The following is a 54212-nucleotide window of genomic DNA, read 5'->3' as shown; positions in this document are numbered from 1 at the left end:
GGCGTTGTGATGCCGCCCCCCCCCCTCCCGGGCCCGGACGCGCTTATGGGTGAGCCCGGTTTCGCGGACGGGCTCGCGCACCTCTCGTCTGTGTTGGGGGGGCCCCGTGAACTCAGGGCCCACCCCGCACCCCGGCGGCCGGTAGACCTGGCATTCGAAGGTCCGTGCGAGCCGTGCCGTTCCGGAATTCCACCCCATCCGAAATCCACACCCCGAAGGAAAGAGTTCGCCATGCTCACAAACCGCAACCAGAGCACTGTTCCCAGCACCGACACGTATGAAGCACTCACCGGTTCTTACACCATTGACCCGGTCCACAGCATGATTGGTTTCTCCGTCCGGCACGCCATGATCTCCAATGTGCGTGGGAAGTTCGACTCCTTCGAAGGCCTTCTCAAGCTCGACGGGTCCCAGCCCTCCCGGTCCGAGGCCTATGTGAGCGTCCAGACCGAAAGCCTGGACACGGGCATTCGGGAGCGGGACACGCACCTGACGGGCCCTGACTTCTTCGACTCTTCGACGTTCCCCCTCATGACGTTCCGCTCCACCGGAATCGTCGATGCGGGTGATGACGAGTTCCGCCTGAGCGGGAACCTCACGATCAAGGATGTCGAACTGCCCATCACCATCGACCTCGAATTCGGCGGAGCCAGCCGCGACGCCTACGGGCACCACCGGGTCGGTTTCGAAGGCACAGCCACCCTGCAGCGCTCCGACTGGGGACTCACCTGGAACACGGCGCTGGAAACAGGGGGCGTCCTGGTCAGCGACAAGGTGAAGCTGATCCTCGACATCTCGGCGGTACAGACGGACCAGACGGCCGCTGCCTGAAATCGGCACGGATACCGGCACATCGAACGTTGGACATCGGACATCGACATCGATCACCGGCGTCCGCCATGCCGGCCCGATCTCTTCAGGTCTCTACCGAAGTAGGACACGTGATGATCCCAGCATCCGAGAACCGTCGCGCGATCACCGGCACCGTTGTGTCGCTGACCGCCGAGGCCACCGAGCTCGAGACCCGTGCCACCGAGCTGCGCCGAGCGCTCGCAGAGCTCGATGACCACATGCGGGCCTTGTCCAACGCACTGCAGCTGATACCCCGTTCCGCGGGCCGCTCCGATGCCGACCACGGTGAAGATCACCGAGACGCAGCCCCGACGGAGTAACTCGGTCCGGGCCGGGGGAAGACGGTGGTGGATACCGCCGCGGACCCACTCGACAGATACTCGGCCTCGCGGTGAGCGATGCCGCCTCCGCCTCGCCGGCGCCCGCCGGGGAGGCGTTCGGCGTTGGCCGACCGAGCTCAACGCAGTTGCCACCGTGCTTACTTACAGGCCGAAGCTGCCGACCAGCACCTCGTGACGTCCGGGTGGATGACCTCGGGCTCGACCTCCAGCGGCCGGGCGCCCGAGCTGATGGCGTGGTGCGGCCCGCCGCCCTCGATCAGCGCGCCGACTGTGACCGCGCCGACGTAGACACCCTGTCGGCGAGAACGGTGTTGAGGTTGGGGTGAATACCGGGCTGGCACAGGTGCACAGGATCGCGCCGTCACCGCGCTCGACCACGCCGGGCAGCAAGAAGCGGTCGACAACCAACTGGAGGTTTTCCGGGGCCCGGACTGAACTCCACGGCGTCGATCTGGCCGTACTTCTCGGTGGTGGCCGCCCGCGAGCCCGTCGACGAGCTTGTCCTCGTCCGGTCCCAGGTAACGGGAGGTCGCCTCGCCCAGCGGCTCCGCGGCCCGGCGGTGGACGGCGAGCTCGGCCTCCGGCTCCGCGATCCGCTTGCGGGCTGCGGCCAATTCGGCCTGCTCGCGGGTGGGCACACCGGCTGCCTGCCCGGTACACATCAAATACTGACGGCCCCAGACATAGACGGTCTGCTCCCTGATCCAGAGAAGCTTCGCCACCTCGGAGTCCTTCCGACCGGACCCGACCAGATCGAGGACACGGCGGCGGCACTCGGGCGGACAACTGCGAGCGGACGTATGGCAGCAGGTGCAGATGCGTCTCGTCGGCGGCCCCCACCACCGCGGGCCGGGCCGAATCACCGCGGGCGATCAGCTTGGCCGCCGCCAAACGGCCACCTGCCGTACCCGGCGGTACAGCATCCACTGGCTCAGGTGCGACCAGCCCAGGTACCAATACAGCCTGAGTACGGTCCACGGCTCGGACGGCTTGAACAGCGCGGTGATCCGCGCGCGCAGTCGGTTACCGCCCAGCCTCGGCCGCCCACAGCGGGGGTGATCGGCAAGGCCGGTCACTCCGCGGGTGTTGAAGCGGCCGATCCAGCGCCGCACCGTGACCGGGACACGCTCCAGCGGCTTGGCGATCAGCGCAGGCGCCAGACGGTGAAGGGACAGCAGCACCATCACCGCGCACACAACCCTCGCCCCGGCCGCGCAGCAGGCCGCGTAGTCGACGGCACTCGGGGGCCGACGCGTTGGCGAAAATCGTGGGAGCTTCGCCGCCGGTCGCCCATGAGGCGATGATCATCTCTGACCGACCTGGGCTACGAGAACGCCGGCGACCTCCGCCACCCGGTCAAACCACCGGAAAGCCGCCCCAGCCAGACCGCCCACTCTCCGGCTCCGGTGGCGGCGCCACAGTACATGTCACTGCCGGCCTGTTCGCTGCCTGCGGGGCGACCGCAGCCATACCTGCAGGCGGCCAAGCGCGAGGGCGGGGTGGCCACCCAGCCACCCCGCCCTCAGAGAGCCGACCGGTCAGCGAACCGACCGCGCGGCCTCCTGAATGATCCGGGTGACGTCGTCGGGGCGGGAGACGCTCACGGCGTGCGATGCACGGACTTCCACCGTGTGGGACTTGGCGCGCTCGGCCATGAACGTCTGAGCCTTCGGGGGGATGTTGAGGTCCTCGGTGGCTACCAGAACCCAGGACGGGATGGTCTTCCAGGCGGGCTCCGAGGCGCCTTCCTCCAGAGCGGCGCTGGTCACGGGCCGCTGGGTGACCGCCATGATGTCGGTGGTGTTCGCGGAGACGTCCGCGGCGAACTGGTCGTGGAACTTGGCCTGGTCGATGTAGAGATCCGCGCCCACGGAGCCGTCAGGCAGGGTGATCGGGACAGGGCGCAGGGCTTCGCCCAGCGTGCTGCCGGGAAACATGCCCGACAGCTCAACAGCGCTCTCCCCCTTCTCGGGGAGGAAAGCGGCGATGTAGACCAGTGCCCTGACGTTCTCGGCACCATGGGCGGCATTGCTGATGACCGATCCACCGTAGGAGTGACCGGCCAGTACGACGGGCCCGTCGATGCCGGCCAGGAGGTCCTTGAGGTAGGCGGCGTCGCTGGTCAGCCCGCGCAGCGGATTGGCTGCGGCCACCACCGGGTAGCCCTTCTGCTTCAGCTTCCTCACGACACCGTTCCAGCTGGTGGAGTCGGCGAATGCGCCGTGGACGAGGACCACGGTCGGCTTGCGGCTGGGCGAGGAGGAACCCTTGCCGGCGCTCGCCGGGGCGACCGAGGTGGCGAGGAGAGCGGCGGCGACGGTTGCCGTGGCCATGAGGGTCAGCGGGGTGCGGGCACGTCGGTAGAGAGAACGACGGTTCATGACGAGGCCTTTCGAGGAAGGTTCGGGTCCAGCCGTGTGAGGTCAGTCCGGCTCAAAGGCCGCATGAGTTGGCGGGGCGACGATCGACATTTCAGGTCGGCTCACCCGCGGTGCTCACCCTGTTTGATGGGGGTTCGATGAGCAGGTTCTCTTCGCGTCCGGTTCGGTTCACGAACGCGAGTGCCAAGCGATGGACGGCTCGGGCTGTGCGCCGTGCGTGGACCGCCGGCTGTGTGTCAGTCGGTGCCGAGCGCGGTGCGCAGGGTGTGAATGGCCTGCTGCATCGCGGCAGTGGCGGCCTGCGTGGACCGTACGGCGTTCAGCATCAGGAAGTCGTGCAGGACGCCGTTGTAGCGAACGCTGGTGGTGGGAACGCCGGCCTGTGTCAGCTTGCGGGCGTACGCCTCACCCTCGTCCCGGAGCACGTCGTTCTCGTCGACGATGACGAGCGCGGGCGGCAGCCCTTCCAGGTCCCCGAGGCCGGCCCGCAGCGGCGACGCGGTGATCTCGGCCCGCTGTGCGGGGTCGGTGGTGTAGCAGTCCCAGAACCAGGCCATGCCCTTCGCGGTCAGGTGAGGGCCGTCCGCGAACTCCCGGTAGCTGTCGGTGTCCTGGGCGGCGTCCGTGACCGGGTAGTACAGCGACTGGTGCACGAAGGACACATCGCCACGCTGCTTGGCCATGATGGTCAGCGCCGCGGTCATGTTGCCGCCGACGGAGTCGCCGGCCACCGCCATGCGAGAGGCGTCCAGGCCTTCCTGGGCACCGTTCGCCGTGAGCCACCGCGCCGTCGCGTACGCCTGCTCGATGGCAACCGGGTACTTGGCCTCAGGGGAATGGTCGTACTCGACGAACACCACGGCAGCGTCCGCGCCGACGGCCAGCTCTCGCACCAGGCGATCATGGGTACCGGCGTTGCCGAGGACCCAGCCTCCGCCGTGCACATAGAGGACGACCGGCAGGGGGCCCTGAGTATCGACGGGCTTGACGATACGGACCCGGACATCGCCGACCTCGGCGGGCACGGTGATCCACTTGTCCTGCACGTCGGGCTTCTCGATGGGCGCCGCCTGCAGCTCGTCGAGAACCTTCCGAGCACCCTCGGGACCAAGCTCGTACAAGAAAGGCGGGTTGGCCGTCGCCTCGGCGATCTTCTGCGCGGCAGGCTCAAGAACGGGGTTGTTCACGATTGCTCTCCTATGTTGGCAGGGCCTGTGTTGTGCTTTCACCCTTGTGACAGGGCATCAGTCGAATGTGTGACATAAGCCGATGACGACTTTTTTGTTCACCGGCGGGCTGGAACCCCGTAGGAGATGCGCAGCGTGCTGTCGGCGGATGTGTCACCGTCAGTGCCGGCTGCTGATCTCCTTGTACTCCTGCTCGGTGGGTTTGGGGATCTGGGTTCCTTCCCCGTAGAAGCCGCGGCCGAGCCTGGCTCTCAGCCGCTGCGCTCTGGTGGGCCTGCCCTCCAGGCTCTGCTCGCTTCCCTGCGGGACGGCGGTGAGAGGCGTGTACTGCTCGTGCGCGGTGAGGATGTGCAGTCGTTCCTGGCTGAGCGGTTCGTGCACCTCCACGAACTCCCCGTGCGGCAGGCGCTTGATGATGCCGGTCTCGCGGCCGTGCAGTACCTTGTCGCGGTCGCGTCGCTGGAGACCGAGGGCCCACCGCTTCGCCACGACGTAGACGACGACCGGCACAACGAAGAGGCCGATGCGGACGGCCCACGTCACGGCGTTGACCGAGACGTGCAGTTGAATGGCGATCAGGTCGTTCGCCGCACCGAGCAATGCCACTAGGTAGACACTCAGCCATGCGACGCCGAGACCCGTGCGCACCGGCCGGTTCCGTGGTCTGTCGAGGAGGTTCTGGTCGCGGTCATCGCCGGTCACCCAGGACTCGACAAAGGGGTATGCGCCCAGTGCGAGGAAGAGGCCAACGCCCACCAGTAGAGGGATGAGGTTGTCGAGGGCGAGGGTGTGGCCCCAGGCACTGATCTCCCAGCCGGGCATGACGCGCAACAGCCCATCGGCCACGCCCATGTACCAGTCGGGCTGGGACCCTGCCGAAACCTGATCGGCACGGTAGGGCCCGTAATTCCAGATGGGGTTGATCTGCGCGATCGACGCGATGAAGAAGATCGTCCCGGCCACCAGGAAGAAGTATCCCGCCGATTTCACAACGTACACCTGCCGCGGTATGCCGACGACATTCCTGTTCGTGCGTCCGGGCCCGGGGTACTGCGTGTGCCTGTGACGGCGGGACAGGACCAGATGAAAAACGATCAGCGCCACCATGACGGCAGGAATCAGCAATACATGGATCGCATTGAAGCGCGCGATCAGATCATTGCCCGGGAACTCGCCTCCGAAGAGGAACATCGACAGATAGGTGCCGACGATGGGCACCGAGAGGAGCGTTCCGTTCACGACTGCCAGCCCGGTACCGGAAAGAAGATCGTCCGGCAGGTCGTACCCGGTCAGCCCTCCGAACATGCCCAGGATCAGCAGCAGGAAGCCCAACAGCCAGTTGAGCTCGCGCGGCTTGCGATAGGCCCCCGTGAAGAAGACCCGCATCATGTGCACGAGCATGGCGCCAACGAAGATCAACGCCGCCCAGTGGTGGGCCTGCCGGATCAGCAGACCGCCACGGACATCGAAGGAGATGTGCATGGTCGAGTTGAACGCTTCCGACACCATCTGACCCTGCAGAGGGACATAGCTGCCCTGGTACTGAACCTGTTCCGATGAGGGGCGGAAGTAGAAGGTCAGGTACACGCCTGTGATGATGAGGATAAGGAAGCTGTAGAGGCAGATCTCTCCCAGCATGAAGGACCAATGGTTCGGGAAGGCCCTTCGTATCATGGTCTTTTCCGGGCTACGAAGGCCCAGTCGGCCATCGACCCAGTTGGCGACCTTTTCCCCTCTGGGCCCTTTCCGTGCCTTGGCCGACTGACTCTCGTTCCCCATGTCTCATCACTCATTTCCGGAAACTCAAGGCGCGTTGCCCGGCAGGCTCCTCGGCGCGTTCCGACGCACGGCACGGTGCCGTGTGGACGCGACGCGCTGACAGGTGACTCTGTAGCTCTGGGCGACAGCCTTGAGGATTGTTTTGTTCACGGCTGTAGTCCAAGGACAGGGTTCATGAGCTGCTGTCCTCCTTGTGACCAGCCAGCCCATGAAGATGTGACATACCGCGATGCTGCACACGGTGTGGCGGCCACAATGCCATCGGGATCCTCACCGCGCGTGAGGTGCCGCTTGGGGCCCTCGCGCCATGACTGTGCGCCGCACTCCGCCTCAGCGAGCACGCACGCTCATCGGCGCCTGGTGCTTCGCTCATCACTACGGTCCCGACGATGTCGCTCTGACCGGCGGCATGGGAGTGGCGCCCCACCCGCACACCGGGCCCACGCCGGCGCTCCCCACGCCACCATCGCACCGCGCAGGAACCCGGCGTCCCGGTCGCTGCGGTTGGGCCAGAACACACGGTGTGAGAAGCCCGTTAGCGCTCCGTGTCCTCTCCGGCCAACGCACGAGCCAGGCTGAGCGGACCACAGCCCCGAGGCCAAGTGTCACCCGTGCGGCAAACTCGGCATCCGCGCACAGGAACAGCCTCGCGAAGTCAGTCGCCGCGAAGCCCACCGATTTCGGTGTGGCCGTAAGCCGCTCGGCGCACGCTGACTCCCACGCAGGGATCTCACCGATGCTCGTTCGCCCATCCAGAGAAGAGCACCGCGCCGCCACCGCGCTGGAACTTGGCGTCGCATCGTTCGCGGTCCTCGCCCTTGCCGAACTCGCCGTTTCAGTAGGGGCCGAGCGAGCGGCCCATCCCACGTGGCACCCGCACCACATCGTCGAGAGATACGGTCTGTTCACGCTGATTGTGCTCGGGGAGTCCATCGCGGCTGCCACCCTTGCCGTACGCACCGCGCTGGACGCCGATGCCGAACTCGGGTCCGTCCTCGTCCTCAACGTCGCCCATGCCACCGACCATGGCACCCTCACCGACTATCAGGCGGCACCCGGTGGCCGTTCTCGTCACCACGTTCACAGCGATCCCCGTGCTCGGCACCGGGATCGTCGCATCACTCCTGCTCGGTGCGACTCTGCTGGTGACCGGCCGGAGAGCCGCCAGGCTCTGACCCCGTGAGCGGCGCTGTGACGGTCACGCAGCTCTCGCTGTCGCGTTCTGGGACTGGTGTACCAGGCGTCGCCTCATGGCGCGGCGCTCCTGTTCTGTGGTGCCGCCCCATATCCCCTCTACCGGATCGTTCTCGATGGCCCACTCCAGGCAATGCTCCGCCACAGGACATCGACGGCACACGGCCTTTGCCTCATCTATCTGCATCAGCGTTGGACTACTGCTGCTGCTTCCTATGGGGAAGAAAAGGTCAGGGTCTGCACCCAGGCAGATCGCCTTTTCACGCCAGTCCACGGGAGACCTCCTCGCTGAAGTATGGGCAAGAATCCAAAGGCCCGGCCTGCCATGCAGCGGAATACTCGGGAAAGGCTGTTCGGTTTCCTTTTCCTCATACAGGCCATTCATTTCACCGGCAATCAGTCTCGTGCCGTATGAGACGCATCATGGTCCTCGCAAGTGAGACCGAGTGGCCGGCGTAGGTGTGACACGGAGCCGGTGGTTGCTGCCGGTCCCGGTCGGCTGATGTCACAAGATCTGCGCCTGTCCGGTCTCCCTAGTCGAGCGGACGGAGCGAGAACGCCGTACGCGAAGACTCATCGCGGCCGGTCGCATCGCCATCCCCGAGCACCAGGACGTGGAACGAGCGTCCTGATGACGAGGCGCCGGGTCGTGTTGTGGGTGCCGTGTGAGAGGGAGGACGCCATATGGACCGTGCCGATGACGCGGTGCCGATCGCGGAGCTGCTCGATGAGCGGCGGCATCTGCTGGATGTCGCCTACTGGATGCTGGGCAGCAGCAGCGCGGCAGAGAGCGTCATTGACGAGACCTACCGGCGGTGGTACGAGCTGTCCGATCCGGCGCGGGAGGAGATCACGGCGCCGCGTTCGTGGCTGGCGAAAGTCGCCGGCGGTATCTGCGTCGCCCGCCTCACGCTGCCCGAGCGGGACAAGGACCGTGCGGGCCAGGGGCTGAACGGTCAGGCGGGGGCGGAGCGGCCCGGGCTGCTGCAGGAGGAGATCAGCGCGGTCCTGCTGGAGGCACTGGATTCGCTGTCTCCGGCCGAGCGGGCGGCGTTCGTCCTCAACGACGTCTTCGGGATGGCGCCGGGTGCGGTCGCCGACATCGTCCGGCAGACCGAGCCGGAATGCGCCGAGCTGGCCGACCGCGCCCGGCGCAGTCTCAGGGCCCGGCGTGCGCGGCCCACGCCGCCCCAGCAGCACGACGCGCTGGCCCACGCGGTGTGCCAGGCCTGCGCGATGCAGGACGAGACACTCCTGGCGTCCCTGCTCGCACCCGACGTCACGGCCTTCTTCGACGGCGGCGGCAAGGTCAGGGCGCTGGTCAAACCGGTGCACGGCAACACCCAGGTCGCCCACAGCCTGCTGACCCTGCTGACCCGGCAGCCGCGCACCGCTCTGCACACCCACTCCGTCAACGGACGGGCCGGCCTGGTGGTGCGCTACGACCACCAGGTCGCCGCCGTCATCAGCCTCGACATCGCCGGCCCTCACGTCGCACAGGTCTGGATCATCCTCAACCCCGACAAACTCCGCACCTGGAACCAGCCCGGCGACCCTCTCGACCCGCCGACGACACGCAACAACTCGGGCAGAGTGCCCGGGGAATGACGCCCATCGGCGCTCTGTATGTCACGGCGGTGCACGCCGGCCGGCGCTTGGCCACGATCAAGAAAAATGCCCTCGAAAACCGACAGACCCCGACTGCACCCTCTTCCGCGATGTGGGGATGACGCCGCCCCAAACGAACGAGGGATCCACCACCCTGCGGTCAAAGAGTGTCGTTACCCCATGAAAAGGGCGATGAGCATGGGATGACACCCGGCGACGACTGCGTTCCGAACGCTGCCGGGAATTGGCACGGCAAACCTGTCACAGAGCGGGGACGCATCCGGTCAATGAAGCGGACGCGATTGGAGCAGTCGTGACGTTCAGTGACCTCAGCCCTTGCGGCAGCCCGGCATCAGGCGCTGCCGCCACATGATCGCACTTCGTCAACAGCAGCAACATTCGGACGAACGGAGACAGCAGGATCATGCATCCCGAGACGCCCCCCACGGAGAGCACGTTGGACGAGGCCGTTGCTGTTTTCGTGGAGTTCCGTCCACGTCTTTTCGGCATCGCATACCGCATGCTGGGAAGCGCGGTCGAGGCGGAGGACGTGGTTCAGGAAGTCTGGTTGCGGTGGCAGAAGACCGACCGCTCGGTAGTGATCAGCCCCGTGGCATTTCTGTCGAGCACCACCACCCGGCTGGCCATCAACGTGGCTCAGTCCGCGCGTGTGCGCCGCGAGACCTACATCGGCCCGTGGTTGCCCGAGCCCATTGACACGAGCAGCGATCCTGAAGTGGGCGCTCAGCGGGCGGAAGCCCTGGAATTTGCTTTGCTTCTCGTACTGGAGAAGCTGAATCCCATGGAGCGGGCCGCATACGTGTTGAGGGAGGCGTTCGACTACGGCTACCCCGAGATTGCGGAAATTCTTCAGCTCAGCATCGTCAACGTACGCAAGGTCGTGAGCCGGGCTCGCAAACATCTCGTGGCCGACCAGCGGGAGACCGTGGACACGGTGGAGCACCGACGGCTCCTCGATGCCTTCGTCTCGGCAGCGCAGAGAGGAGATGTCGCCTCGCTGGAGGCTCTTCTCACCCCCGATACCGTCAGTCTGTCCGACGGCAACGGTATGCAGGGCTGCTCTCGTATACCCGTGACGGGCCGTGCACGTGTGGCCAAGATGGTGACCTATCCGAAGCTCTGGCGGGAAGCGGAGCCCAGGTTGGTCGACGCCAACGGCTGTGCGGGCGTGATGCTCTACCGAGATGGCCAGCCCATCGCCTTCATGACGATGAGCGCCTCGAAGGAAGGTATCCACAAGTTGATGTGGGTCTTCAACCCGAGCAAGATCGCCGCGTTCATCGACTCAGGCTCTCGCCACACCACGGCACCCGGCGCCTGAGGAATGCACCGCAACCGCGACGCAGATGAGCATGACACTCGTAAGGAAGATCCACCAGAAAGCCTCACCCACCGGTGAGCGCCTGCCGACCGCAGGCCCGGCCCAGCACCCGCCCTGCGAAGGCCACCGCAATGTCACGGCCCGAGGCGCAACGTCCGCGGACGTTGCGCCTCGGGCGGTATGGATCAGTACGACGTGGGAACCGGCGATGTCGAGGCAGATGACGCCGGCGACCTGGTGGTCGTGGCGCACCACGAGGCCGGTCCGTGAAGCGGGTACAGCTCAAGTCCTCCGGGGACGTGCTCGGCGGCGGTGAATGGCCGGGTTCCGGCCACGGCGTCATCGTCGGGGCTCGTCGGTAACGTCTCTCCGAAGCCGACCCCCACAACTGCCTTGCGGCACACGGCTGGACGATGTGACGCAGTCACTCAGGCCGACAGGTGGCAGCCTGGTCGAGGAGGCGCCATGTCTCGCCTACCGCTACGCGGGACGACGGGTTAGGCGTCCAGGCGCCCGGCGCGGTGCCGCCCATCGAAGCGCTCCGCCGGGCAGAGGCACCCGACAGACGCAGGAACTCCCGCACGGCGACCTCATTTTCTGTCGACTCGTCAGGCAGATCGGACAGGCGCAGATGTTGTGACGTCCCTCTGCGGGCAGGCACCCGCACTGGGCTGCGCGAGACCGCTGACCGGCCAGGTCGAGAGGCAATTGACACGGTCGACGCACGCAGTGAAGCAGTTTCCGACGCTCTGCGCCTGCTGCGCCGCGCACCCTGTCTGCCGCATACCGTGGTGATGATTGGTGCGATGCCACCTGGCATGAGCCGCGCCATCCTCAACGTCTCCGGTGGTTTTCCGACCCTCGTCGGTGAGTTCAGTGTCTTGGGAACCAGTATGGCCCACCTGGTACACCAACATTCAGAGTGGGACACTGCATATGATGTCAAGGAACACCCGTTCCCGCGTCCAGATCGGGCGGCACCGGATGAGAGGAACACATGGTCTCTGTAACCCACACGGCGCGCAATATTGAGATCACCGCCGAGAGCCTTCAAGCGGACCTGGCTCGCCTGCAGGTCCAGAAGCAGGCGCTGGAAAGGGAACTGGCTGCGGTCGTGGCACATCTCGGCTCGGTACAGCGGGCCCTCAGTGCCCTTGAGACCGTGATGCTCAACCCAGCCGCTGCGACGCCCGTAGAGCCGCGAACAGACATTGCCTCTTCCGATCCTGCGAACGGCACAACCAAGCCCGCCCGGGCTCAGAAGTCGGCGAGCGGCAAGGGCGCAGAGCGCGCCGCTGTCGCCGGCACCGAAACGGACGGACCGAAGAAATACGGCAAGCTCACCGAGCAGATCATGGCGTACTTCGCCGAAGTCGGCGACGTCGACGTGCGGGCCCGTGACGTTGCTGCGGCTCTCGGTCGTGACACCGACAGCGGAAGCATCAACGCAGTCCGCAGCACACTCGATCGTCTCGTCGGTACGTCCCGTGTCCAGCGCATCGGCCGAGGCCTCTACCGCGCCAAGCGTTCGTAGACGTACCCCGGCGGGCGAGGGGCATATGCGGTCGCCGTCCGTCAACCTGCCTGTGTGAGCCGCCACCCGACGGGACAATGTTCCCGGGCGCCACTCGTCGGGGGATCGCGTGGCGCCCGGGCACTCCGCCCGCGGCTCTAGTCGCAGGCATCGCGTCCCGAGCACCATTCACGGGGTTGGTGTCACATGGCGTGCGGAACGCTGTGATCAGCATACCAAAGCCTTGCCGTCCCGCGGCGACGGTAACACTGTGACGAAGACAGTGTTCAGTGGCGACAGGAGAGGCTGGATACCTGCGTATTCACCTATATACCGCACGAATTACCTCGCATCTCGAGCGCAGCTGGCAGACGGTGTCACGCACGGGTGAGCATGTCTCCCGTATTTCCCCAACAGTGGCACATGAGGTTACTCTCGGGTCGCGCCGAGCACAGGATCGAAGGCTCTTGACTTGATACGCTGGGCACCTGGACGCCTCCGCTTGGGTGCACCGGGATGCCCTGGATGGACCCAGAACCGTCCTTCTTGTGCGGTGACCGCGCCGCGGTCCGCCTGGGAGCCGTCGCACTCGACATCAATATCGTCACAGGCTCAACCCGGCGGTGACGGCCCATCACCGATGGTTCAGCTCAGCGTGCTGCCCAGAACCACCGCAACGCACAGTCCCATGGTCAGGGTGATCAGAACCATCGCGGTCAGCGTTCCTCGGAGCCATCGCCCGAAGCGGATGTGGTGTTGCTCCTCGACCACACTGATGCTGTCAGCAATGTGCTCGGTCACTATGCGGGCGACGTGTCTCTGCTCTTCGAAGTACCATCGCTCGATATCCATTTTCTGCTCCTGGGTCAGCCCCGGCGCTCGTGCGGTGAAATCTGCTACGCGCCGACGTGCTGCCGCCAAATGAGCCTCCCGGTACAGGAATTCCTCGATGTCGGTCAGGCCGCGCGCGGCCTCCTCATTCGCATCCATGATGTGCTCCAGGCGGGAAGTCGAGTACCGGGGATGCACAGTGCATCCCCGGTGAACCGAGTCGTGCGGCGTCTGTCGGCTCGCCATCGACTGGTCGAGCGGACGGTCGTAGAAGGTCCGATGAAAGGTGGGAGCGCCGGGTGAGAGCAGCTCGGGTGCGGTGCGGCTGCTACGGCAGAGTCCTTCATCGGGCGACAGAAGGGAGCTGGCGGCTGAGCCACTTGTTGTAGTGGATCTGGGTAATGTACGCATGCGGACTTGGCAGGAGATCACTGCGACGGAGGCGAGCGCCGAAGTAGGTGCTGCGGTCGTCGGTGAATACACGGCGGTGATCCCCGGCGGCGGTTAGGCCGGCACGCACGAACGTGTCGAGCCGGAACTGGTCGGGGCCGGCGATCTCAAGGACGCCGAAGAGCGGTTTGAATGCAGCGGTGTGGGCGATCAGCGTGGCAACTTCACCGCAGGACACCGGCCTGACCTGCACAGGCGCCACCCAGACGTTCCCGTCTTCTGTAGCGGCATCCGCAATGTCGCCAACGGATTCGAACAACTGGGTGGCGCTGATGATGGAATAGGGCATCGGAGACTGCCTGATCAGGTCTTCCTGAGCTTGAAGAGCTCGAAAGTAACCGTGCTCTTGCAACCGCCCCATACCCACGACGGACAAGGCGACATGGTGCCTGACGCCGGCAGCAGCCTCCGCCGCGAGAAGCTTCGCCGTGGACCGGCACACCTTCTCCATAGTGGCTTCGTCGTCGAGCAGAAGCCCGTCAATGTCAGCGCCGATTCCGTCTTCAAGTGACAGCGGGTCCGAGAGGTCGATCACCACCGAGCAGCCGTCGAGGGTCTCGGACAGGTCCACCCCTCTGTAAGCATCGACACCGCTGGAGTCCGAGACCACAACGGCCTCGTGCCCGTGGTTCCTGACTCCGGCAGCAGCCTCCCGACTCAGGAAGCCGCCGCCGACCACAACTACCCTCATGGACAAACCCCGCTCCTGATACTCAGGCAGCACTTCAGGAAGACTGCAAGAGCACCGTCCTCCGCACCACTTGGGTGGCGCGGCCTTCAGATCAAGAGACCGGACAGCTCGCCCGCCCGTGACATACGGTCTCGAGGCGACGGCGTCGTTGGCCCCTCTGACGACCGCTGCAAGTCGGGCTCCGCGGTGTGACCGACGGTGTCACACATCGTGTGGTCGTAGTTGGGAAACCAATCGACGCAGGCAGCGATCGGTGAAGACGCCGGCCCGCGATGTTGCCCCCCGGTGGGTCGTACGGTCCGGGCGCTCGTCGACGGCGGGGTGGTCGCCTATTTCCCGGTGCTGGCTTCCAGGTAGGTGTTGTGGCCCTTTCGGGCCAGCTTGCCACTGCTGCGAAGTGTCGGGGACACGTGGAACGAGAACCCCCGTCGGCACACCGGCGACGACTACGCGCTCGCCGCGCGCGACATCCGCCCGCAGGTCGGTTGGTTGTCGGCGTCTGCGGAGAGGACTCTTTCCAAGTGCGCGAGGTCACCGGACTGCGCTGCTACGAAGAACGCCTGAACAAGCCGCCGATGCGCGATCGAGCCCACGGGCTGCCTGCGACGGTTCCCAGCGAGACGCTCCTGGGCACGGGTGACCTGCTGACGCGTATTGGCGACGCTGAGGCGAAGGATCTCGGCGATCCGGCTGTGCGGGTAGCCGAAGCCCTCCCGCAGGACATATGCGGCACGTTGCCTCGGCGTCAGTGTCTCCATCAGCAGGAGAACCGCTCGCTCAACGGCGTCCTGCCGCTCGGCCGCTGCTTCTGGGGTCGCGTCAGTGTCTGCCAATTCCGGGAGCCAAGGACTGGCGCAGGATTCTCGACGTCTCCAGGCGGACTGGACAACGTTGATGGCCAGCCGGACGGTTGTCGTCCTGAGCAGCGCCGGCGGGTTCGAGACGACCGTACGATCTGTGCCCTGCCAACGAAGCCAGGCCTCTTGGATGACGTCTTCGGCCTCGCCCGCGTTTCCGACGATTCCGCTGGCGATCCTGAGCAGTCCGGGCCTGGCACGGACGAACACCGACGTGGCGTCGTTGAGGTCACCGATCGTCGGGTTGACCGTCGTACCCGCCGCCTGCCGATCTAGCCCGGCTTCGGCCCGATGTGCGTCCACGACCGGCTCCTCTGCTCCGTGGGTCAGCGGCTTGATAGCTGCTGACAACCAACGTCGCGCCCAGGGACAGCCGATCGCGCCCTTGGAAAACCGTAGGCGGCTCGTGGTTGTGCCGTGGTTGATCCGTGGCCAAGCTTCCGGAGTCGCCCTGACCAGCAGCGCTACAAGGCAGGGCGCGGCGAGCTTGCCCCCGGGAAGGACGCGAAGATCGTCTCCGGCCAGGCGGAGCGTGTCGGCCTGGATCAGGACGCGACCGAGATCCAATGGTCGATGGTGGCGTTCGCCCCGCCATCCCGCGCTCGAATGCGAGCTTCGCTGTTTCGGTAGGGCATTGCGATCGATCCGGCTTGCCTCGGTGGAACCGGGGGCCTCAGTGATCCCAAGACGTATTACTATACCGAGCGAAGTGTCCTGACAGGGGAGCTGCCATGACGAGGAGCGGTTCAAGAACTGGACTCCTCGGGCGGCGGAACGAGTGCCAGGTCCTCGACAACCTCGTGGCAGGCGCCAGGGCGGGGCGCAGTGGGGTCCTGGTCTTGCGCGGTGAGGCAGGAATCGGGAAGACCGAGCTGTTGCAATACCTCCTCGACCGTGCCACCGGATGCCGCACCGTCAGGGTTGCCGGCGTCCAGTCCGAGATGGAGCTCTCCTACGCCGGTCTGCACCAGCTCTGCGCCCCGCTGCTGGCCGGCCTTGACAATCTTCCCGGGCCGCAACGCGACGCACTTTGCACGGCGTTCGGGTTGCGTGGCGGCGATGCCCCCAACCGGTTCCTCGTGGGTCTGGCCACGCTGAGCCTCCTCGCAGAGGCCGAAGGGAACCAGCCGCTGGTCTGCGTCATCGACGACGCGCAGTGGCTGGATCGCGTGTCGGTACAGACGTTGGAGTTCGTTGCCCGTCGACTGCTCGCGGAATCGATTCTGCTCGTCTTCGCGGTCCGCGAGCCCGCTGCCGGCGACATTCTTGCGGGGCTTCCCGAACTGCCCGTGACGGGTCTGGTCGACAGCGACTCCCGAAAGCTCCTCGCCTCGGTCGTCACCGGTCCGCTCGATCGGCGGGTGCGCGACCGCATCGTCGCCGAGACTCACGGTAACCCGCTGGCCCTGCTCGAGCTGCCTCGCGGATTGAGCACGCTGGAGCTGGCCGGTGGCTTCGGGCCCCCCGCCCCACCGCCTCTGTCGAGCCAGATCGAGCAGGGCTTCCTCCGCCGCGTCCAGTCGCTCCCGGCTGAGACGCAACGCCTGCTGTTCATCGCCGCCGCCGAGCCGGTTGGTGACGTGACGTTGTTGAGGAGTGCGGCCGAGCAGCTGGGGATCGACGTCGCCGCCGTCGCGTCGCACGCCGACGCAGCGGAGCTGATCACTCTCGGCACCCGGGTGCGGTTCCGGCACCCGCTGGTGCGCTCGGCGGCCTATCGCGCGGCGAGTCCGAAGGAGCGTCGAGAGGTACACAAGGCGCTGGCCGACGCGACCGATGTCCAGCTCGATCCCGATCGTCGGGCCTGGCATCTGGCCGGTGCGACAGCGGGACCGGACGAGACGGTGGCCGCCGAACTGGTGCGCTCGGCGGGCCGGGCGCAGGCGCGCGGCGGCATCGCGGCGGCGGCCGCGTTCCTCCAGCGCGCGGCCGAGCTGACGCCTGATCCCGCACGACGTGCGCAGCGCGCAGTGGATGCCGCACAGGCAAAGCTCCACGCCGGAGCGTTCGAATCGGCGGCCGCTCTCCTTGCCACGGCGGAGGCCGGCCCCCTCGACGAGCTCGGGCGCGCACGGCTCGAGGTACTGAATGCCGGGATCGCGTTCGCCCAGAACCGCGGCAGTGAGGCTCCCCCGCTGCTGCTCGCCGCCGCTCACCGGTTCGGACCGCTCGACGTCGCGCTCGCCCGGGAGACCTACCTGGACGCCATCGCGGCGGCGATCTTCGCCGGCCGCCTGGCGCACGGCCCGGGCCTGCCGGAGGTGGGCGAGGCTGCCCGTGCTGCGCCGCCGCCGCAGCAGCCGGCGCGGGTGTCCGACCTGCTGCTGGATGCCATTGCCGTGCGTCTCACCGACGGTTACTCGGCTTCGGTGCCGATGATGCGGCGAGCCCTCGAAGCGTTCTGTGACGACGAGATCCCCGTCCAGGAAGCGCTGCGCTGGCTCTGGCTCGCAGGGGTCCTCGCTTCGGATCTGTGGGACGACGAGCGCTGGCACGTGGTCGCAACCCGTCATCTGACGATCACCCGCCGGGCCGGCGCGCTCAGCGCGCTCCCCGATGTGCTCGAATCCAGCGCACACATGCATCTCCTCGCCGGTGAGCTGGCGGCAGCCGCGGCGCTGGTCGAGGAGGTCGGAACGGTATGTGCGGCGATCGGGAGCAACCCGGCGCGCGTACTGCCGCTGGGCCTGGCCGCGTGGCGTGGTCGCGAGCGCGAGGCCCGCACGCTGATCGACGCGATCATGAGTGAGGCCGTGCCGCTGGGGCAGGGGGCCGCCGTCACCGTCACCCACGGCTACCACGCGGTGCTCTGCAACGGCCTCGGCCAATACGCGGAAGCGCTGGCCGCGGCCCGAGAGGCAGCCGCCCACCAGTGGGAGTTCGCCTCGCCGAGATGGGGCTTGGCCGAGCTGATCGAGGCGGCCGTACGCAGCGGCTCACCCGAGTCGGCGGCCGACGCGCTCGAGCAACTCTCCGAGACGACACAAACCAGTGGCACGGACTGGGCACTGGGCGTGGAAGCGCGCTCGCGGGCACTCCTGAGCGAGGGCGACGCCGCGGAGCGGCTCTACCGGGAGGCGATCGAGCGGCTCGCCCGGACCCGGGTCCGGGTGGAGCTGGCCCGCGCACAGCTCCTGTACGGAGAGTGGCTGCGCCGCGAGAACCGTCGCGCCGACGCCCGGGTCCAACTGGGCGTCGCACATGACATGTTCAGCGAGATCGGGGCCGAGGCGTTCGCCGAACGCGCGCGAAGCGAGCTGCAGGCCACAGGGGCGAAGGTGCGCAACCATGTTGTCGCGACGCACGCGGCCCTCACCGCCCAGGAGGCGCAGATCGCCCGTCTCGCCGGCGAAGGGCTGACGAACTCCGAGATCGGCGTCCAGTTGTTCATCAGCCGGCACACGGTCGAGTGGCACCTCCGCAAGGTGTTCTCGAAGCTCGGCATCTCCTCCCGCAAGGAGATCCGCACCATGCGGCTCGACGGCGAGGCGACATCGGCCTAGTTTGCAATCGCAGCTGGGGGGCCTCGGCGTTGACAGTGGCAGCGGCCAGGTCCTGTCGGCGTGAGGTACCAGGTCAGCAGCACGGGCCCGGCTCCGCTCGACGAGGCGGTCACGTTCAGCGGTCACTGACACTGCCCGCCCAGCCGAATTACACCGAGAAGCGGATCACGGGTTCGGAGTCGTGTGGCTGTAGCCGCGGGCGAGGCGAGGGCACACAGCTCACGGGCCTGCAGGCCCAGGTGCTGATGAAGTCGTCGCTCAACATGAGTCGTTTGATCAACGGCAGCCACGGCATTCCCGTCGGCCAGAAGACCCGACCGGCTCCTGCCGGGCTGGGAGCCGATGGCGCCGATAGAACCCGGTCGTCCGGTGGGCGGCTCCGAGCGCCGGTACATGCCCCATCGCTGCCCGTCAGCAGCTGGCGCTTTCTGCCATGCTCATGCCGCCGTGTGGTCACTCGCCCGACTCGCGCCGGCGCGCTGCGGATCACCGCTCGTGACAAAGGCGTCCCGGGGGTGCTGCACAGAGGCCAGGGAGACGAGATCCCTCCCGAACAGGGCCGCGGTAAGCCAGACGGCAAGGACGCGGACTTTCCGTTCCCAGGTGGGCACGGCCAGGACGTGATAGCCCCGGTGCATCAGCCAGGCGGGAAGCCCCTTGATGACAAGTCTCTTGTACTGGAAGATGCCCCGCCCCAGTCCCAGCGTCGCCACCACCCCCAGGCTGCTGTGACGGTAGCTTCGGACCCTCCCGTCGTGCAGGCTGGCTGCGATGTTCTTTGCCAGGTGCTTGCCTTGCCGCACGGCGTGCTGAGCGTTCGGCACCGTGTGCGCCCCCGGCACGGGCGAGGCCAGATCGGGAACAGCCGCATCGTCACCGGCCGCCCACACATCCGGCACAGGCTCGCTGTCGGTACCCACGCGCAGATCGGGGCGGACCACGACCAGACCACGCTCGTCGACGGGCAGATCCGTGTGATTGTGCACCACAGGGTTCGAGGCGTTGCCTGCGGTCCAGACGATCAGCGACGAATCGAACTCCTCTCCGCTGGAGAGCACGACGTGTCCGTCTTCGACGGAGACGAGCTGCGTGTTCAGGTGGACGTGAGCACCTCGGCGTTCCAATGAGCGCACAACCCAGGCACCGGGCTTGTCTCCCACCTCGGGCAGGATTCGGTCTCGGACCTCAACCAGGTGGAAGGACAAGTCGTCGATGCTCAGTTCCGGATAGAACTTGAGCATCGAAGTCGCCAGCGACAGCAGTTCACCGAAGCCCTCGACGCCGGAGAATCCGCCGCCCACGAAGGTGACGGTGAGTAGCTTCTGGCGCTCGGCGCCAGGCGGCAGTGACGCTGCCTGATCGAACGCGGTCATCAACCGGTCCCGGATGGCTACAGCTTCCTCCACATGCTTCAGGCCAATTGCCTGCTGCACGAGCCCGGGTATGGGAAAGGTGCGGGTCACAGCGCCGGCAGTGACAACCAGGGTGTCGTAAGGGAGTTCGTAGTCGGCTCCGCTGACGGGCCGGACGGTGACCGTCCGGTCCGCGTTGCGGATCTCGGTCACGTTCCCCGCGATCAGCCGGGTGCTGCGCAGGTGCCGTCGCAACGACACGGCAGCGTGACGTGCCTCGATCGATCCGGCCGTTACCTCCGGCAGGAAGGGTTGGTAGGTCATGTACGGACGTGGGTCGACAACCGTGACCCTTGCCTCGCCCGTGCGCAGCTTCTTTTCAAGGCCCCATGCCGTGTAGAAGCCCGCGTATCCGCCGCCGACGATCAGAATCTCGCGCATGATTCCCTCTGTTGGTTGTCCGACACCAGATAGACAAGGCAGGGGCGGACGGTGTGACAGGGTCGTGGCGCCGGAGGCCCGCACAACGGCCGGGTAGCTGCAGTGGTCACGTGGCTCCCGTGGTCTCTTCACGGCACTGCGTGGATACCGATCACAACCCGTCGGGAGCGGGATCATTCATGCACGACCGATGCAACCGCCTGGCCAGAGCGGCACTGACTGGGCGCTTGGCACCTCTGCCTGGGCCCATGCTCTGGTGAGCGACGGGCAGGTCGCCGGCGCCTTCCGTCGTGAGGGGATGGCGCCTCCGCAAGGTGTTCTCGAAGCTCGGCATCCCCTCCCGCGAGGAGATCCGCACGATGCGTTCTCGCAGACGAGGTGTGGGCCCAGCACTCCAGCCCCGTCGGGATCTGCCGTAGCCGATTTGGTTTCAATCGCAACCGTATCGAATGAATGGGGGCGGTACTGTGGCCCCATGAACGCCGACGTTCCTCCCAAAACCACCGCCCCGCGCGCGACCGACCGGCCCGGGGACGAATCGCCTTTCGCTCTCGGTCTGCTGCTGCGCCGGGCGCACTGGCATGCGGCGACGGTGATGACGGAGGCGCTCAGGCCGCTCGGAATCGAGCTGCGGCATTTCGCCGTACTGCTCGTGCTGGTCGACCGCGGGCCCACGGTGCAGCGGGACTTGGCGACGGCGACGGGATCGGACAAGGCGGGAATCATGCGGGTCGTGGACGACCTGGAGCACAAGGGGCTGGCCGTACGCAAGGCCGTTCCTGGGGACCGCCGGGTTCGCGCAGTGGACATCACACCACAGGGCATCGAGCTTTTCGACGCGGCTCATGTGGCGGCGGCGCCGCTGGCCGAGCGCCTGATTGCCGGACTGAAGCCTGGCGAACCCGAGCAACTGACGGATCTGCTGACCCGGTTCGCCCACCCCGAGGGCGATGAAGCGTAGGCGCGCCCGCGCACCGGTCGCCTGCGGCGTGATCCAGGCCGCCGGCAGCGAGAACGCCGTGTGACTCCTGAGTCGAGGAGTCACACGGTGTGACCATTCCAGGGGTCATGCGGCGAAGCGCTCCGCGAACTCCTTGGCCTTGGTCGTCGCGTCCTCGAAGGCGCGCTCACGGGAGGCCTCGTAGAGCGGGACCAGCTCGGACATGGCCGGGTTGCGGGGCGCCATGGTGAGTTCCGGGACGATGAAGTGCAGGTCCAGGCGGAGGGTGCCCTTGAGCACGGCCTCCAGGTAGTTCTGGACGAACTCGAAGCCCTCGCGCGGGGTGCCCGGCGCATAGGAGCCGCCACGGCTGGCGACCACGACGACCGGAGTGCCCTGGGCGGAGGGGGTCTCACCCGCCGTACGCCCAAGCAGCAGCACACTGTCCAGCCACGCCTTGAGGGTCGACGGGATCGAGAAGTTGTACATGGGGGCGCCGATCAGGACGGCGTCCGCCTGCTCCAGTTCCTCGATGAGCTCCACGCGCGCGGCGAACGCGGCGGCCTGCTCAGGGGTGCGCTCGGACGGGGCGGCGTAACCGGCGGACCAGGCGTCGGCGGTGATGTGCGGTACGGGGTTGGCAGCGAGGTCGCGGTAGATCACCGTGCCCTCCGGGTGCTGCTCCTCCCAGACCGTGCGGAACGCAGCCGCGACCGAACGGGACGAGGACGCCTCGCCAGGGAACACGGACGAGTCGATGTGCAGCAGCGTGGCCATGGACGTTCTCCAAAGGGCTGTGCCCGGGGCAGGGTGCCGGGGCGGTGGATTGATGCTCGCCGTTAGTTAAACACGCGACCGTATTAAATGATACCATCGCGAATGCAACGGAGGGGGGAACGTTGAGCACTTGGGAGGTAGGCGATCTTGGACGTCTATGAGGCGGTCACGAGTCGACGCGCGTTACGTGGATTCACCGACCGGCCCGTACCGAGGGAGGTATTGGAGCGCGTGCTGTCCGCCGCGGCCTGGGCGCCGTCCGCATCCAATCTTCAGCCGTGGCACGCCTACGTGCTGACCGGCAGGCGGCTGACCGAACTCAAGAAGCGCGCCTGCGAGCGCGTGGATGCGGGCGACCCCTGGGACGAGCCGGAGTACGAGCAGTACCCGCCCGCGCTGAAGTCCCCGTACTCCGACCGCCGTTCCGCCTTCGGTGAGCAGCGCTACGGTGCACTCGGCATTCCGCGCGAGGACCTGGAGGCACGCCAGAGGGCCGCTGCCGAGAACTGGAACTGCTTCGGCGCACCCGCCGCCCTGTTCTGCTACATCGACCGCGACATGGGTCCGGCCCAGTGGTCCGACGTCGGCATGTTTCTGCAGAGCGTCATGTTGCTGCTCCGTGCCGAAGCGCTGCACAGCTGCACGCAGATGGCGTGGGCGAAGTATCACAAGACCGTCGCGGAGGTCCTCTCACCCCCGGACGAGCTCGTCCTCTTCTGCGGCATGTCGATCGGGTTCGAGGACGTCACGGTGCACTACACGCGTACGGGCCGGGCGCCGCTCGAAGAGACGGTCACGTTCGTCGGCTGCTAGGACCGAGCGGCTGCGCAGTCGGCCGCGGGAAGGATGTACCGCCAGTCCCGGCCAGGACGGCGAGGTGGTGCCGACCGTCGCCGGCAACAACCTCTGCGGGGCGAGCTGTTCCACCGACGCCGGTGGGACACGAGGAACGACGAAGGAGGCGAGCACCCGGTCGGGCCAGTCCGCCTCGCCGTCCCCCGTCACCACGGTGGGCCGGTAGCCAAAGGCGGTGAGGTGGGCGGCGGCCGAGGTGACGTGGTCGTACAGGTCGATCGTGGCGACCCGGCACGCCTGAGGAACAGGCCACCTCAGCAGTTGTCGCGGCGCCCGCACGTGCCCGGCCCTACAGGGGGGCACGGGTCACGTCCAGCCGAGTTCGGTGTAGAGGCGTCCGCGCTGGATGCCCTTGATGGCGGCCCGGGTGTAGTCGACAGTCGGCTCCGGCAGGGCGTCGGCGGGCCACCAGCCCCAGCTCACGCACTTGTCGGGCTCCCGGAGTTGTGGTTCGCCCTGCCACTGTCGGGCCCGGAAGACCAGTTGCAGGCGCGGCTGGGAGCCGGGAGCGCCGAGGAGATGCACGATGTGGACGAGTTCGACGTCCTCAGCCTTGATCACCAGCCCGGCCCCCTCCCCCGCCTCCCGGATCAGGCAGGCGACGGCGGACTCCCGCTCGCAGTGGCCGGCCAGGAAGTGATGCTCCAGGGGCGCGTAGGCGGAGTCGGGATGCCGCAGCCCGAGCAGGATCTCGCCCTCCCGTTCCAGATACAGGTGGACGCCGATGACGTTCGGGACCGTCTTCGTGCCGGTGCTGCGGACGCGTAGCACGGGCAACTGGTCGCCGGCACGAGGGCGGGCGTGTGGGCCGTCGTGGTGGTGGATGACGGCGGTGGTCTTGGGGTCCATGGTCAGATACGGGATCTGCTCGGGATCGGTCCAGCGCAGCATGATTCCCTCGGTGAGGGGCAACTTCGCGGGGTCGCCGTTCCAAGTCCCGACGTACACCTGGCTCCGGCTCGTGGGCCGGTCGTCGGCGTCGGTGTTCTCGATGACGGCGAGGGGGGCCAGCCCGGGGATGCGCAGGCCGGCCTCTTCCAGCAGTTCGCGGGCGATCGCCTCATCGAGACTCTCGCCGGGTTCGGGATGGCCGCCGAGCAGGGACCACTGCCCGGCACTGCAGATGTTCTTGTTGGCGTCGCGCAAGTGCAGCAGGTACTGCCCGGCATCATTGACCAGCAGTGCGGTGGTGCCCAGTGTCTCCAGGGTCGGCTGGTCGGCGGCGGTCGTAGTGGATTCGGGAGTGGTCATACGGTGCGGTCCTTCCGTGAGATCGGCTGAGCATGGGCCGGGCGCGCGGGGTCATCGGTCTTGCGACAGGCGCAGGAGGTCCGCGAAGGTGCCGCCGGCGTGGACGAGGTCGTCGTATGTGCCTTGCTCGGTGAGACGGCCTTGCTCCATGACGACGATGCGGTCGGCGATCTTGGTGTTTTCAAGCCTGTGTGTGACGACGATCGTGATGCGGTCGCCGGCGATGTCCTTGATCTTCTCGAAGATTCCGTGCTCACCCCGCGGGTCCATCTGCGAGGTCGGCTCATCGAGGATCAGCAGGGGCGGGCGGCGGTACAGGGCCCTGGAGCAGGCCAGGCGCTGCCACTGTCCGCCGGAGAGTTCGGCCCCGCCGAAGATCTCGCGGGCGAGGAGTGTGTCGAGGCCGGCGGGCAGGTCTTCGATCGCTTCGCGCATGCCGACCTCGTCGAGCGCCTCCCACACCGGTGCGTCATCCAGGCTCCGCGGCTGCCCCAACGTCACGTTCTCCCGGACCCGCAACGGCCACTGCGCGAAGATCTGCGGCACCAGCCCGGTACGGTTCCAGATCGTGGCCTGGTCGACGTGAGCGAGGTCCTTGCCGTTCCAGGTGACCTGCCCCTTGTCCGCGAGGTAGATGCCGGTGATCAGGCGCGTCAGCGTGCTCTTGCCGGACCCGTTCACCCCCACGATGGCGAGGATCTCTCCGCGGCGCAGGGTCAGGGAGACGTTGTGGACAGCCGGCTTGTCCTTCCCGGGGTACTGGTACGTGACCTCGTCCAGCCGGATCTCGTCCACCGGCGCGCTGACGGTCAGCTCACCGCGCTTGGGCGCACGCTCCGCGGCGTCGTCGAGGAATGCCTGCATGTCGCTCAGGTAGAGGCTCGTATGGAACACGGCAGCGCCGTTGATGACGACCTGGGACAGCGCCGCCAGGGTCGTCTGGACCGCGACGACAGCGGTGGCCGCGATGGCCAGCGCGATCCGGCCGGTGACGGCCAGCCACGCGAGGAACGCCCAGGTGGCTACGAGAAACCCGCCGCCGACCAGGGACGACAACAACGCGATCCGGAGCGTCCGGGGCGCGGCGGCCAGGGTGCGGTTGTCGACGCGCTCGGACAGGGATCGGTACCAGTACAGGAGGTAGTCCGTCATGCCGTTCGCGCGGACCTCGTCGCCGTACTTGGGGGTCGTCGACCACCAGCGCATCATGCCGCGGACGTTGCGGTCGGCGATGTTGGCGTAGTGGATCTCGTAGTCGACCCGGGCGGTGAGCACCGCTCCGACGCCGGCCGGGAGTACGGCCAGGAGGAGCAAGGGCAGCATCAGCGGATTCAGCACCGACAGCACGCCGCTGGCCGTGACCATCCTGACCAGTGCCGACATGAAGCGCTGTGCGTCCGTGACCATCACATGCGTGCGGACGACCCCCATCTCGGCCGCCTCTTGCCGGTCTGCGAAGCCGTCGACCGCGTACGCTGCCGCCTCGACCCGGCAGACCGCCTCGACCAGCGCGGTGTCGGTCGTGGTCGTCAGCCTGGGGGTGATGCGCCGCTCGGCGTACGTGGCTACGGCCCCTGCGCCGCGGGTGAGCGCGCTCGCGCCCGCCACCACCAGGAGGGCCGGAAGCGCTGCGTGCAGGCGGTCGGCGACGGCAGCGGTGCCGAGGATGGGGCGCATGGCCCTGGCCGTCGCTGTCAGCAGTACGGCGGCGGACACACCGGTGATCAGCTGACAGCCGAGAAGCAGGAGCACGGCTCGGCGATCGATGACCCAGGACATCGTGGCGATGCGGCGCAGTACGGCGGGGAGCTGCGCGCACAGCTTGCGGAAGGTGATTTCGCCGAGCGGGTTCACGGAGTACTGCCCCGAGTAAGTGATCTCGGCCGGCGGTGGTGGAGCGATGGATTGCGCGTCCTTGGAGGCGGTTGGAGTCAACTGGTCATCTCCTGCGAGGTCGTTGAAGTCGAGGCAGGGCCACCGGGGTCAACGACGTGGACCGCGATATCGAACACACGTGTTTTGGTCGGAGCCGATTCCGTACGAGGACACGGAAGTCTCCACGTGCCGAATGCACCCACCCTTGAGGCGCCTGGAGTGGGCCCTGGACGTCTCGTGGCCGAAACGCCGATGGTGATACGCGTGTGACGGTTGGGCTGAAGCAGCCGAGTACCGGAAATTGGGCGGAGTGAGGACTCACTCATTGACGGAGTGAGTCCTCACTCCGTAGGCTCGTGGCCATGACAGCGCCTAAGGAGAACCAGACCACCCGCCGTCGCGCCCCCGCCATGTCGCCGGAGCAGCGCCGCTTGATGATCATCCAGACCGCGATCCCGCTGATCGCCGAGTACGGCGCCGCGGTGACGACCGCGAAGATCGCCCGCGCCGCGGGCATCGGCGAGGGCACGATCTTCCGGGTCTTCGCCGACAAGGACGAGCTGCTGCAAGCCTGCATGGCCGAGGCGCTCTCCCCAGAACACGCGGTCCGCGAACTCGACGCGATCGACGTGTCCCAGCCGCTGCCCGACCGGCTCGCGGAGGCGGCCGAGGCGCTGCAGGCACACATGGACAGGATGGGCGCGATCCTCGGCTCACTGGGGCATCGCGGCGGCAAGCACCCCGGCACGGTGCGCGGCGCGGGCCGCGACGAGTCGATGACCCGTATCCGCGCGGCCCTCGCGGAGCTGCTGGAGCCCGACAAGGCGGCCCTGCGCCGGCCGCCGGAGCAGATCGCGGCCCTCTTCTTCGGGCTGCTCTTCACCCAGCCGCGTACGGAGGACGAGCCCGACCTGACCCGGCAGGAGCTGGTGGAGGTCTTCCTGCACGGGGCGCTCTCGGGGGGCGCCAAGTGAGCGCGCGGAGAAGGCGCCTGGGGGTTACGGCCCTGGCCGTCCTGGCCCCCGTCCTGGTGTGGCTGGTCGCGGACCCACTGCTGGGGCACCGGCTCCGGATCGCCGACGGCGAGGAGACGCTCGACATCGGCGCCGTGCCCGTGGCGGTCGTCGCACTGCTCGCGTCGCTCTCCGGCTGGGGACTGCTGGCCGCCCTGGAGCGGTTCGGCGCGCGGCGCGCCCGCGCCATCTGGACCGGGCTGGCCGGCGCCGTACTGACCGTGTCCTTCCTGCCGTTCATCGGCGACGGCATGGACGGCGGCACCCGGGTCTCCCTCGCTCTCATGCACCTGGCGGTGGCGGCGGTGCTGATCCCGGGGCTGGGCGGCAGGTCCGCCAGGGCGGGAGCGGGGGCCGCCAGGGGGTGACCGCCAGCGCCAAGTACGCCGCAACTACACCGCCAACCCTGGGCCCTGCACTCCTACCGGCACGCAGGAACGTGCCCATATCCGCAGCGAGAAGGCCCTCCGCCGGGACGGCAGACCACGACCGACCGCCCGGCCGCCACCCCACCCCGCACCGCTAGGAGTTGGCGGCCTTCGCCAGGACACGGGCGAGTTCGCGGGGGCGGGTGGTCATCGGCCAGTGGCCCGAGTCGAGGTCCACGTACTCGAGGTGGGTAGCGCGGGCGAGCTCAGGACTCTCACCGGCGGCGATCCACTCCTCGGCCTGGGCGGGGGTGAACTCGGGGCAGACAACCACAACGGGGACGTCGAAGCGGCGCTCGTCGGTCAGGCGGACGACTCCCCTGGCGACCGCCTCGGGGACAGGAATGGCGGCGGACGCGAAGCGTTCGCGGGTCTGCTGGTCCAGGTCGGCGGCGTCCGCGCCCTCGAAGGGGTCCCAGCCCGGGAAGGGCATGGCACCGTCCTCGATCGCGAAGTGATCGGCGTAAGCCCGCCCATCGGCGGCGGGGAAGCCGCCGATCAGGGCGACCTTGGCCACCTTCTCCGGTCGCGCGTCGACGGCCAACCAGGCAAGGGTCGATGCGGCGGAGTGCCCTACCACCAGGGGCCTTCCGGACGCCGCGTCAACCGCGGCGAGTACTGCTGCCAACTGGTCGTCAAGCGTCGCCGAGGCAGTGCCGTCGCCCTGGCCCGGGAGGGTGAGCGGCACGGGACGGTGGCCGAGCGCGGTGAGTTCGGGCACGACGTCGTCCCAGGCGGATCCGTCGAGCCAGAGGCCGGCGATGAGCAGAATGTCCACGGTCTCTCCCGGAGAGGAGTCGGATCTGATTGCCGGCACGCTATCGGGAGGCTCTGACACCGGGCTCAGGTCAGGGTGTGATCTTCAGTGCCCTCGAGAGGTTGCCGCCGACGCTCCGCCTTCGGGCACCGCGCCAGGCGTTCCTGGCGATCACACTCGCGTGGCGTACCCGGAACGCTGTGACCGGTCGCACGACCGCGACCAACCCTTCACGGTTCCCGCGTTGCCCAGATCTGCGTGCTCACAACAAACTGGCTGCCACGCGCGGACGAGGGAGATCACGCGATGGCGGAGACCACGGGCGGTGCCGACCAGCCGACTCCGAAGGCCGCTCTGGGCCGACGTACGCTCCTCACTTACCTGGTCGCCGCCCCCACCCTGACCGTGGCCACGGGCCTCGTTCCCGCCACAGCCGCGGCTGCCGCTCCGACCGCGCCGACGCCTCCTTCGCTCGCCGAAGCGGTCGACCTCGGGGATCTGTTGATCCTTGCCGGTCTGCCCACGGCTCATCTGCTGGTACTGACCGTGGACGAGGAGGGCGCGGTCCACTTCCGGCTGCCGCGGGAGGAGGTCGGGCAGGGCCTGACGACCGCTGTCGCGATGCTGGTGGCCGAGGAGATGGACGTGCCCCTTGCCGCCGTCACGGTTCATCTCGACGACGCACGGCCCGAGTTGCTGTTCAACCAGCTCACCGGAAGCTCGAACTCGATCCGGTCGCTCTACGACCCGGTCCGCCGGACAGCGGCCGCGGCCCGGGCCCGCATGGTCGGGGCTGCGGCGAGTCGGTGGGAGGTGTCGGTGGACGGGCTGGTCACGCGCGACGGCGTCGTCCATGGGCCGGGCGGTCGTACGGCCTCGTACGCCTCGCTGTCCGTGGCCGCGGCGGCGAGTGAGAGCGGCGCCGTTCCCGGCCTCTCCCCCAAGCCCGAGTCCGAGCACGCGCTCGTCGGGACGCCGACCTCGCGGATCGACAGCCGCGCGATGGTCACCGGCCGGATGCGGTACACGCTCGACCTGGATGTCCCGGGCGCGCTCCCGGCAATGGTGCGACGGCCGCCGACTCTGGGCGGAACGGTGGATGCGGTCAGGAACGAGGCCGCCGTACGTGCGATGCCGGGCGTCGTCGATGTGGTCGTCGTCCCCACGGGTGTCACCGTTGTCGCCGAGACCTTCGGCCAGGCACTCGACGCGAAGGACGCGCTCGACGTCACCTGGCACGGCGGGACGGTCGACGACCTTTCGGACGCCGACATACGCGCCGAACTACGGGCCGCCGCGCCGCCGTTCGTCCTGCCGCCGCTGCTCACCAAGCGGCTGGACGCCGAGTTCGACTTCGCGTTCGTCAGTCACGCACCGATGGAGACGAACTCCGCCGTCGCCGACGTACGGTCCGACCGGGCGACCGTCTGGGCCGGGCTGAAGTCGCCCGTCGTCGCCCAGCAGACCATCGCCGCCGCCGTCGGTCTGCCGCAGGACAAGGTCACGGTGCATGTGGTGCAGGGCGGTGGGTCGTTCGGCCGTCGGCTGTTCTTCGACGCGGCGCTGGAGGCGGCGCTGGTGTCCAAGGCGAGCGGGCGGCCCGTCAGGTTGATGTGGTCCCGCATCGACGACATGCGCCACGGCCGTATGCGCCCGGCCAGCCACCACCGGATCCGGGCCACCTACACAACGGGCTCCACGGACCAGGTGCTCAGCTTCCGGCACCGGGTCGCGGCCGTGGAGACGGACTTCCGGCACGGGCTCGGGGAGATCCTCACCGCGTCGGGGGCGCATCTGCCGGGCGGCAACCAGGCCTTCGCCCAGACGCTGTTCTCCACCACGGTCCACTCGCCGTACGACTTCGGGCTCACGAGCCAGACCCTCGCCGAGGTCCCGCTGCGGATGCCGACCGCGTCCTGGCGCTCGGTGTACTCGGCGAACACCCGCGGCGCGGAGGAGGTCGTCGTCGACGAGCTGGCGGCGGAACTGGGGCAGGACCCGGTGGCGTTCAGGCGCAGGTTCCTCAAGACCGACGAAGACCGGGCGGTGCTGGACCGGGCCGCCTCGGCCGGGGACTGGGGTCGTGCCATGGCGGACGGGTTCGCCCAGGGCATCGGCTTCCACGCCGAGTACAAGTCGCGCACGGCCTGTCTGGTCGAGATCGACGCCCGGGACCCCAAGGCCCCGCGCGTGACGAGAGCGGTGATCGCCGTGGACGTCGGGCGGCCGATCAACCCTCGCGGCCTCGAGGCGCAGATGCTCGGCGGGCTGACGGACGCGATCTCCACGACGCTGACCGCCGGACTGCACATCGACAAAGGGCTGCCCCTGGAGGGGAGTTACTCGCAGTTCCACTATGCGCGGCAGCGGCATTCACCGACCGACGTGCAGGTCATCGTCATGCCCGCGCACGGTGAACCGGGCGGGGCGGGTGAGCTGGGCGTCCCGGCCGCGGTCGGCGCCATCGCGAACGCGTACGCCCGGGCCACCGGCACCCGTCCTCGCAGTTTCCCCGTCCACTTCCCCGTCGACTTCGAACCCTTCCCGCGCTGAGGCCCCCACCACAGGCCCGGCCCCACACCGCGCAGGAGCGCCCGCATGCCCCAGCACACCTTCACCGTGAACGGCACCTCCGTGACCGTCGATGCCCCCGCCGACCTGCCTCTGCTGTGGGTTCTGCGCGATCTGCTCGGCATCCGCGGGCCCAAGTACGGCTGCGGCATCGACGTCTGCAAGGCCTGCACCAGCCATCTGGACGGCGAAGCCGTCAACCCGTGCGTGGTCCCTGTCTCCGAGGCCGCCGGACGCCAGGTCACGACCATCGAGGGCCTCGCCGACGGAGAGCGTCTCCATCCTGTCCAGGAGGCCTGGCTGGAGCAGGACGTCCCCCAGTGCGGTTACTGCCAGCCCGGCCAGATCATGGCCGCCGTCGCCCTGCTGAAGAGGACCAGCAACCCCACCGACGCCGATATCGACGCGATCGACAACGTCTGCCGCTGCGGGACGTACTTCCGCGTCCGTGAGGCCATCAAGCTGGCGGCGGCGAAGATGGCGGCGGCCGAGACGGGCCGGTGATCAGCTGACGTGGGCGGCGATGGTTCGCGCGCACACCAGGGACTCGGTATGCGTCGTGTCCACCTCCACGTCGTAGGACACCCCTTCGTGAACCACGTCGGCCTGCGACGCGGCCATCCCACGGACGCGGTCGCCGCGCGCGATCTCACGGCCTGCGGCGACCGCGCTCTCGCACGTGACGCCGACCCACAGCACGGCCAGTCCGTCCACGGTCTTCTGCCACCGCTGCTGGGACCCCGCTCCGCCGAGGAACACGTCATCGATGATGACCCTGGCGCCCGCACGGGCCATCGCCGCGACGCCCTCCATCCACGCCGTCTACAGCGCCATGAACTCCGGCCCGACACTCACCCCGCCGTCAGCGGCGAACACGATGCCCTCGTCCGACGCCTGCATCCTCGCGGGCAGCGCGTCGACGAACGAGTCGCACCCGAACGCCAGCCACGGATCGGGCAGTTCGGCTTGGAGACACCGTACGATCCCGGACTTTCCCGAGCTCGAACCGCCGTTGAGAATGATCATCTGAGTCGTCACCACGCAACGGTAGAGCGCTCTCCGATCCGCACGAAACGAATTTCGGCGTGGCCCGGAGTGGATCACCGGCCTCGCTGCTGGTCCGGCGGTGGCCGGGTGCGGGGAGTGTCACCGGCAGTGAGGTGTTCCAGCACCTCGACGAGGTCCTGGCAGGCCCGCTCCACCGAGCGCCTGGTGTGGTGCTGCTCGGTGATGACGGCGGAGAGAAGCAGGGCCGTGAGGGCCATGGAGCCGTTGAACGCCTGCAGTTTGATCATCACCTCGATATGGGTGAGATGTACGAAGGAGCCGGTCCGGTCCGTCGCCGCGATGGTGGTCATGGTGGAGGCGAGGAGGGCGCACAGGATGCTGCCCGCCAGCTGGAAGCGCAGGGCGGCCCAGATCAGGAGGGGATAGACGAGGAAGAGCATGCTGATGGTGCTGTACGCGGCCAGTGGTACGAGTCCGCAGGCGATGAGGGCCAGCCCGATCGCCTCCTTCCAGCGGGCGGGGCTCGGCGGCCGGCGCACCGTGTGGAGCAGCAGCAGAACGGGCGTGACGAGCAGGACTCCCATCGCGTCGCCCACCCACCACGCGAGCCACACCGGCCAGACACCGGGCGCATCGAGCTTGTCCGTGAGAACGAGCAGACCGACGCCGGCGCTCGCGCTGATCAGCATGCTGGCCAGGGCTCCCAGGAACACCAGCGCGACGCCGTCCCGCAAGCGGCTGAGGTCCGTCCGGAACCCCACCCTGCGCAGCAGGAGGTACGCGCAGAGCGGGGCCGCGGTGTTGCCGGCCAGTGTCCCGATCACCGCGGGCTGGAGCGAGGTGATCGACATGACCACGAAGAGGACCCCCAGGCTGATGCCCGGCAGGGCACGGATCCCGAAGATCAGCAGGCAGGCCAGCGCTACGCCCGTGGGCGGCCAAATGGGTGTCACCACGGCGCCCTGGACGACGAGCTGCCGCATGAGGCCCAGCCGCCCCGCGGCGAAGTAGCAGGCGGTGACTGCCAGCGTCTCGAGGGCGTAGAGGGCTGGTCGCCGTAGATCATGGATAGCCACCACAGCAGCCATCAGACAACGGCGCCGCCCTCTCGGCGAGCCGAGGAAGAAGCGGGGCTCTCCCCTACCGGCGTACGTCTGCCGCGTCGTGGCCTACGACCAGTACGGCCGCGTCGTCCTCGTGTCCGACCCGCTCGGCGCCCTTGATCACAGCGGCGGCGAGCGAGCCGGCGTCCATGCCCGCGACGGCGGCGACTCCCGCGAGCCTCACGACCTGGTCGAGTCCGTCGTCGAGGCTCAGTGAGGGCCCCTCCACCACGCCGTCCGTCATCAGGACGAAGACTCCGCCGGTGCTGAGCCGGTACCGGGTCACCGGGTACTCCTGCCCCTGTTCGATGCCCAGAGGTGGTCCCCCTTCGTCCTCGGCGATGCCGGACTTCCCGTCCGCGGTGGCCCACACGCACGGGATGTGCCCGGCCCTGGCGCTCTCCAGCACTCCGGTGGACGGGTCGAGCCTCATGAAGGTGCAGGTCGCGAAGAGGTCGGCGCCGAGCGTCAGGAGCAGGTCGTTCGTCCTGGAGAGAAGCTCCCCCGGCTCGCTCGTGACCGAGGCGAGCGCGCGCAGCCCCACCCGGACCTGCCCCATGAAGGCGGCGGCCTCGATGTTGTGGCCCTGTACGTCGCCGATGGACAGGCCGATGCGTCCATCGGGCATCCGGAAGGCGTCGTACCAGTCGCCTCCCACGTTCAGGCCGTGAAAGGCGGGTGAGTACTGGACGGCCAGGTCGAACCCGGGCGCGACCGGCATCTCTCCCGGAAGCATCCCGCGCTGCAGGGCGACGGCCAGCTCCACCAGGGAACGCTGGAGCTCGGCTCGCTCCCGTGCCTGAGCGGTCAGCGTCCTGAGTCTGGCCAGCAGCTCGTCGGCGTCGTCGGTTGAGTCATTGCGGGACATCGACCGCTCCGGAAATTTGGCGTCCCTTCGGGCATTAAAACCTATGTGCCCTATTTGTGTGAGTTCAGCTCGGCGGGGTGGTCGCACCGCCGGGTTGGCTGACCGTCGCGGCAGGCGCCCGCACGGTGAGAGGCGGGCTCTCGGACCGATTCCGCCGGGGCGGGCGCCATGGCCCGAAGACGACCTATCCGCGCCGTGCCCGGCCCGGCACAATGGGCGCTGCCCCGCCTCCGGTACGCGCAGCGCGGCGGCCCCATCGCACCAGCACCACGGGCACAGCACAGCCCACCTGGCGACCGGTGGGGCATGCCCGAGCCTGACCGACCGTCTTCGGGGAGATGTGGGTATGAGAGCACGGCGTACGACCGTCAGACGCTCACGGCTCCTCGCTTCCGTGCTGAGCCTGCTCTGCGTGGCAGCCCTCGCGGTGTCCGGCACCAGCGCGACGGCCGCGCCCACGGCCGGCGCCGGAGCGTCGACCGCGTCGGTGTCGAGCGCGGCTTCGGCCGTCGAGTCCCTGGGGATCGACGGGACGGCCTGGTCCGTCGACGAGCGCACCGGGAAGCTGCGGGTCGTCGCCGACTCCACGGTCACGGACACCGAACTCGCCCAACTCCGCCAGGCCGCCGGACGTTTCACCGCTGCCATGACCCTCGAGCGGCTCGACGGCCGGCTGCGCACCCTCCTGTCGGGCGGCGACGCCATCTACGCCGGCGGCGGGCGCTGCTCGGCGGGTGTCAACGTACGAAGCGGGTCCACGTACTACTTCGTCACGGCCGGTCACTGCACCGACGGCACCACCACCTGGTACACCGGTCCCGCCATGGACACCGTCGTCGGCCCCACCACCGCAACCAGCTTCCCCGGCAACGACTTCGGCGTCGTCCAGTACTCCAACCCGGCCGTACCGCACCCCGGCACCATCGGAACCGTCGACGTGACCGGGACGGCGACCGCCTACGTCGGCCAGCGCGTCTGCACCCGGGGCGCCACCACGGGTGTGCGATGCGGCCTCGTCACCGGGCTGAACGCGACCGTCAACTACGGTGGCGGCACCATCGTGTACGGGCTGATCCAGACCAACATCTGCGCCGAGCCCGGCGACAGCGGAGGCCCGCTCTACGCCGGCGACAAGGTCATCGGCATCCTCTCCGGCGGCTCCGGGAACTGCGCGACCGGCGGCACCACGTACTACCAGCCGATCCAGGAAGTACTGAGCGCCTACGGCATGTCTGTCTACTGACGGGGCATGAGGCGTCGCGGCGAAACTGTCATTCGTGCCGCGAACAGAATTCGGCGTTCAGCTTCTTGCCATGACATGGTCACAAGTGGTCAGCAGTGTGCCTTCCTACCCCAACGGTCGTCATCTGGAGGGCACATGAGCACGGACGGGCACCAACACCGGCTGGACAGACGCGGACTGCTGCAGGCCGCGGTCGTGATCCCCGCGGCCGGCGCCGTGGTCACCGCGGCCGAGGCGCGCCCGGCGCACGCGGACTCGGCCGCCCGCGGCAGCGGACGGTCCCACTTCGACACCGAGAGCCCGCGGTTCGCGCTCGCGGTGCTTCCCGACACGCAGTATCTCTTCGACGCCGACAGCTCCGACCCGGCGCCCCTGCGTGCCACGTTCCACTATCTCGCCGCCGAGCGGGAGGAGGCGAACATCGCCTTCATGACCCACCTCGGTGATGTCACGGAGCACGGCACCGAGCAGGAAATAGCGCTCGCCGCCGACACGTTCAGGGCGATCCACGGCAAGGTGCCCTACAGCGTCCTGGCCGGGAACCACGACATCCGCTCCTCCACGGACGACCAGCGCGGCGACTCCGCGTACCTCGCGGCGTTCGGTCCTAGGCGCTACGCGTCGATGCCGACCTTCCGTGGCGCGTCGCCGGACGGCTACAACAGCTACCACGTGCTGCGCGCGGCGGGCCGCCCGTGGCTGATCCTGGCCCTGGACTGGCGGGTCTCGGACAAGGGCCTGCGCTGGGCGCAGGGTGTTCTGGACGCGCATCCGACGCTCCCCGTCATCCTGACCACGCATGACCTCGTCTGGTCGGACGACGACGGCGAGGCCCAGCTGTCGGACAACGGCAGGCGCCTGTGGGACGGTCTCATCCGCGGCAACGACCAGATCTTCCTGGCGTTGGGCGGCCACTACTGGCCGCCCGGGCGGACGGTTCTGACCAACGACTCTGACAACGATGTCCACCTTCACATCACCAACTACCAGGACCGCTACTACGGCGGCGCCGGCATGATCCGCACCTACGCCTTCGACCTCGCCCGCGGTGTCATCGACGTCGAGACCTTCTCGCCGTGGTTCCTCGCCCGCGACCCGGAGAAGCGGTCACCGCTGGAGGCGGAGACGATCGAACTGACCGGCCCCACCGACCGGTTCAGCCTGGACATCGACTTCGACAAGCGCTTCAAGGGCTTCGCCCCGACTCCCGCGCCGAAGCCGCGTCCGGCCTCCGCGGTCATGCCTCGCGGCACGGTCGCGTACTGGCGCTTCGACGCGTCCGGGACGTCCGCCGCCGGAACGCCGGGCGCCCCCGTGGCCGACGGAGCGGTCGTACGCGATCTCACGGGCAATGGCAACGATCTGACCGTCAGCCGCCTGCACTCCAGTGGACCCGACGCGCTGACCTGGTCCCCCGACCATCACCCCGGCCAGCCGGCGCATGCCAGCCTCCGCTTCGACGGCGGCAAGAGCCCGGACCGCGGTGCCATCCTGACGACCGCCGCGCGCGCCGCCGTGAACAGCGCGAAGTTCGCCCACGGCTACACCATCGAGACGCACATCATGTTGCCCGAGCCCTTCGAGGGCGACCACAGCTGGATGGGCATCCTGAGCTGGGAGGGCCGCAACGGCGACGCGGGCAAGACCACGGGCTGGTCCCCGCTGGAGCCCACCTGCAGTCTCAATCTGTCTCCGGAGCGGTTTCTCCAGTTCGTCGTCTACCCCTACAAGCAGGACGCCGACCCGACGTCGTGGAGCCACGCCGTGCCGGTCGGCCGCTGGATGCACATCGCCCTCGTCAATGACGGCCGGCGGACGGTGATGTACGTGGACGGCTCGAAGATCGCCCGCAATCCCACGCAGCCGTCGACGGGCATCACCACGCTCGGCAAGCCCTTCGTCATCGGCGCCACGCAGTTCGACGAGCGGTTCGGGCAGGGCTTCTACGGATGGATCGGCGACACCCGCATCGTCAACAGGCCCCTGTCCACAGGGGACTTCCTGACGCCGTTCGACTGAGCGGCGTACGACCGCCACGTCCCGGGCCGGACGGGACGTGGCGGTCCGTACCGTTCACGGGATCTCCTGCTCCGCCCAGATGATCTTCCCGTCGGCCGTGTACCGGGCGCCCCAGCGATGGGTGAGCTGGGCCACCAGGAAGAGACCGCGGCCGCCTTCGTCCATACTCCGGGCGTGTCTCAGCCGCGGGGCGGTGCTGCTGGCGTCGGCGACCTCGCAGGTGAGGCGGGCGTCGCGGAGCAGTCGTAGCCGAATGGGCGGTGCGGCGTGGCGGATCGCGTTGGTGACCAGTTCGCTCACGATGAGCTCGGTCGTCATGGCCAGGTCCGCCAGCCCCCACTCCTCCACCCGGCGGGTCGCCCGCGCCCGGATGTCGGCGACCGCGGCCGGGTCCGCGGGTACATCCCACGAGGCGACATGGTCGGCGCCCAAGCCGTGGGTGCGGGCCAGGAGAAGGGCGATGTCGTCGGGTTGGGGCACGGGTACGAGCTGCCGCACCGCGGAGGAACAGAGCGTCGTGAGATCGGAGGCCGAACGGGCCAGCGTGTCGCCGAGTCGGAACATGCCCCGCTCCATGTCTCGGTCGGCACCCTCGACGAGGCCGTCCGTGTAGAGGCCGAGCAGGCTGTTCTCGGCGAGTTCGATCTCGGCGGCCTCGAACGCCAGTCCGCCCAGCCCGAGCGGAGGCCCGGCGGGCAGCTCGGGGAAGGAGACCTGGCCGTCGGGGGTGATGACGACTGGCGGTGGATGGCCGGCCCGGGCCATCGTGCAGCGCCTTCGCACCGGGTCGTAGACGGCGTACAGGCAGGTTGCCCCGAGGAAGGCGGTCGCGCTCTGTAGGGCCGCCTCGTCGTCGGTCTCCGGTTCGCTCAGCCGGAGCACCAGGTCGTCGAGGTGCGCCAGCAGTTCGTCGGGAGGCATCTCCATGTCGGCGAGGGTCTGCACCGCGGTGCGCAGCCGGCCCATGGTCGCCGCCGCGGTGATGCCGTGCCCGACCACATCGCCGACGACGAGGGCCACGCGGGCGCCGGACAGCGGAATCACGTCGAACCAGTCGCCGCCGACCCCGCCCGTCGGGTCGGCCGGCTGGTAGAAGGAGGCCACCTCCAGCGCGGTTCCGCCCGTCAGGGCCTGGGGCAGCAGACTGCGCTGCAGCGTGACCGCCGCCGTGTGCTCGCGGGTGTAGCGGCGGGCGTTGTCGACGCAGAGCGCGGCCCGTGCCACCAGCTCCCGGGCCAGCAGGACGTCGTCGGGCTGGAACGAGACGGGATTGAGCGACCGTATGAACGTGGTCAGGCCCAGGGCGGTGTTCCGCGCGTGCATCGGCACGGAGATGAGGGAATGCAGCCCGAACTCACGGATGCTCGCCGCTCGCGCGGGCTGCTCGGCCATCCAGACGTCGTCGGACGGGTCGAGGACCGGGATGAGGATCGGCTCGCCGTCGATGAAGAGACGCGCGTCGTGCGACGGGGGCAGGAAGTCCACCCTCTCCCCGACCCGCGCCACGGCCTCGGGGCAGCCCTCTCGCACCGAGCTCAGTCCAGCCCGTCGCATCCTCGGCGTGGCGGGTGCCGGGCCCGCGTCGGTCAGCCACGCCCCGTGCCCCTCGGTGCTGAGGACGGGCTCCAGAAGGTCTACGACGACGAAGTCCGCGAAGCGGGGAACGGCGAAGTCGGCCAGTTCCTGTGCCGTCCGCAGCACGTCGAGCGTGGTGCCGATGCGCGTTCCGGCCTCGTTGACCATCGACAGGAGCTGGCGGGCGTTCCATCGCTCGGTCACGTCCAGGACCATGTAGCAGACCCCGGTGACGGAGTTCTCGGCGTCCACCAGCGGGAAGAAGGACGTCGAGTAGGCGTGCTGGCGGTGGGGATCGGCCCAGCTCCATCCCACGTACTCGTAGTCGGTCACCGGGACGCCGGTCGTCAGCACCTTGCGCATCAGCCCCTCGATGGTCTCCGCCTGCAGGCCGGGCAACAGGTCGCTCAGCCGGCGGCCCAGCCGCTGCTCCCGGGGCACGCCGCCGAAGCGTTCCAGCGTGTCGTTGAGCCAGACGTAGCGCAGCTCGGTGTCCATGACCGCCATGCCGACCGGCGAGCGGGTCAGGAATCCGTCGAGGACGGACTGGCCGACCGTCCATTGCGGCCGCTGCTCCCGCGCCGAGAGCAGGAAGCACTCGTCCTCGCCGATGCGGAAGGACGCGGAGACGCGCAGGTCGACGTCGAGGGACCGGCCGTCTCGGTGCCGTACGGGGATGAGACCGCTCCACCCCATTCCGGCGCGGCAGCGGTCCGCGATGCCGGCGACACGTGCCGGGTCCCCGGGCATCGCCAGCAGCCTCGCGGCGGAGCCGCCGACCACCTCCCCAGCCGGGTAGCCGAGGAGTTCTTCGGCGCCCCGGGTCCAGCCGATCACGACGCCGTCGGCCGCTACGACCGCCGCCGCGTCGGTGGACGCGTCGAGCAGGTCGCGCGGCCCCGCCGGTGTCGGCTGCTCATCGGAACCATTTCGCGCAGAATCCATGGGGCTCACCCTCTACACGACTATGTTCCTGCTCGCCCGCCCGATGCGCACGGCCCCGGCCGGGGGCAGCATGGAAGTGCCGGTCGCTGGTACCCGGTATGGCCGGCACAGGTCGGTACGTCCTGCCGGCCGCTGGAGGAGGGCCGAGGGATGACAGCCGATTCCTTCCCGTCCGACGGTGACGAGTACCGCCCCGAGCCGCCCCGGCCGACCGGCCTGCTGGATGTCCTGAGCGTGGCCGCGGTGGTCGTCGACGCCGATGGGCGCATCGTGTTCTGGACCCCGCAGGCGGAGGAGCTCTTCGGCTACACCTCCGATGAGGCTCTCGGCACGTACGCGGCGCGGCTGTTCATCCACCCCGAACACCTCGAGGTCGTGGCGAAGCTGTTCTCGGACGTACTGGAGACCGGCCGGAGCTGGGCGGGCGCCTTCCCCGTCCGGCTCAAGGACGGCAGCACCCGTCTGACGGAGTTCCGCAACATGCGGCTGCTGGACGATCTCGGAGACGTCTACGCGCTGGGCATCGCGGCCGACCACAGCCTGCTCCAGCGCGTCGAGACCGATCTGGCCCTGTGCGAGCGGCTGATCAACCAGTCCCCCATCGGGCTGGCGCTGATGGACCCCGACTTGCGGTATCTCCTGGTCAACCCGGCGCTGGAGCGCATCGACGGCATTCCCGCCGAGGACCACCTCGGCCGGACGCTGCGGGAGACCCTGCCCCTGCCCGACATCGACACGATCGAGTCCGCGCTGCGTCAGGTGCTCACCACGGGCACTCCGCTGCTCGACCAGTACCACGTGGGCCGTCCCCCGGCCGATCCGGAGCACGAGCACGCCTGGTCCCTCTCGTTCTACCGGCTGGAGGACCCCGGCGGCCGGGTCCTGGGGGCGGCCACCTCGGTCGTCGACGTCACCGAACGGCACCGCGCGGCCGCCGAGGCCGACCGGGCCCGGCGGCGCCTGGCCCTCATCGCCGACGCCTCGACGCGCGTCGGCACGAGTCTGGAGGTGGAGCAGACCGCCCGGGAGCTGGCGGAGGTCGCCACGGGGACGCTCGCGGACGTGGTCGCCGTGGACGTCCTCGACTCGGCGCTGGCCTGCCGGCGTATCCGCAGAACCGACAACAGCCCGGAGTACTTCCGCGCTCTCGCCCTCAAAGCGGCCCACCCCACGGTGGCTCTGCGCGCAGCCGACCCTCCCGGCGACCTCGCCGCCTACGACGGCGACCGGCTGGTCACCCTGTGCGTCCACACCGGGCGGCCGATCCTCGTCTCCCATGTCGGCGACCAGGATCTGCCGCGCATCGCCCGCGACGCCGAAGCCGCCGCGCTGCTGTCGCAGGCCGGCGTCCACTCCTATCTGGCGGTGCCGTTGATCGCCCACGGCGAGGTGCTCGGTGCGCTCGATCTCAAGCGCACCAGCAATCCGCTGCCCTTCGCCGCGGACGATGTCGTCCTCGCCTGTGAGCTGGCCGGCCGTGCCGCCGTGGCGATCGACAACGCCCGCTGGTTCCAGAGCGTGCGCAACACCGCCCTCACTCTCCAGCGCAGCCTGCTGCCCGACCATCCGCCGCACCACACCGGGCTGGAACTCGCCTCCCGCTACCAGCCCGCCCAGGCCACCAGCGAGGTCGGCGGCGACTGGTACGACGTCATCCCCCTCAGCGACGACAAGACCGCCCTGGTCGTGGGCGACGTCATGGGCAACGGCATCGACGCCGCCGCCACCATGGGCCGGCTGCGCACCGCCACCTGCGCCTACGCGGACCTCGACCTCGCTCCCGGCGCCGTGCTCCAGCACCTGGACAAGATCACCTGCGACCTGGAGCACTACATCGTCACCTGCCTCTACGCCGTGTACGACCCGCGGACCAGGCAGTGCCTCATCGCCAACGCGGGCCATATGCCCCCGGCGCTGGCCGGCCCCGGACACGCCCCCGCACTCCTCGATCTGCCCTCGGGGGCCCCGCTCGGGGTCGGCGGCATCCCCTTCGAGGCCACCACGGTCGATCTGAGCCCCGGCGATCTGCTGGTCCTCTACACCGACGGCCTCGTCGAGACCCGCCACCACCCGATCGACGAACGCCTGAACGTCCTTCTCAGCTTCCTCGACGAATCACACCGCCCGCTCGAGGAGACGTGCGACCTCCTGCTGTACGGCCTGCGCACCTCCGACGACCACGACGACGTCGCCCTTCTGGTGGCCCGGGCCCTGTGATCGGACCCTCTTGACGTACGGAACCCCTTCGGTCACTACGATTGAGAGCCTCAGACAACCATTCGACCGGCTCGGTCGGTGCGGGCCGGTCGAGGTCGCCGATGCCAGGGTCCGCTCCCCGGGCTGCGGTGATCTTCCTTCCCAGGAGGACCCTCCCGCATGTTCCGACGTATTGGCAGCGCTGTCGTCCGACATCCCGTCTGGACGATCGTGGCATGGCTGATCGCGGCGGTGGCCATCGTGGCCACCGCCCCGAGCCTGCCGTCCACCAGCGACGAGAGCAGTTTCCTGCCCAAGAGTTACGAGTCCATCAAAGCCGCAGACCTCCAGGAGAAGGCGTTCCCCAGCGCCTTCACTCCCTCCGCGATCGCGCTCTACCAGCGCACCGACGGCGGCAAGTTGACCGCCGCCGACCAGCAGGACGTCGCCCGGATCACCACCGAGCTGGGCAGGAAGAACATCGACCAGGTGCAGAAGGTCGTCCCCGGCCAGCCGTCCGAGGACGGCAGGTACGCCCTGACGCTGGTTCAGATGGACAGCAAGAACGCCGGCACGCCCAAACAGGCCGACGCGGCAAAGGTGTTGCGCGAGGACGTCAAGAAACTCGCCCAAGGCACCGATCTGGAAGTCAAACTCGGCGGCTCCGCAGCACAGGCCCTGGATCAGCAGGACTCGTCCCAACGCGGCGAGGCGCTGATCGGCATCGGCACCTTCGTCATCATCCTGGTGACCCTGCTGATCATCTTCCGGGCACCGATCCTGGCCGTGCTCCCCCTGATCCTGATCGGCGTGGTGTCCGCGATCGCCAACGGGCTGATCGCGTACGCCACCAAGCTGTTCGATCTGCAGGCCAACAGCTCGATCTCGTCGATCCTGATCGTCGTGCTCTTCGGCGTGGGCACGGACTACTTCCTCTTCCTGATGTTCCGTTACCGCGAACGCCTGCGCGCCGGTGACGAGTCCAAGCAGGCCATGGTCAACGCGGTGGCCCGGGTCGGTGAGGCCATCGCCTCGGCCGCCGGGGCGGTCATCATCGCCTTCCTCGCGCTGGTGCTGTCCACACTGGGCTTCCTCAAACAGATGGGGCCGGCGCTGGCCATCGCCGTGGCCGCCACCCTGGTCGCGGGCCTGACCCTGATCCCGGCCGTGGTCTCGCTCATCGGACCGAAGGTCTTCTGGCCCTCCAATTCCTGGCAACAGGAGCCGGAGAACGCCCGTTTCGCCGCCCTCGGCCGGAGCGTGCAGCGCCGCCCCGCGCTGACCGCCGTGGTGTCCGGTCTCGTCCTGCTCGTGCTGTCGCTGGGTACGTTCGGCTACAAGGCGACGTTCGACCTGGCCTCGGGCTCCATGCCCAAGACCAAGGAGTCCATGGTCGTCCAGGACGAGATGCAGAAGGCGTACTCGGCCGGTGCCGCCGCGCCGACCGACGTCTACCTGTCCAGCACCGACGGCGAGTCACTCGACAAGTCCGCCTTCGACGCGTACGCGCAGAAGCTCGGTGCCGTGGACGGCGTCGCGAGTGCCCGTATGACGCAGGTGAACAAGGAGGGCACCACCGCGGACTTCACCGTCACGCTCCAGTACGAGGCGTCGACGGACAAGGCGATCGACGCGGTGAGCCGGGTACGGGATGTCGCGCACTCCGACGCGCCCGAGGGCACCGAGGCTCTGGTCGGCGGTATGTCCTCCATCTACAAGGACATCGACACCGCGGTCAACCACGACTACCGGACGGTCTTCCCCGTCGCCGCGTTGCTGATCATGGTCATCCTGGGGCTGCTGCTGCGCAGCGTGGTCGCCCCCTGGTATCTGATCGCGTCGGTGGGGCTCGGATTCGGCGCCACCCTGGGTGCGACGGTGTGGATCTTCCAGGACGGGGCGGGGCATTCGGGCCTGATGTTCATGCTTCCGGTGATCATGTATCTCTTCGTGGTCGCCATCGGCACCGACTACAACATCCTCATGATCGCCCGGCTCCGCGAGGAGGCACGCGAGGGCCGCGAACCGCGCGAGGCGGCCAGCATGGCGATCAAACACGCCGGTCCGACCGTGGCCGCGGCGGGTGTCATCCTCGCGGCGACCTTCGCCACGATGATGCTGGCGGGCAACTCCCTGCTCACGGAGATGGGTTTCGCCGTCTCCTTCGGCATCACGATCGCCGCGTTCGTCATGTCGATGTTCTTCACCCCGAGTCTCACCGCGCTGATCGGCCACGCGGCGTGGTGGCCGGGGCATGGGGACCGGGCGGAACCGACGGCCGACGCGGGCGCTGGCACGGCACGCATGACCTCCGGTGCGGAACGGGAGGCGGCGGCTAACGATCCGGCGGGGCGCCGGCGCTAAGCGCTCCGCGAGCATGGCCGTCGCTCGTCTGCGGGTCCGTCGTGGCTGGTCGCGCCCACGCGGCGGAGCCGCATATCGATACAGCCCCGCGCCCCTTCGGAGCGCGGGTGAACCGCGGCCGACTTCAGGGCACCTCCGGGCCGTCGTACTCGCTCATCGCGTCGATGAGCCAGCGGGCCAGGTAGTCGGCGAACGAGGAGCGCGGGAACAGGCGGTACGTGGGTGCGTCGTCGACCTGCCAGAGCAGCGCCGCGACCGGTCCCACTGTGGTCGACAGCGCCCGGCCGGGTCCGAAGACGCGGGGGTGCAGGTCCAGCGGGCAGCCCTTCTCCAGCACTTGGCGGGCGGCTGGGCCGGTCAGTTCCAGCGTGGTGCGGTTCGCCGAGACGTCCACGACCGAGCCCGGGGCCCCGCCGAGCGCCTCCTTCAACTCGGCGGCCAGGGCAGTCGCGTCGGCCTGGGACAGGACGAGCCACTCGTCCGGGCCGAGCCATACGATCGTGTGGGCGGCGGATGAGGTGGTGTCTCCGCACTGCCGCGGGAGCGGCGCACCCAGGGCCTCTTCGATGCGGTCGGCCGCTTCGGAAGCTGGGGCGACGCGCAGGTTCACCATCGTGAGGAACGGCCGCTCTGTCAGCGCGACAGCGCGGGCGCCGGTGACCGTGGCGGCGTGCATCCGGTCTTCCAGGTGGGTCAGGGGGCTGCGGCGCACGCACACCGGGCCGGACTCGGTCAGCTCAGCCATCTCGCTTGGTCCCTTCGGGGTCGTAGAGGACGAAGTCGGCCACCTCGACGGGCACGAGGTCCTCGCCCACGGGGGCGAGCAGGGTCTCGCCGATCCTCGAACGCCCGTCGGCGACGAGGGCTAGGGCGAAGGGGCGGCCGAGGGCCGGGCTGTGGTAGCTGGAGGTGACGTGGCCGAGCATCGGCACGGGCACCGTCTCCAAGGAGATGTCCGGCGCGACGAGTTGGGTGCCTTCCGGCAGCCGGGTCGTGCGGTCGCTCGGCAGCAGGCCGACGAGTTGCTTGCGGTCGGTGCGGGAGGTGTCGGCGCGGGCGTAGGACCGCTTGCCGATGAAGTCCTTCTGCTTCGAGACCACCCAGGACATGCCCGCGTCCTGCGGGGTGACGGTGCCGTCGGTGTCCTGGCCGACGATGATGTAGCCCTTCTCGGCCCGCAGGACGTGCATGGTCTCAGTGCCGTACGGGGTGATGCCGTACGGCCGGCCGATCGCGTACACCTCCTCCCAGACCTCCAGGCCGTACCACGCGGAGACGTTGATCTCGTAGGCCAGTTCGCCGGAGAAGGAGATCCGGCAGATGCGGGCCGGGATGCCGGAGGCCAGGGTGGTCTCGCGGAAGGCCATGAAGGGGAAGGCCTCGGCGGACAGGTCGACGTCGGGCGCGAGCTGCGCGACGACCTCGCGCGACTGCGGGCCGACGACGGCGATCGTCGCCCACTGCTCCGTCACCGAGGTGCAGTACACGTCGAGTTCGGGCCACTCGGTCTGCAGCCACTCCTCCAGCCAGTCCAGAACGTTGGCTGCGCCGCCGGTCGTCGTGGTCATGAAGTAGCGGTTGTCGTCGAGGCGCAGGGTCACGCCGTCGTCGAAGATCATGCCGTCCGGCTTGCACATCACGCCGTAGCGGGCGTGGCCGGGCTTCAGCTTCTTGAAGGCGTTGGTGTAGACGCGGTTGAGGAACTCGCCCGCGTCCGCGCCCCAGATCTCGATCTTGCCGAGGGTGGAGGCGTCCATGAACGCCACGCCCTCACGGGCCGCACGGCACTCGCGGGCCACGGCCGCGTCCATGTCCTCGCCCGGCTGAGGGTAGTACCAGGGGCGCTTCCACTGACCGACGTCCTCGAACATGGCGCCTTGAGCGACGTGCCAGGCGTGGATGGAGGTGGTCCGCTCCGGGTCGAACAGCTCACCGCGCTCACGCCCGGCCAGGGCGGCGAACGCCACCGGTGCGTACGGCGCCCGGTAGGCCGTCGTGCCGATTTCTCCCAGTGAACCGCCCAGCACCTCGGCGATCACACCGATCGCGTTGACGCCGGACGTCTTGCCCTGGTCGTTGGCGGTGCCGAGCGAGGTGTAGCGCTTGACGTGCTCGACGCCGCGCATGCCGGCGCCGGTGGAGCGCCAGACGTCGGCGACGGTGACATCGCGCTGGAGGTCGACGAAGTGGGTGTCCCAGCTGTCGTCAGTGCCCGGCACGAGCCACAGGGCGCGCACCTCAGGACGCATCTCCTCGTACGACGCCGTCGGCACCGGCACGGGGAATCCGGCCGCCGTCGCCGCCAGCGCACCGGCTCGCGCCCCCTCGGCCACGCATCCGCCGAGCGAGTACGTCCCGCGCGCCGCACCGACGACGTGTTGGTCCCGCACGTTCCCGTCGGGCACGAAGGCGACCAACTCGGAGTCCCAGCGCAGCCGCCCCTGGCGCTGGCTGTGCAGGTGCACCACCGGGCTCCAGCCGCCGGAGACGGCGAGCAGGTCGCACGCGAAGGACTCGGCCACACCGGTGAGTCGGCCGTCCGCATCAAGGCCCTGGACCGCGACCGAGGTGATCCGTCCCTGGCCCGCCGTGTCGACGACCGCGCTGCCCGTCAGGACCCGTACGCCGGTGGCCGCGGCGACCTCGGTGGCCCGCTCGGACAGCTCGGGGCGTGCGTCCACGACAACGCTCACCGCGACACCCGCGGCGTGCAGGTCGGCGACCGTGTCGTAGGCGCTGTCGTTGTTCGTGCTCACCACGACCCGGGAACCCGCCGCCACGCCATACCGGTTGAGGTAGGTACGGACGGCACCGGCGAGCATCACCCCGGGCCGGTCGTTGCCCGCGAAGACCAGCGGACGCTCATGCGCGCCGGTCGCCAGAACCACCTGGCGGGCGCGGATGTGCCACAGCCGCTGCCGCGAGACGCCGGCGGGGGCGTCGGCTCCGAGATGGTCGGTGCGCCGTTGCAGCGCCAGCACGTAGTTGTCGTCGTACGACCCGAAAGCTGTGGTCCGATGCAGTACGACGGCCTCGGGCGCCGCGTCGAACGCCGCGCGCATTTCGGTGGCCCCCTCCCAGTCACCGGACTCCGGCTGCTCGTCGATGAGGATCACGCGGGCGCCGGACTCGGCGGCAGCGGCGGCTGCCGCTAGCCCGGCCGGGCCGGCGCCGACGACCAGGACGTCGGTGTGGACGTACTTCTTGTCGTAGACGGCGGGGTCGGGGGTCGGGTCCAGTCGGCCCATGCCGGAGAGCGTGGTGGCGGACAGTCCGTCGTACAGCTCGACGGTGGTCGCGGGCAGCATGCCCTCGGAGCACGAACCGTCGATCTGCAACAGGGCGTTGGGCTCTTCGACACCCGCGGCGACGATGCCGCGCGGGCGGCCGCGGTAGAGCGAGGGGGCGACCTCGACGATGCCGTTCGCCAGCATCGCGGAGGCGACGGTGTCACCGGGGTGCCCGGTCAACTCCCGTCCGTCGACGGTGAATCTCAGCACGGTGCCGCGGTCGATGCGACCTCCGTGCCGGAGCCGGAAGTGCTGGTCGGTCATCGGTTCCCTCCGGCCTGGGGCAGTTCGGGGCGGGGCTCGTCGACCCGGTAGGAGGCGAGCACCTCGTAACTGGCGGTGTCCCGCAGGACGTTGAACCAGCGGCGGCAGCCGGTGCTGTGCATCCAGCGCTCGGCGAAGGGGCCCTTGGGGTTGTCGCGGTAGAAGACGTACTCGGCCCACTGTTCGTCGGTGAGGTCGGCGGGGGTCTCGGGGTAGGGGACGTGGGCCTGTCCCCCGTAGTGGTACTCGGTCTCGTCACGCGGACCGCACCATGGGCAGCTGATCAGCAGCACAGTGTTCTCCTCAGTGGGCCACGGCCGCGGCGCCGTGCTCGTCGATCAACGCGCCCGTCGTGAAGCGTTCGAGGGCGAAGGGGGCGTTCAGCGGATGCGGTTCGCCGGTGGCGAGGGTGTGCGCGAAGGTCCAGCCGGCGGCCGGGGTGGCCTTGAATCCGCCGGTGCCCCAGCCGCAGTTGACGTAGAGGTTCTCCACGGGGGTGCTGCCGATGATCGGGGACGCGTCCGGGGTGACGTCGACGATGCCGCCCCAGGTTCGCAGGACGTGCGCGCGGGCGAAGATCGGGAACAGCTCGACGGCGGCGGCCATCTGCTGCTCGATCACGTGGAAGGAGCCGCGCTGCCCGTAGCCGTTGTACGAGTCGACGCCCGCGCCCATCACCAGCTCGCCCTTGTGGGCCTGGGAGACGTAGACGTGGACGTGGTTCGACATGACGACGGTGGGGTGCACCGGTTCGTGCAGTTCGGAGACCAGAGCCTGCAGCGGGTGCGACTGCACCGGCAGCCGTACGCCCGCCCGCTCGGCCAGCACGCTGCTGTGCCCGGCCGCCGCGAGACCGACCCGCCCGGCGAGGATGCGGCCGCGGTTGGTCTCGACGCCCACGACGCGGTCGCCGTCCTTGAGGAAGCCGGTGACCTCGCAGCCCTGGATCAGGTCCACGCCCAGCTCGTCGGCGCGGCGGGCCAGCGCCCAGGCGACGTGGTCGTGCTTGGCGATGCCGGCCCGCGGCTGGAAGGTGCCGCCGAGGACCGGATAGCGGGTCCGGGACGAGACGTTGAGGATGGGGCAGACCTTGGCGACCTCGTCCGGCTCGAGCCACTGGGCGTCGACTCCGTTGAGGCGGTTGGCGCCCACGCGGCGCATGCCCTCGCGGACGTCCTGGAGGGTGTGCGCCAGGTTGAGCACGCCGCGCTGGCTGAACAGGAAGTCGTAGTCCAGTTCCTCCGGGAGCTGCTCCCACAGCTTGAGCGCGTGTTCGTAGATCGCCGCGCTCTCGTCCCACAGGTAGTTGGAGCGGATGATCGTGGTGTTGCGGGCCATGTTGCCGCCCGCGAGCCAGCCCTTTTCCAGGACGGCGACGTTGGTGATGCCGTGGTTCTTGGCGAGGTAGTAGGCGGTGGCCAGGCCGTGGCCGCCCCCGCCGACGATGACGACGTCGTACGAGGAGCGCGGCTCGGGGTTGCGCCAGAGGAAGTCCGGGTGCTCCGGCAGCGGCTCGGCGGTCATGCCGCGGCTCCGTTCAGGTGGGGGTAGAGGGGGAAGGCGGCGGCGAGTTTCCCGACCCGGGCACGCAGTTCGTCATCGGGCTGCTCGCCCTTCAGGGCCTGGGCGATGATGTCGGCGACCTCCCGGAACTCCGTGCCGCCGAAGCCTCGGGTGGCGAGGGCCGGGGTGCCGATCCGCAGGCCCGAGGAGACCATCGGCGGGCGGGGGTCGAAGGGCACCGCGTTGCGGTTGACGGTGATGCCGACGCGGTGCAGCCGGTCCTCGGCCTGCTGCCCGTCCAGCTCGGAGTTGCGCAGGTCGACGAGGACCAGGTGGACCTCGGTACCGCCGGTCAGCACGGTGATCCCGGCCTCGGCCACGTCGTCGGCCAACAGCCGGCCGGCGAGGATCCGCGCGCCGTGCAGCGTGCGCTGCTGGCGCTCCGTGAACTCCTCCCCCGCGGCCACCTTGAAGGCCACCGCCTTGGCCGCGATGACGTGTTCCAGCGGTCCGCCCTGCTGTCCCGGGAAGACCGCGGAGTTGATCTTCTTGGCGAGGCCGGCCCGGCTGAGGATCACCCCGCCGCGCGGGCCGCCGAGCGTCTTGTGCGTAGTGGTCGTGACGACGTCGGCGTACGGCACCGGGCTCGGGTGCAGGCCCGCGGCCACCAGACCGGCGAAGTGCGCCATGTCCACCAGCAGATACGCGCCCACCGCGTCGGCGATCCGCCGGAACTCGGCGAAGTCCAGGTGGCGGGGGTAGGCCGACCAGCCGGCGACGATCATCTTGGGCCGGTGGGCGAGCGCGAGCTGCTCCACCTCGTCCATGTCGATGCGCATGTCCGACGTGCGCACGTGGTACGGCACGACGTTGTAGAGCTTGCCGGAGTAGTTGAGGCGCATGCCGTGGGTCAGGTGGCCGCCGTGCGCGAGGTCGAGGCCGAGGATCGTGTCGCCGGGGTTCAGCAGCGCGAACATGGCCGCCGCGTTGGCCTGGGCGCCCGAGTGCGGCTGTACGTTCGCGGCCTCGGCGCCGAAGAGTTCCTTGACGCGGGTGATGGCCAACTGCTCGATGACGTCGACGTGTTCACAGCCGCCGTAGTAGCGACGGCCGGGGTAGCCCTCGGCGTACTTGTTGGTCAGGACCGAGCCCTGGGCCTCCATGACGGCGGCCGGGGCGAAGTTCTCCGAGGCGATCATCTCGAGGGTCGACTGCTGGCGGTTCAGCTCGGCGTCCACCGCGGCGGCGACATCCGGGTCGAGTGCGCTGAGCGGGAGGGAGAGGGGGGAGGTGACCGTGGTGGTCGACGGGGTCGTTGCCATCTGTGCACCATCCTGAGCGTCAACTAAAGAGCAACTGATATATCAGCCTGTGCGGTAAGGTATGGGAGCTCGCCGGACAGGTCAAGGGGGCATTGATGCAGCAGCTGGCGACCGAGCCCACGGGTGAGGAGCTGTCCCTCGCCGAACGCGCCTACCGCGCCATCCGCGACCGGCTCGTGATGCTGGAGATCCGCCCGGGCGCGCCGATCAACGAGGACCAGCTGGGGCAGTCCCTCGGCGTCGGCCGGACGCCGGTGCGCGAGGCGCTCAAGCGGCTCCAGTACGAGCGCCTGATCACGACCTACCCCCGGCGCGGCACCTTCGCCACCGACGTCAACATCACGGACCTGGCGCATATCTCCGAGGTGCGCCAGGAACTGGAGCCCCTGGCCGCCGCACAGGCCGCGCGGCGGGCCACGGCCGCGGACCGGGCGACCCTGACGGCCGCACTGCGGGAGCTGGAGAGCGTGGATTCCCGTCGGCAGGACGCCGCCGAGCTGATGCGCCTGGACCTTCAGGTGCACCGCGCCATCTATGCCGCCACGCACAACCCGTACCTGGAGGACACCCTCGTCCGCCACGACAACCTGGCCACCCGCATCTGGTGCCTGTTCATCGACCGCCTGCCCGACATGGCCGGCCACGTCGAGGAACACGGACCGCTGATCGAGTCGATCGTCACCGGCGACCCCGACAAGGCGTCAGAGCTGGCCCGCAGTCACGTCGTGGGCTTCGAACGGGCCATTCGCGACGCCATCTGACTTTGGGGCCGCCGGCTCGATTCAGGAGTGCCGCGACCAGGGCTCTGGCAATGCCAAGAGGGGCAGCACTGCGAGGGGGCGGGGGGACGCCCGCCGCGACCTGGGGCGCGGCGCGCATGGACTTGCTGACGCCGCCCTTCCCGGCCCCGGTGCACTCAGCCTTCGACGCCGGTGGCGGAGTGGGACGCCCCGACGGGCTTGGACTCCGGTGAACCTCGTTGTCTCAGGTAAATGGTGAGGACGGCCATGGAGCCGACGGCGAGAAGCTCGGACTGCCAGTTCTGCAGGGTGCGGTCCCAGAAGTCCGCGGAGGAGAGGTACTCGGCCCAGGACATGGGGGCCTGGAGTTGGCGCAATTGCTGTTCGTTGTAGGCGGCGACACCCGTGACGGACTGGGCCAGCCAGGACAGCAGGAAGATGGTTGCCATGACCAGGCCCAGCGAGCGGGAGAAGATCACGCCGCGCCAGTCCGTGGCCGCGGCCCAGCGCGGGGATTCGTCCGTGGCGTGTTCGCCGGTCATCTGTCCCTCGTCCGACTCGGTGCCCGCCCTGTCGAGTTCCTTGGACTCCGGTGAACCGCGCTGCACCAGCCAGACGGTGGCGAAGATGTAGAGGAAGAACTGCAGATACTCGGACTGCCAGTTCTCGGTGACGTCGACGGCGAAGTCCGACGTGGTCACGTAGGCGCCGAAGCTGATGGGTGCCATGCCGTCGGTCCGGAGCTGGTTGTTGAACGCCGCGTGCCCCACCACGGCCTGGCCGGCCAGGGCGAGCAGGAACGTGCCCATGAAGAACAGGCCGAGACTGTTGTGGCGGAGGAACCGCCGCGCACGGTGCGGGGCCGCGGTGGTGCCGTTGCCGGGCGCCGGTTCCGTATTCATCGGCGCATCAGTCCCAAGGCCATGAAGTAGGCCAGGCCGAGAGCGATCACCAGGAGCGTCCCCACGAACATCGTCCTCATGGTCTTCTCACCCGCCCTTGATCTCGCACTGGTACGGCTGCTGGGGCCGGGGCCGACATCCGGCGGCGGTCACCTTCCAGCCCTCGGGGAAACGGGCCAGGAAGACGGTGTCGTGCTCCAGCACCACCCGGGCCTGGAGGCCGTACACGTCCACCTGCCGTACGGCACCGGCCACGGGAAGCTCTTCCTCACCGATCGCCCGCTCGCACCGGCTCTTGGCCGACTGCTCCAGTTCCTGCCTGGTGGAGGGCGCGAGCGCCGCGCACAGATCCCGGTACTGCTCGGCGTCCAGCGCCCGCTCGAAACGGGTGACGTCGGCGGTGACGCGCTCACGCCGCTCGGCGGGTGTGCCGCACGAGCCGACGGTGACGGCGACCACCACCGCCGCGATGCCTGAGGCGTACCACCGTCCTGGCATCCCGCCTCCCTGCGATCCCGGCCGGGCCGCCCAGCCCACCACGCGCGCAGCGCGTACGGCTCAGGGGACACCCACCCGTTCGCGCCCGCAACCGGAGCCGGCCCGATCGTGCGGCTCTTGACGATCTCGGTCACATCGGCGTACGTGGTCCGCCGGTCGGCTGGAAAGGCGGCGCGCTCCAGGCTGCATCGCCCGCACCGCCGTATGAGATACAAGCGCCGTATGAGATACGAACAGAAAACGGCCCCTTTCGGAACGATGTTTCGATCGACCGTGCGAGACGGGTCGATGACGGTGTGTACTGTGCAACGAGTGCCTGGTCCACGGGCCTCGGACCCTCCCCTGCCCGACTTCGCATGGAAACCGATTCGATGATCGAACTACCGGACCTGGTGGCCGGCGGTCTCGCCCTCGGCACACTGTCCGCGCTCGCCCTCCTCGGCGGGCTGCTGCGATCCCGGCGTCAACAGGCCGCGCAGCGTGAGGAGATCGCCCGATTACGTGCCCAACTCGACGGCGCTCCCCTGGCGTTCACCTCCGAGGTCGAGCATCTCGCGGCACGCCGCGTGCCAGCCGCCGAACGGCAACTGGCGCATCCGCACGTCGTGGTGCCGGGGCCGCTGAATCCGCAGATCGCCGGTACGCCGTTCGGTGTCGCGATGGAGCACGTGCTGAAGGGACTGCGCAAGGAGTTGGCGGCGCAGCGCACCCGGATCGACGCGGCGGCGCAGGCCGGGATGCGCGGCGTCACGCGGGAGATCCAGGCGGGCCTGTACCGGCTCCAGGACGCCCTGCGCGGGCTGCAACAGCGGTACGACGACCCGGAGTTGGCGCAGACGCTGTTCCAACTGGACCACGAGAACGAGCAGTCGCTGCGGCGGGCGCAGGTCGCCGCGGTCGTGTGCGGCGCCTGGGTCGGACTGGCCCGCGAGGAGTCGCACCTGGTGGAGGCGGTGACGGGTGGTCAGGCCCGGCTGGCGGGCTATCACCGGGTCCGGGTCCACAACCACCTGGAGGCGGGCACCGCCCTGGTGTCCCACGCGGTCGAGCCGGTCGCCATCATCGTCGCCGAACTCCTCGACAACGCCCTGCGCCACTCCGCGCCCGACACCGACGTCACGGTCAGCCTGGAACATGTCCATCACGGCGTCTGCGTCACCATCGACGACGCCGGTCTCGGCATGACGCAGGACGAACGGGCCCGCGCCCAGCGGATGGTGGCCGGTACCGAGCCGATCCTGCTCACCGACCTCGGTGACCCGCCGCGCATGGGACTCGCCGCGATCGGCCGGCTGACCCGGCAGTTCGACCTGAGCGTGGACCTCTCCTCGCCCTCCCCGTACGGCGGCGTACGCGCGGTGCTGCTCGTCAACAGCCATCTACTCAGCCGTATCGACCCCGCCGCCCAGCCGCCTGCGGCCAGCGCCCCGCGCTCGACGCGCAAGAAGGTGCCCGCCGCCGTTCACAGTTACGGCAGCGAACAGGACGAGGAGGCCGCCGGGTCCGGTCACCACAGCCCGCGGGATGCCGGCGGCCTGCCGCAGCGCCGACGCCGTACCCGGGCCGCCGCCGCACCGGCCGAT

General features: G+C 68.8%; 40 protein-coding genes and 4 pseudogenes. 20 read left to right on the top strand and 24 right to left on the bottom strand.

Annotated features, from left to right (window positions below):
• The first annotated feature begins 231 nt into the window (after positions 1-231).
• Both AB0I98_RS30110 and AB0I98_RS30105 read left to right on the top strand, forming a co-directional pair.
• Positions 232-831 (top strand): YceI family protein, encoded by a 600-nt coding sequence (locus AB0I98_RS30110; RefSeq protein WP_362947604.1) that lies wholly within the window; start codon positions 232-234, stop codon positions 829-831.
• A 113-nt stretch (positions 832-944) separates the two neighbouring features.
• A complete protein-coding gene (locus AB0I98_RS30105) occupies positions 945-1172 on the top strand; it encodes a hypothetical protein (RefSeq protein ID WP_362947544.1) in 228 nt (75 codons plus the stop codon).
• Between the two features lie 810 nt (positions 1173-1982).
• Here the strand turns inward: AB0I98_RS30105 and AB0I98_RS30100 are convergent.
• The 4 genes and pseudogenes from AB0I98_RS30100 to AB0I98_RS30085 all read right to left on the bottom strand — a co-directional run.
• Positions 1983-2501: pseudogene (locus tag AB0I98_RS30100) on the bottom strand (helix-turn-helix domain-containing protein); the annotation flags it as partial.
• Positions 2502-2731: 230 nt separating this feature from the next.
• The gene (locus tag AB0I98_RS30095; protein WP_362947543.1) at positions 2732-3574 is read right to left on the bottom strand and encodes an alpha/beta hydrolase; all 843 of its coding nucleotides are present in this window, start codon (positions 3572-3574) and stop codon (positions 2732-2734) included.
• A 236-nt stretch (positions 3575-3810) separates the two neighbouring features.
• Positions 3811-4761: an alpha/beta hydrolase gene (locus AB0I98_RS30090; protein ID WP_362947541.1), complete on the bottom strand. Its 951-nt coding sequence runs from the start codon at positions 4759-4761 to the stop codon at positions 3811-3813.
• A gap of 159 nt (positions 4762-4920) precedes the next feature.
• Complete coding sequence (locus AB0I98_RS30085; RefSeq protein WP_362947539.1) at positions 4921-6540, bottom strand: cytochrome bc complex cytochrome b subunit; 1620 nt, start codon at positions 6538-6540, stop codon at positions 4921-4923.
• 221 nt (positions 6541-6761) lie between these two features.
• Here AB0I98_RS30085 and AB0I98_RS30080 point away from each other — a divergent pair.
• Together AB0I98_RS30080 and AB0I98_RS30075 are read left to right on the top strand one after the other, a co-directional pair.
• Positions 6762-6979, top strand: a pseudogene (locus tag AB0I98_RS30080) (pirin family protein); the annotation flags it as partial.
• A 345-nt stretch (positions 6980-7324) separates the two neighbouring features.
• Positions 7325-7534 (top strand): annotated as a pseudogene (locus AB0I98_RS30075) (low temperature requirement protein A); the annotation flags it as partial.
• A gap of 204 nt (positions 7535-7738) precedes the next feature.
• Here the strand turns inward: AB0I98_RS30075 and AB0I98_RS30070 are convergent.
• The gene (locus tag AB0I98_RS30070) at positions 7739-8008 is read right to left on the bottom strand and encodes a WhiB family transcriptional regulator (RefSeq protein WP_362947538.1); all 270 of its coding nucleotides are present in this window, start codon (positions 8006-8008) and stop codon (positions 7739-7741) included.
• Between the two features lie 410 nt (positions 8009-8418).
• On the opposite strand from AB0I98_RS30070, the gene AB0I98_RS30065 reads away from it, so the two are divergent.
• The 3 genes from AB0I98_RS30065 to AB0I98_RS30055 all read left to right on the top strand — a co-directional run bounded on the left by AB0I98_RS30065 (position 8419) and on the right by AB0I98_RS30055 (position 12218).
• Positions 8419-9342 carry an RNA polymerase subunit sigma gene (locus AB0I98_RS30065; protein WP_362947536.1) on the top strand — a complete coding sequence of 308 codons (924 nt, stop codon included), beginning with the start codon at positions 8419-8421 and terminating at the stop codon, positions 9340-9342.
• A 424-nt stretch (positions 9343-9766) separates the two neighbouring features.
• Positions 9767-10684: a sigma-70 family RNA polymerase sigma factor gene (locus tag AB0I98_RS30060; protein WP_362947535.1), complete on the top strand. Its 918-nt coding sequence runs from the start codon at positions 9767-9769 to the stop codon at positions 10682-10684.
• Positions 10685-11681: 997 nt separating this feature from the next.
• Positions 11682-12218 (top strand): hypothetical protein, encoded by a 537-nt coding sequence (locus AB0I98_RS30055; protein ID WP_362947533.1) that lies wholly within the window; start codon positions 11682-11684, stop codon positions 12216-12218.
• Positions 12219-12842: 624 nt separating this feature from the next.
• Here the strand turns inward: AB0I98_RS30055 and AB0I98_RS30050 are convergent.
• The 3 genes from AB0I98_RS30050 to AB0I98_RS30040 all read right to left on the bottom strand — a co-directional run bounded on the left by AB0I98_RS30050 (position 12843) and on the right by AB0I98_RS30040 (position 15593).
• Complete coding sequence (locus AB0I98_RS30050; protein WP_362947532.1) at positions 12843-13187, bottom strand: hypothetical protein; 345 nt, start codon at positions 13185-13187, stop codon at positions 12843-12845.
• 184 nt (positions 13188-13371) lie between these two features.
• Positions 13372-14169 carry an SDR family oxidoreductase gene (locus tag AB0I98_RS30045; RefSeq protein ID WP_362947531.1) on the bottom strand — a complete coding sequence of 266 codons (798 nt, stop codon included), beginning with the start codon at positions 14167-14169 and terminating at the stop codon, positions 13372-13374.
• A 446-nt stretch (positions 14170-14615) separates the two neighbouring features.
• Complete coding sequence (locus tag AB0I98_RS30040; RefSeq protein WP_362947529.1) at positions 14616-15593, bottom strand: sigma-70 family RNA polymerase sigma factor; 978 nt, start codon at positions 15591-15593, stop codon at positions 14616-14618.
• Between the two features lie 164 nt (positions 15594-15757).
• Between AB0I98_RS30040 and AB0I98_RS30035 the strand changes: the two genes are divergently transcribed.
• Complete coding sequence (locus tag AB0I98_RS30035) at positions 15758-18529, top strand: AAA family ATPase (protein WP_362947528.1); 2772 nt, start codon at positions 15758-15760, stop codon at positions 18527-18529.
• 437 nt (positions 18530-18966) lie between these two features.
• On the opposite strand, the gene AB0I98_RS30030 is transcribed toward AB0I98_RS30035, so the two are convergent.
• Complete coding sequence (locus tag AB0I98_RS30030) at positions 18967-20322, bottom strand: NAD(P)/FAD-dependent oxidoreductase (RefSeq protein WP_362947527.1); 1356 nt, start codon at positions 20320-20322, stop codon at positions 18967-18969.
• A gap of 475 nt (positions 20323-20797) precedes the next feature.
• Between AB0I98_RS30030 and AB0I98_RS30025 the strand changes: the two genes are divergently transcribed.
• Positions 20798-21283 carry a MarR family transcriptional regulator gene (locus tag AB0I98_RS30025; RefSeq protein ID WP_362947525.1) on the top strand — a complete coding sequence of 162 codons (486 nt, stop codon included), beginning with the start codon at positions 20798-20800 and terminating at the stop codon, positions 21281-21283.
• A 105-nt stretch (positions 21284-21388) separates the two neighbouring features.
• Here AB0I98_RS30025 and AB0I98_RS30020 read toward each other — a convergent pair whose 3' ends face one another.
• Positions 21389-22039: an NAD(P)H-dependent oxidoreductase gene (locus tag AB0I98_RS30020; protein WP_362947522.1), complete on the bottom strand. Its 651-nt coding sequence runs from the start codon at positions 22037-22039 to the stop codon at positions 21389-21391.
• A 147-nt stretch (positions 22040-22186) separates the two neighbouring features.
• Between AB0I98_RS30020 and AB0I98_RS30015 the strand changes: the two genes are divergently transcribed.
• Positions 22187-22852, top strand: a complete 666-nt coding sequence (locus AB0I98_RS30015; protein WP_362947520.1) for a nitroreductase — start codon at positions 22187-22189, stop codon at positions 22850-22852.
• 348 nt (positions 22853-23200) lie between these two features.
• Here the strand turns inward: AB0I98_RS30015 and AB0I98_RS30010 are convergent, their stop codons facing one another.
• Both AB0I98_RS30010 and AB0I98_RS30005 read right to left on the bottom strand, forming a co-directional pair.
• Complete coding sequence (locus AB0I98_RS30010; RefSeq protein ID WP_362947517.1) at positions 23201-24145, bottom strand: NUDIX hydrolase; 945 nt, start codon at positions 24143-24145, stop codon at positions 23201-23203.
• 51 nt (positions 24146-24196) lie between these two features.
• Positions 24197-26080: an ABC transporter ATP-binding protein gene (locus AB0I98_RS30005; protein ID WP_362947514.1), complete on the bottom strand. Its 1884-nt coding sequence runs from the start codon at positions 26078-26080 to the stop codon at positions 24197-24199.
• Positions 26081-26382: 302 nt separating this feature from the next.
• Between AB0I98_RS30005 and AB0I98_RS30000 the strand changes: the two genes are divergently transcribed.
• Together AB0I98_RS30000 and AB0I98_RS29995 are read left to right on the top strand one after the other, a co-directional pair.
• The gene (locus AB0I98_RS30000; RefSeq protein WP_362947512.1) at positions 26383-26994 is read left to right on the top strand and encodes a TetR/AcrR family transcriptional regulator; all 612 of its coding nucleotides are present in this window, start codon (positions 26383-26385) and stop codon (positions 26992-26994) included.
• Positions 26991-27401 carry a DUF6069 family protein gene (locus AB0I98_RS29995; RefSeq protein ID WP_362947510.1) on the top strand — a complete coding sequence of 137 codons (411 nt, stop codon included), beginning with the start codon at positions 26991-26993 and terminating at the stop codon, positions 27399-27401. Before AB0I98_RS30000 ends, AB0I98_RS29995 begins: the two co-directional genes overlap by 4 nt.
• Positions 27402-27555: 154 nt before the next feature.
• On the opposite strand, the gene AB0I98_RS29990 is transcribed toward AB0I98_RS29995, so the two are convergent.
• A complete protein-coding gene (locus AB0I98_RS29990; RefSeq protein ID WP_362947508.1) occupies positions 27556-28239 on the bottom strand; it encodes an alpha/beta hydrolase in 684 nt (227 codons plus the stop codon).
• A 285-nt stretch (positions 28240-28524) separates the two neighbouring features.
• On the opposite strand from AB0I98_RS29990, the gene AB0I98_RS29985 reads away from it, so the two are divergent.
• Positions 28525-30771, top strand: coding sequence for a molybdopterin cofactor-binding domain-containing protein (locus AB0I98_RS29985; RefSeq protein ID WP_362947505.1), 2247 nt, complete (start codon positions 28525-28527; stop codon positions 30769-30771).
• A 45-nt stretch (positions 30772-30816) separates the two neighbouring features.
• Positions 30817-31293 carry a (2Fe-2S)-binding protein gene (locus AB0I98_RS29980; protein WP_033327273.1) on the top strand — a complete coding sequence of 159 codons (477 nt, stop codon included), beginning with the start codon at positions 30817-30819 and terminating at the stop codon, positions 31291-31293.
• Here the strand turns inward: AB0I98_RS29980 and cpt are convergent.
• The 3 genes and pseudogenes from cpt to AB0I98_RS29965 form a co-directional block, all read right to left on the bottom strand.
• Positions 31294-31815: pseudogene (cpt, locus tag AB0I98_RS29975) on the bottom strand (chloramphenicol phosphotransferase CPT). It lies immediately after the preceding gene.
• Positions 31816-31889: 74 nt separating this feature from the next.
• The gene (locus AB0I98_RS29970) at positions 31890-32885 is read right to left on the bottom strand and encodes an MASE1 domain-containing protein (RefSeq protein WP_362947502.1); all 996 of its coding nucleotides are present in this window, start codon (positions 32883-32885) and stop codon (positions 31890-31892) included.
• A gap of 52 nt (positions 32886-32937) precedes the next feature.
• Complete coding sequence (locus tag AB0I98_RS29965) at positions 32938-33768, bottom strand: PP2C family protein-serine/threonine phosphatase (protein WP_362947499.1); 831 nt, start codon at positions 33766-33768, stop codon at positions 32938-32940.
• 346 nt (positions 33769-34114) lie between these two features.
• Between AB0I98_RS29965 and AB0I98_RS29960 the strand changes: the two genes are divergently transcribed.
• Complete coding sequence (locus tag AB0I98_RS29960) at positions 34115-35011, top strand: S1 family peptidase (protein WP_362947497.1); 897 nt, start codon at positions 34115-34117, stop codon at positions 35009-35011.
• 135 nt (positions 35012-35146) lie between these two features.
• Entirely contained in the window at positions 35147-37030 is a 1884-nt protein-coding gene (locus AB0I98_RS29955) for a LamG-like jellyroll fold domain-containing protein (RefSeq protein WP_362947495.1), read from the top strand.
• Between the two features lie 54 nt (positions 37031-37084).
• Here the strand turns inward: AB0I98_RS29955 and AB0I98_RS29950 are convergent, their stop codons facing one another.
• On the bottom strand, positions 37085-39550 hold the full coding sequence (locus AB0I98_RS29950; RefSeq protein WP_362947492.1) for a SpoIIE family protein phosphatase: 2466 nt from the start codon (positions 39548-39550) through the stop codon (positions 37085-37087).
• Between the two features lie 150 nt (positions 39551-39700).
• Between AB0I98_RS29950 and AB0I98_RS29945 the strand changes: the two genes are divergently transcribed.
• Positions 39701-41767: a SpoIIE family protein phosphatase gene (locus AB0I98_RS29945; RefSeq protein ID WP_362947489.1), complete on the top strand. Its 2067-nt coding sequence runs from the start codon at positions 39701-39703 to the stop codon at positions 41765-41767.
• A gap of 159 nt (positions 41768-41926) precedes the next feature.
• On the top strand, positions 41927-44110 hold the full coding sequence (locus tag AB0I98_RS29940; RefSeq protein WP_362947486.1) for an MMPL family transporter: 2184 nt from the start codon (positions 41927-41929) through the stop codon (positions 44108-44110).
• A gap of 124 nt (positions 44111-44234) precedes the next feature.
• Here the strand turns inward: AB0I98_RS29940 and AB0I98_RS29935 are convergent, their stop codons facing one another.
• From AB0I98_RS29935 to glyA, 5 genes are read right to left on the bottom strand one after another with little or no spacing between them, the layout of a single operon-like run.
• A complete protein-coding gene (locus AB0I98_RS29935) occupies positions 44235-44855 on the bottom strand; it encodes a sarcosine oxidase subunit gamma family protein (RefSeq protein ID WP_362947483.1) in 621 nt (206 codons plus the stop codon).
• Positions 44848-47664 (bottom strand): sarcosine oxidase subunit alpha family protein, encoded by a 2817-nt coding sequence (locus tag AB0I98_RS29930; protein WP_362947480.1) that lies wholly within the window; start codon positions 47662-47664, stop codon positions 44848-44850. The genes AB0I98_RS29935 and AB0I98_RS29930 overlap by 8 nt, the downstream gene beginning before the upstream one ends.
• The gene (locus AB0I98_RS29925; RefSeq protein ID WP_362947477.1) at positions 47661-47957 is read right to left on the bottom strand and encodes a sarcosine oxidase subunit delta; all 297 of its coding nucleotides are present in this window, start codon (positions 47955-47957) and stop codon (positions 47661-47663) included. The genes AB0I98_RS29930 and AB0I98_RS29925 overlap by 4 nt, the downstream gene beginning before the upstream one ends.
• 10 nt (positions 47958-47967) lie before the next feature.
• Positions 47968-49188: a sarcosine oxidase subunit beta family protein gene (locus AB0I98_RS29920; protein ID WP_328504541.1), complete on the bottom strand. Its 1221-nt coding sequence runs from the start codon at positions 49186-49188 to the stop codon at positions 47968-47970.
• The gene (gene glyA, locus AB0I98_RS29915; protein ID WP_362947475.1) at positions 49185-50489 is read right to left on the bottom strand and encodes a serine hydroxymethyltransferase; all 1305 of its coding nucleotides are present in this window, start codon (positions 50487-50489) and stop codon (positions 49185-49187) included. The genes AB0I98_RS29920 and glyA overlap by 4 nt, the downstream gene beginning before the upstream one ends.
• A 95-nt stretch (positions 50490-50584) precedes the next feature.
• On the opposite strand from glyA, the gene AB0I98_RS29910 reads away from it, so the two are divergent.
• Positions 50585-51250 (top strand): GntR family transcriptional regulator, encoded by a 666-nt coding sequence (locus AB0I98_RS29910; RefSeq protein ID WP_362947472.1) that lies wholly within the window; start codon positions 50585-50587, stop codon positions 51248-51250.
• A gap of 155 nt (positions 51251-51405) precedes the next feature.
• On the opposite strand, the gene AB0I98_RS29905 is transcribed toward AB0I98_RS29910, so the two are convergent.
• Complete coding sequence (locus tag AB0I98_RS29905) at positions 51406-52131, bottom strand: DUF6766 family protein (protein WP_362947469.1); 726 nt, start codon at positions 52129-52131, stop codon at positions 51406-51408.
• An 87-nt stretch (positions 52132-52218) separates the two neighbouring features.
• Positions 52219-52629, bottom strand: coding sequence for a hypothetical protein (locus tag AB0I98_RS29900; RefSeq protein WP_362947467.1), 411 nt, complete (start codon positions 52627-52629; stop codon positions 52219-52221).
• Positions 52630-53000: 371 nt separating this feature from the next.
• Here AB0I98_RS29900 and AB0I98_RS29895 point away from each other — a divergent pair.
• Positions 53001-54212 (top strand): ATP-binding protein (locus AB0I98_RS29895; protein ID WP_362947465.1); only part of this gene is annotated, 1212 nt, incomplete at its 3' end.

This window comes from Streptomyces sp. NPDC050211 (genome assembly GCF_040656035.1).
Taxonomy (GTDB): Bacteria; Actinomycetota; Actinomycetes; order Streptomycetales; family Streptomycetaceae; genus Streptomyces.
Note: the sequence above shows the minus strand (reverse complement) of the source record. Positions and strands in the feature narration are given on the sequence as shown.

Coding starts and splice junctions, on each gene's coding strand:
- AB0I98_RS30110 (WP_362947604.1), top strand. CDS start 232: ATGCTCACAAACCGCAACCAGAGCACTGTTCCCAGCACCGACACGTAT.
- AB0I98_RS30105 (WP_362947544.1), top strand. CDS start 945: ATGATCCCAGCATCCGAGAACCGTCGCGCGATCACCGGCACCGTTGTG.
- AB0I98_RS30095 (WP_362947543.1), bottom strand. CDS start 3,574: ATGAACCGTCGTTCTCTCTACCGACGTGCCCGCACCCCGCTGACCCTC.
- AB0I98_RS30085 (WP_362947539.1), bottom strand. CDS start 6,540: ATGGGGAACGAGAGTCAGTCGGCCAAGGCACGGAAAGGGCCCAGAGGG.
- AB0I98_RS30065 (WP_362947536.1), top strand. CDS start 8,419: ATGGACCGTGCCGATGACGCGGTGCCGATCGCGGAGCTGCTCGATGAG.
- AB0I98_RS30060 (WP_362947535.1), top strand. CDS start 9,767: ATGCATCCCGAGACGCCCCCCACGGAGAGCACGTTGGACGAGGCCGTT.
- AB0I98_RS30055 (WP_362947533.1), top strand. CDS start 11,682: ATGGTCTCTGTAACCCACACGGCGCGCAATATTGAGATCACCGCCGAG.
- AB0I98_RS30050 (WP_362947532.1), bottom strand. CDS start 13,187: ATGGATGCGAATGAGGAGGCCGCGCGCGGCCTGACCGACATCGAGGAA.
- AB0I98_RS30045 (WP_362947531.1), bottom strand. CDS start 14,169: ATGAGGGTAGTTGTGGTCGGCGGCGGCTTCCTGAGTCGGGAGGCTGCT.
- AB0I98_RS30035 (WP_362947528.1), top strand. CDS start 15,758: ATGACGAGGAGCGGTTCAAGAACTGGACTCCTCGGGCGGCGGAACGAG.
- AB0I98_RS30030 (WP_362947527.1), bottom strand. CDS start 20,322: ATGCGCGAGATTCTGATCGTCGGCGGCGGATACGCGGGCTTCTACACG.
- AB0I98_RS30025 (WP_362947525.1), top strand. CDS start 20,798: ATGAACGCCGACGTTCCTCCCAAAACCACCGCCCCGCGCGCGACCGAC.
- AB0I98_RS30020 (WP_362947522.1), bottom strand. CDS start 22,039: ATGGCCACGCTGCTGCACATCGACTCGTCCGTGTTCCCTGGCGAGGCG.
- AB0I98_RS30010 (WP_362947517.1), bottom strand. CDS start 24,145: ATGACCACTCCCGAATCCACTACGACCGCCGCCGACCAGCCGACCCTG.
- AB0I98_RS30000 (WP_362947512.1), top strand. CDS start 26,383: ATGACAGCGCCTAAGGAGAACCAGACCACCCGCCGTCGCGCCCCCGCC.
- AB0I98_RS29985 (WP_362947505.1), top strand. CDS start 28,525: ATGGCGGAGACCACGGGCGGTGCCGACCAGCCGACTCCGAAGGCCGCT.
- AB0I98_RS29980 (WP_033327273.1), top strand. CDS start 30,817: ATGCCCCAGCACACCTTCACCGTGAACGGCACCTCCGTGACCGTCGAT.
- AB0I98_RS29970 (WP_362947502.1), bottom strand. CDS start 32,885: ATGGCTGCTGTGGTGGCTATCCATGATCTACGGCGACCAGCCCTCTAC.
- AB0I98_RS29965 (WP_362947499.1), bottom strand. CDS start 33,768: ATGTCCCGCAATGACTCAACCGACGACGCCGACGAGCTGCTGGCCAGA.
- AB0I98_RS29960 (WP_362947497.1), top strand. CDS start 34,115: ATGAGAGCACGGCGTACGACCGTCAGACGCTCACGGCTCCTCGCTTCC.
- AB0I98_RS29955 (WP_362947495.1), top strand. CDS start 35,147: ATGAGCACGGACGGGCACCAACACCGGCTGGACAGACGCGGACTGCTG.
- AB0I98_RS29950 (WP_362947492.1), bottom strand. CDS start 39,550: ATGGATTCTGCGCGAAATGGTTCCGATGAGCAGCCGACACCGGCGGGG.
- AB0I98_RS29945 (WP_362947489.1), top strand. CDS start 39,701: ATGACAGCCGATTCCTTCCCGTCCGACGGTGACGAGTACCGCCCCGAG.
- AB0I98_RS29940 (WP_362947486.1), top strand. CDS start 41,927: ATGTTCCGACGTATTGGCAGCGCTGTCGTCCGACATCCCGTCTGGACG.
- AB0I98_RS29935 (WP_362947483.1), bottom strand. CDS start 44,855: ATGGCTGAGCTGACCGAGTCCGGCCCGGTGTGCGTGCGCCGCAGCCCC.
- AB0I98_RS29930 (WP_362947480.1), bottom strand. CDS start 47,664: ATGACCGACCAGCACTTCCGGCTCCGGCACGGAGGTCGCATCGACCGC.
- AB0I98_RS29920 (WP_328504541.1), bottom strand. CDS start 49,188: ATGACCGCCGAGCCGCTGCCGGAGCACCCGGACTTCCTCTGGCGCAAC.
- glyA (WP_362947475.1), bottom strand. CDS start 50,489: ATGGCAACGACCCCGTCGACCACCACGGTCACCTCCCCCCTCTCCCTC.
- AB0I98_RS29910 (WP_362947472.1), top strand. CDS start 50,585: ATGCAGCAGCTGGCGACCGAGCCCACGGGTGAGGAGCTGTCCCTCGCC.
- AB0I98_RS29905 (WP_362947469.1), bottom strand. CDS start 52,131: ATGAATACGGAACCGGCGCCCGGCAACGGCACCACCGCGGCCCCGCAC.
- AB0I98_RS29900 (WP_362947467.1), bottom strand. CDS start 52,629: ATGCCAGGACGGTGGTACGCCTCAGGCATCGCGGCGGTGGTGGTCGCC.